Origin of the sequence: Rothia sp. P13129, from assembly GCF_048512865.1 — a bacterium.
Lineage (GTDB): Bacteria > Actinomycetota > Actinomycetes > Actinomycetales > Micrococcaceae > Rothia.
Map to the genome: position 1 here is coordinate 1 of NZ_JBLXYA010000007.1, position 57,671 is coordinate 57,671.

43 protein-coding genes, 2 tRNA genes, 1 CRISPR repeat array and 1 riboswitch are annotated in these 57,671 nt (G+C 47.8%); of the genes, 31 read left to right on the plus strand and 14 right to left on the minus strand.

From position 1 onward, the window contains the following. Positions 1-80 precede the first annotated feature (80 nt). Positions 81-2,240 carry a S9 family peptidase gene (locus ACN081_RS05790; RefSeq protein WP_419107227.1) on the minus strand — a complete coding sequence of 720 codons (2,160 nt, stop codon included), beginning with the start codon at positions 2,238-2,240 and terminating at the stop codon, positions 81-83. Between the two features lie 168 nt (positions 2,241-2,408). After that, positions 2,409-2,528, plus strand: a riboswitch (SAM riboswitch). 116 nt (positions 2,529-2,644) lie between these two features. Here ACN081_RS05790 and metX point away from each other — a divergent pair. Continuing rightward, positions 2,645-3,739: a homoserine O-acetyltransferase MetX gene (gene metX / locus ACN081_RS05795; protein WP_419107228.1), complete on the plus strand. Its 1,095-nt coding sequence runs from the start codon at positions 2,645-2,647 to the stop codon at positions 3,737-3,739. A gap of 62 nt (positions 3,740-3,801) precedes the next feature. Here metX and cas2e read toward each other — a convergent pair whose 3' ends face one another. The 4 genes from cas2e to cas6e are packed head-to-tail and all read right to left on the minus strand — an operon-like array spanning position 3,802 to position 8,445. Then, positions 3,802-4,113, minus strand: a complete 312-nt coding sequence (cas2e, locus tag ACN081_RS05800; RefSeq protein WP_419103311.1) for a type I-E CRISPR-associated endoribonuclease Cas2e — start codon at positions 4,111-4,113, stop codon at positions 3,802-3,804. Continuing rightward, a complete protein-coding gene (gene cas1e / locus ACN081_RS05805; protein ID WP_419107229.1) occupies positions 4,113-5,054 on the minus strand; it encodes a type I-E CRISPR-associated endonuclease Cas1e in 942 nt (313 codons plus the stop codon). Before cas1e ends, cas2e begins: the two co-directional genes overlap by 1 nt. Before the next feature lie 12 nt (positions 5,055-5,066). Next, the gene (cas3, locus tag ACN081_RS05810) at positions 5,067-7,760 is read right to left on the minus strand and encodes a CRISPR-associated helicase Cas3' (RefSeq protein ID WP_419107230.1); all 2,694 of its coding nucleotides are present in this window, start codon (positions 7,758-7,760) and stop codon (positions 5,067-5,069) included. 16 nt (positions 7,761-7,776) lie between these two features. After that, positions 7,777-8,445, minus strand: coding sequence for a type I-E CRISPR-associated protein Cas6/Cse3/CasE (cas6e, locus tag ACN081_RS05815; RefSeq protein WP_419107231.1), 669 nt, complete (start codon positions 8,443-8,445; stop codon positions 7,777-7,779). A 302-nt stretch (positions 8,446-8,747) separates the two neighbouring features. Between cas6e and ACN081_RS05820 the strand changes: the two genes are divergently transcribed. The 5 genes from ACN081_RS05820 to ACN081_RS05840 all read left to right on the plus strand — a co-directional run bounded on the left by ACN081_RS05820 (position 8,748) and on the right by ACN081_RS05840 (position 13,572). Next, positions 8,748-10,334, plus strand: coding sequence for a type I-E CRISPR-associated protein Cse1/CasA (locus tag ACN081_RS05820; protein WP_419107282.1), 1,587 nt, complete (start codon positions 8,748-8,750; stop codon positions 10,332-10,334). Positions 10,335-10,359: 25 nt separating this feature from the next. Beyond that, complete coding sequence (locus tag ACN081_RS05825) at positions 10,360-10,950, plus strand: type I-E CRISPR-associated protein Cse2/CasB (protein ID WP_419107232.1); 591 nt, start codon at positions 10,360-10,362, stop codon at positions 10,948-10,950. A gap of 55 nt (positions 10,951-11,005) precedes the next feature. Further along, positions 11,006-12,064 carry a type I-E CRISPR-associated protein Cas7/Cse4/CasC gene (gene cas7e, locus ACN081_RS05830; protein WP_419103305.1) on the plus strand — a complete coding sequence of 353 codons (1,059 nt, stop codon included), beginning with the start codon at positions 11,006-11,008 and terminating at the stop codon, positions 12,062-12,064. Further along, positions 12,049-12,801: a type I-E CRISPR-associated protein Cas5/CasD gene (gene cas5e, locus ACN081_RS05835; RefSeq protein ID WP_419107233.1), complete on the plus strand. Its 753-nt coding sequence runs from the start codon at positions 12,049-12,051 to the stop codon at positions 12,799-12,801. The genes cas7e and cas5e overlap by 16 nt, the downstream gene beginning before the upstream one ends. Before the next feature lie 87 nt (positions 12,802-12,888). Then, entirely contained in the window at positions 12,889-13,572 is a 684-nt protein-coding gene (locus ACN081_RS05840; RefSeq protein ID WP_419107234.1) for an alpha/beta hydrolase, read from the plus strand. Between the two features lie 68 nt (positions 13,573-13,640). Here the strand turns inward: ACN081_RS05840 and ACN081_RS05845 are convergent, their stop codons facing one another. Continuing rightward, positions 13,641-13,871: an RNA-binding S4 domain-containing protein gene (locus ACN081_RS05845; RefSeq protein ID WP_419107235.1), complete on the minus strand. Its 231-nt coding sequence runs from the start codon at positions 13,869-13,871 to the stop codon at positions 13,641-13,643. 187 nt (positions 13,872-14,058) lie between these two features. Between ACN081_RS05845 and ACN081_RS05850 the strand changes: the two genes are divergently transcribed. Then, positions 14,059-15,441 carry a glycine--tRNA ligase gene (locus ACN081_RS05850; protein ID WP_419107236.1) on the plus strand — a complete coding sequence of 461 codons (1,383 nt, stop codon included), beginning with the start codon at positions 14,059-14,061 and terminating at the stop codon, positions 15,439-15,441. Between the two features lie 828 nt (positions 15,442-16,269). Here the strand turns inward: ACN081_RS05850 and ACN081_RS05855 are convergent. Both ACN081_RS05855 and ACN081_RS05860 read right to left on the minus strand, forming a co-directional pair. Further along, the gene (locus ACN081_RS05855) at positions 16,270-16,488 is read right to left on the minus strand and encodes a hypothetical protein (RefSeq protein ID WP_419107237.1); all 219 of its coding nucleotides are present in this window, start codon (positions 16,486-16,488) and stop codon (positions 16,270-16,272) included. Between the two features lie 826 nt (positions 16,489-17,314). Beyond that, positions 17,315-22,166: a CRISPR direct-repeat array (repeat unit 29 nt; unit sequence GGAAATACCCCCGTGTGTACGGGGAAGAG). 131 nt (positions 22,167-22,297) lie between these two features. Then, a complete protein-coding gene (locus ACN081_RS05860) occupies positions 22,298-22,945 on the minus strand; it encodes a GNAT family N-acetyltransferase (protein ID WP_419103299.1) in 648 nt (215 codons plus the stop codon). A gap of 171 nt (positions 22,946-23,116) precedes the next feature. Here ACN081_RS05860 and ACN081_RS05865 point away from each other — a divergent pair, with 171 nt between their 5' ends. The 9 genes from ACN081_RS05865 to ACN081_RS05905 all read left to right on the plus strand — a co-directional run bounded on the left by ACN081_RS05865 (position 23,117) and on the right by ACN081_RS05905 (position 32,614). Then, positions 23,117-24,076, plus strand: coding sequence for a GNAT family N-acetyltransferase (locus ACN081_RS05865; RefSeq protein WP_419107238.1), 960 nt, complete (start codon positions 23,117-23,119; stop codon positions 24,074-24,076). 87 nt (positions 24,077-24,163) lie between these two features. Continuing rightward, positions 24,164-25,339, plus strand: coding sequence for a tRNA dihydrouridine synthase DusB (gene dusB / locus ACN081_RS05870; protein ID WP_419102228.1), 1,176 nt, complete (start codon positions 24,164-24,166; stop codon positions 25,337-25,339). A gap of 27 nt (positions 25,340-25,366) precedes the next feature. Continuing rightward, entirely contained in the window at positions 25,367-26,719 is a 1,353-nt protein-coding gene (locus ACN081_RS05875) for a deoxyguanosinetriphosphate triphosphohydrolase (protein ID WP_419107239.1), read from the plus strand. A 71-nt stretch (positions 26,720-26,790) separates the two neighbouring features. Then, positions 26,791-28,701: a DNA primase gene (gene dnaG / locus ACN081_RS05880; protein WP_419107240.1), complete on the plus strand. Its 1,911-nt coding sequence runs from the start codon at positions 26,791-26,793 to the stop codon at positions 28,699-28,701. Between the two features lie 91 nt (positions 28,702-28,792). After that, positions 28,793-28,865: transfer RNA gene (locus ACN081_RS05885), tRNA-Asn, on the plus strand. Positions 28,866-29,128: 263 nt separating this feature from the next. Then, positions 29,129-30,025 carry a phage holin family protein gene (locus ACN081_RS05890; RefSeq protein WP_419107241.1) on the plus strand — a complete coding sequence of 299 codons (897 nt, stop codon included), beginning with the start codon at positions 29,129-29,131 and terminating at the stop codon, positions 30,023-30,025. Between the two features lie 236 nt (positions 30,026-30,261). Then, a complete protein-coding gene (locus tag ACN081_RS05895) occupies positions 30,262-31,470 on the plus strand; it encodes a glycosyltransferase (RefSeq protein WP_419107242.1) in 1,209 nt (402 codons plus the stop codon). 71 nt (positions 31,471-31,541) lie between these two features. Beyond that, a tRNA-Ile gene (locus tag ACN081_RS05900) sits at positions 31,542-31,615 on the plus strand. A 444-nt stretch (positions 31,616-32,059) separates the two neighbouring features. After that, positions 32,060-32,614, plus strand: coding sequence for a hypothetical protein (locus ACN081_RS05905; RefSeq protein WP_419107243.1), 555 nt, complete (start codon positions 32,060-32,062; stop codon positions 32,612-32,614). Between the two features lie 1,130 nt (positions 32,615-33,744). On the opposite strand, the gene ACN081_RS05910 is transcribed toward ACN081_RS05905, so the two are convergent. Further along, on the minus strand, positions 33,745-35,979 hold the full coding sequence (locus ACN081_RS05910) for a S8 family serine peptidase (RefSeq protein ID WP_419107244.1): 2,235 nt from the start codon (positions 35,977-35,979) through the stop codon (positions 33,745-33,747). 213 nt (positions 35,980-36,192) lie between these two features. After that, positions 36,193-36,813, minus strand: coding sequence for a M23 family metallopeptidase (locus ACN081_RS05915; protein WP_419107245.1), 621 nt, complete (start codon positions 36,811-36,813; stop codon positions 36,193-36,195). Positions 36,814-37,513: 700 nt separating this feature from the next. On the opposite strand from ACN081_RS05915, the gene rpsB reads away from it, so the two are divergent. The 8 genes from rpsB (at position 37,514) to dxr (ending at position 44,351) form a co-directional block, all read left to right on the plus strand. After that, a complete protein-coding gene (gene rpsB, locus ACN081_RS05920; RefSeq protein ID WP_419102146.1) occupies positions 37,514-38,323 on the plus strand; it encodes a 30S ribosomal protein S2 in 810 nt (269 codons plus the stop codon). A 128-nt stretch (positions 38,324-38,451) separates the two neighbouring features. Then, positions 38,452-39,282 (plus strand): translation elongation factor Ts, encoded by an 831-nt coding sequence (gene tsf / locus ACN081_RS05925; protein WP_419107246.1) that lies wholly within the window; start codon positions 38,452-38,454, stop codon positions 39,280-39,282. A gap of 164 nt (positions 39,283-39,446) precedes the next feature. Next, positions 39,447-40,190 carry a UMP kinase gene (gene pyrH / locus ACN081_RS05930; RefSeq protein WP_419102148.1) on the plus strand — a complete coding sequence of 248 codons (744 nt, stop codon included), beginning with the start codon at positions 39,447-39,449 and terminating at the stop codon, positions 40,188-40,190. Positions 40,191-40,422: 232 nt separating this feature from the next. After that, entirely contained in the window at positions 40,423-40,980 is a 558-nt protein-coding gene (gene frr, locus ACN081_RS05935; RefSeq protein WP_419103285.1) for a ribosome recycling factor, read from the plus strand. A 5-nt stretch (positions 40,981-40,985) separates the two neighbouring features. Continuing rightward, positions 40,986-41,834, plus strand: a complete 849-nt coding sequence (locus ACN081_RS05940; protein WP_419103284.1) for a phosphatidate cytidylyltransferase — start codon at positions 40,986-40,988, stop codon at positions 41,832-41,834. A 55-nt stretch (positions 41,835-41,889) separates the two neighbouring features. Further along, entirely contained in the window at positions 41,890-42,477 is a 588-nt protein-coding gene (locus tag ACN081_RS05945; protein WP_419103283.1) for a cell division protein DivIVA, read from the plus strand. Between the two features lie 151 nt (positions 42,478-42,628). Next, complete coding sequence (locus ACN081_RS05950; RefSeq protein WP_419103282.1) at positions 42,629-42,889, plus strand: GlsB/YeaQ/YmgE family stress response membrane protein; 261 nt, start codon at positions 42,629-42,631, stop codon at positions 42,887-42,889. Positions 42,890-43,025: 136 nt separating this feature from the next. Continuing rightward, positions 43,026-44,351, plus strand: coding sequence for a 1-deoxy-D-xylulose-5-phosphate reductoisomerase (gene dxr, locus ACN081_RS05955; protein WP_419103281.1), 1,326 nt, complete (start codon positions 43,026-43,028; stop codon positions 44,349-44,351). Between the two features lie 121 nt (positions 44,352-44,472). On the opposite strand, the gene pflA is transcribed toward dxr, so the two are convergent. The 3 genes from pflA to pflB all read right to left on the minus strand — a co-directional run bounded on the left by pflA (position 44,473) and on the right by pflB (position 47,835). Then, positions 44,473-45,351, minus strand: a complete 879-nt coding sequence (pflA, locus tag ACN081_RS05960) for a pyruvate formate-lyase-activating protein (RefSeq protein ID WP_419103280.1) — start codon at positions 45,349-45,351, stop codon at positions 44,473-44,475. 17 nt (positions 45,352-45,368) lie between these two features. Beyond that, complete coding sequence (gene grcA2, locus ACN081_RS05965; protein WP_419102155.1) at positions 45,369-45,623, minus strand: autonomous glycyl radical cofactor GrcA2; 255 nt, start codon at positions 45,621-45,623, stop codon at positions 45,369-45,371. A 103-nt stretch (positions 45,624-45,726) separates the two neighbouring features. Next, positions 45,727-47,835 carry a formate C-acetyltransferase gene (pflB, locus tag ACN081_RS05970; RefSeq protein ID WP_419107247.1) on the minus strand — a complete coding sequence of 703 codons (2,109 nt, stop codon included), beginning with the start codon at positions 47,833-47,835 and terminating at the stop codon, positions 45,727-45,729. A gap of 558 nt (positions 47,836-48,393) precedes the next feature. On the opposite strand from pflB, the gene ACN081_RS05975 reads away from it, so the two are divergent. From ACN081_RS05975 to ACN081_RS05990, 4 genes are all read left to right on the plus strand, one after another. After that, positions 48,394-49,725 (plus strand): M50 family metallopeptidase, encoded by a 1,332-nt coding sequence (locus ACN081_RS05975; RefSeq protein ID WP_419103278.1) that lies wholly within the window; start codon positions 48,394-48,396, stop codon positions 49,723-49,725. Positions 49,726-49,947: 222 nt separating this feature from the next. Further along, the gene (gene ispG, locus ACN081_RS05980; protein WP_419103277.1) at positions 49,948-51,117 is read left to right on the plus strand and encodes a flavodoxin-dependent (E)-4-hydroxy-3-methylbut-2-enyl-diphosphate synthase; all 1,170 of its coding nucleotides are present in this window, start codon (positions 49,948-49,950) and stop codon (positions 51,115-51,117) included. A 78-nt stretch (positions 51,118-51,195) separates the two neighbouring features. Further along, positions 51,196-52,359 (plus strand): GNAT family N-acetyltransferase, encoded by a 1,164-nt coding sequence (locus ACN081_RS05985; protein WP_419107248.1) that lies wholly within the window; start codon positions 51,196-51,198, stop codon positions 52,357-52,359. 153 nt (positions 52,360-52,512) lie between these two features. Next, entirely contained in the window at positions 52,513-54,327 is a 1,815-nt protein-coding gene (locus tag ACN081_RS05990) for a proline--tRNA ligase (protein ID WP_419103275.1), read from the plus strand. A 92-nt stretch (positions 54,328-54,419) separates the two neighbouring features. Here ACN081_RS05990 and ACN081_RS05995 read toward each other — a convergent pair whose 3' ends face one another. Then, positions 54,420-55,271, minus strand: a complete 852-nt coding sequence (locus ACN081_RS05995; RefSeq protein WP_419107249.1) for a hypothetical protein — start codon at positions 55,269-55,271, stop codon at positions 54,420-54,422. Between the two features lie 182 nt (positions 55,272-55,453). On the opposite strand from ACN081_RS05995, the gene rimP reads away from it, so the two are divergent. The 3 genes from rimP (at position 55,454) to ACN081_RS06010 (ending at position 57,657) form a co-directional block, all read left to right on the plus strand. Further along, positions 55,454-56,044: a ribosome maturation factor RimP gene (rimP, locus tag ACN081_RS06000; protein ID WP_419103273.1), complete on the plus strand. Its 591-nt coding sequence runs from the start codon at positions 55,454-55,456 to the stop codon at positions 56,042-56,044. Between the two features lie 138 nt (positions 56,045-56,182). Next, the gene (gene nusA / locus ACN081_RS06005; protein WP_419103272.1) at positions 56,183-57,178 is read left to right on the plus strand and encodes a transcription termination factor NusA; all 996 of its coding nucleotides are present in this window, start codon (positions 56,183-56,185) and stop codon (positions 57,176-57,178) included. A gap of 173 nt (positions 57,179-57,351) precedes the next feature. Continuing rightward, entirely contained in the window at positions 57,352-57,657 is a 306-nt protein-coding gene (locus ACN081_RS06010) for a YlxR family protein (RefSeq protein ID WP_419103271.1), read from the plus strand. Positions 57,658-57,671 lie beyond the last annotated feature (14 nt).

Consider the following 57,671-nt stretch of genomic DNA (forward strand, 5'->3'; position numbering starts at 1 on the left):
TGGCTTAACACAAACGGGGTGGTGTTGCCTCAACCGCGGAAACACCACCGCTTTTGTTATATACCGAAAAACCAGAAATATTATTGGTCTAATAAGTAAGTCAGCGCAAAAGCGTACTCCCACGCAATATCACGCCACGCAGTGTAACGGCCTGAACCGCCACCGTGCCCACCATCCATCTCAATCTTCAACAGGGGAGTAGCCGAATCAGCAGAGATACTCTCACGTAGCTGAGCTACCCACTTAGCCGGCTCAACATATAACACACGAGTATCGTTAAAACTCGTCACTGCAACAATCGGTGGATACTTGACGTGACGGATATTCTCGTATGGAGAATAAGACTTCATATACTCGTATACTTCGGCATCCTCAATAGGGTTACCCCATTCCTCCCACTCCAAAGCAGACAACGGAAGATCTGGATCAAGAATAGTCGTCAACGCATCCACAAACGGAACACCTGCGATAGCAGCACAATACTTCTCGGGAGCAAGATTCAGAACCGCACCAATGAGCAAACCACCAGCAGAAGCACCAGAAATAGCAATCTTCTTCTGATCAACCCACGGGCGTTGCCCTAAGAACTCCGTAACATCAACAAAATCAGTAAAAGTATTCTTCTTCTGAAGTTTCTTACCATCTTGATACCACTGGCGTCCCATCTCGCCACCACCACGAATATGCGCCACCACATAAATCACGCCACGATCTAGAAGCGACAACCTCGCTATAGAGAAATAAGGATCTATCGACACCTCATAGGAACCATAACCATACTGGAACACGGGATGCTGCTGAGACAAATCAAGATCAGCACGATGAATAACAGAAATAGGAATCATCGCACCATCACGGGCAGGTGCCCACATGCGATACGCCTGATAATCCTCAGCATGATAATCGCCTAATACGGGGGTCTCACGGCGAAGAATAAGCTCCTGAGTACGCGGAAAATAGTCATAAATTCGAGGGGGAGTCACCCACGACGTGTACGAAATACGAATGACCGGCGAATCAATAGAAACATGAGAAACACCAGTCGTATAAATTTCCTCCACAAAACCGGTCGGCTCACTAAAAACAACCCCCGCATTCGACTGCGAACGCAACAAGGCGCGCAAACGGTCTAAATCGGCAAGAAAAACTCGTACCGTCGTATTCTCACGAGCCGTCACCACAAGATGAGTTGACGAAAAATCAAACCCCTCAATACGCACCTCAGAACGATGAGGCATAACTTTAAGCCATAACTGACGGTACTGCTCAAAAGGCTGAGACGTTGGATAAGGGGCAAGCACAATTTCTGAGTTAAGAGCGTCAGCATCATGCATGATGAGAACATAAGGCACACCATCAATACGAATAGGCTCAACACCGTATTGCACACGATGCTTCTTACCAATAACCAACAAAGGCTCAGCCGACATATCTTGAAGCGGAACTAAACGAACCTCCGAAAACTCAGAAGAAAATGACGTAATAACGATATGAGTCCGGTCAGCAGAAAGAGCGCTGCTAAGCCACATCGCATTGTCATGCTCGGTGAAAAGAACACAATCTTCTTCCCCCGCACCAATACAGTGAGCCCGTATCTCATATGGGCGCCATGACTCATCGACAAGAGAATAAATAAGGGTTGATGCATCAGGAGTCAAATATGCGCCACTAAAAATGCCGGGCAAAGTCTCCTCTGAAAGAGTCAATGTCTCTAAATCTAAGAAATACTGGGTATAGCGTTCATCGCCAGAATCATCAACACCAAAGCTCAACAAAGAACCATCTAACGAAGGCGAAAAAGACCCAAGAGAAAAGAACGGCAACTCTCGTGCAAACTCATTACAATCAAGAATGACCTGCTCTTGATCAAGAGGAACACCCGCCTGAACCTGCGGAGGAGAAAACATCTCCACCTCACCACCGTCTACCAAAGCAGGCACACGACAAAATACAGGGTACTGTTCACCCTCAATCGTCCGCGAAAAATACCACCAATCTCCATGGCGAGAAGGAACAGAAAGATCCGTCTCTAAGGTACGCTCCTTAATCTCCTGAAAAATACTTTCACGAAGTGCTTGCTGTGACTGAGTGGACTGCTCTGTATAAGCATTTTCTGTATTGAGGTACTCCACCACCTCAGAATCGTCCTTAGCACGAAGCCACTCATAATGGTCAATAAACGTATCGCCATGATGAACACGTGAAGACTCCACACGCTTCGTAACAGGTGCTTGAGACATGAAATGTACCTCCGAAAAGAAAAATAGATAATGCGCCCTTAAAACAACGCGACATGAGAACTATTCTAAAGACAAAATATGACGAAACAAGACAAACTACCGCATGAGAACGTAAAGAAGAAGAAACGGCTCGACCCACAACAAACCACTCAGATACGATAACAATACGGTCAAGAGCGCTAATACCAAGACTCAGCTTATTAGCCGGCAACCCTCCACTCGCGGCGGGGTGCCACTGAGACAGACCCGGCACCAGAAAAACACTCTTAGACGGTGCAAGCGCGGGAGCAGTACGCACTACCTCCTCAACATAAGAGCCTGCACACCAAACAGGCAACACACTAGAGGAAACAACAGTGCAGATACAGCCCCAATCTACTACAACAATAGTTATTGGAGCATCTATGAGTACCCCAACAACACTCACTTACCAACACCACACAACCATCGAGACACTACCCCTAGAATCAGGGCACACACTACCCAACGCAACTATCGCCTACGAAACATGGGGAAACCTCAACAAACACAAAGACAACGCCGTGCTCATCTTACATGCCCTAACAGGAGACACCCACGTCGCCCACAACGAACACAACACTACTTACGGCTGGTGGGAAGAGCTCGTTGGAGCAGGAAAAACCATCGACACAAACACCTACTTTGTCGTAGCACCGAATATTCTCGGAGGCTGTAACGGAAGCACCGGAGCACACAGCACACACCCACACAAACAACCCCCACAACCATGGGGGTCATCCTTCCCAAGACTCACCGTACGAGACACCGTACACGCCGAAAAACATCTAGCAGAAGCACTCGGCATCACACAATGGGCACATGTTATAGGAGGATCCCTCGGAGGAGCACGAGCCTTAGAATGGGCCATCACCTACCCCGAAAACGTACGTCACTGCGCCGTCATCGCCTCCGGCGCATACACCACCGCAGAACAACTAGCCTGGGCACAAGCACAAAACCTTGCTATCCGCAGCGACCAACACTTCTACGGAGGCGACTACTACGATAAACAACCTCCCAGCCAAGGACTAGGGATAGCTCGACGCATCGCACATATCACCTACCGAACCTCAGAAGAACTCCACACCCGATTCGGACGCACACAACAAACACAAAACAGTACACAATACAGCGTGGAATCATATATGGACTACCACGCGCATAAACTCGTGCAACGTTTTGACGCAAATAGCTACCTCAGCATTAACGAAATACTCATGAGCCACGACATCACCCGAAATCGTGGAACATTACACCAAACACTGCAACGAAGCCAATGCACATGGACCATCGCCTACGTGCACAATGACAGACTCTTCTACCCAGAACAATCACATGAACTAGCCCGCGCCTTGCCCCAACCGGTACAAGCACAAGCTATCTACTCTCCAGCTGGACACGACGGATTCCTCCTAGAAACAAAACAACTACAAAAAATCCTAGAACCAGCTCTAAAACAAGGCAGAAAAACCCACTAACAACACGAAAAAGAAACAAACCCGGCATCGCCCCCGTTCACCTCACAATGAGCTACTGACCGCTATTCTTCAGAAGAAAATTCCTCGTGAGACAGGGGAGAAGACGACGCTAAAAGTACCCCATCACAATCAACCATGACACGACGCCGCACACCATGCGTACGTACATTAAACCCCTGTTCCATGCTCTTGTCGCTATACACAAGAGTCAATAACCCATCTCCAGCAGCTAATACACACCGTTCCCACAGATTATCTCGAACACGAGCCGAAACATTACCAACAAAAACACCCACCGACACTTCAGAAAGAAACCGCGTTAAATACCCATGTACATGCTGAGGTAAAGAAACCGTGGTGAGAACAACAAACATTACTGCGCCCTTCGACCATATTGAGTGTGACCAGTTACTTCCTCGCCTCTATCACTAATCAGACGATCATCATCACGATGAGGTAATTGCGGGCTATACACCTCTATCAACGTTTTCACCATGCCCTGCAAAACATTCTGACGTACCAACTCCCGACGAACAGCACGCCTAATATCTTCTGCAATATTCTCACTACTCGAGAACGAAAAAGCTAACGGAATACTTAAAGAAGGCTTATAAAGATCCGCAAGGTCATACAATAAAGAACGAATATCCCCACGATGAATCACCCCTAAAGCAGGGTTCAAACCCAATGCAGCACAAGCAGAAGCAGCACAACCGTACAAAATCGAATGAGCCAGATTCAACGCAACATTAACATTATCCGTTGCCGAAACATCACGTTTAAACCCCTGAACACCATGTTTCTTAGCCTGCTCTCGATATAGATTGCGTATCGTCCGGCCCTCTAAACCACGCATCGTCGCAATAGAACCACCCGGCATTTTCTCAATACCTAGCTGCTTTTTGTACAGAATAAGAGCCGCTTGCTTTTGAAATTTCTCTTGGGCAGCAGTACGTGCCTGAGCAATAGCCCAACGAGCAGAAGAGGTCAGCGGTGTAGCATGAGAATATGCTGGTACACCGCCACCACCAGAGAACAGCACTGTGACACCTGCCCTCGTGCACGAGGTAATTGCTGGCTGAGAAATACTCGTCCCAGGACCTAACATCAAAACAGCAAGACTACTCACCGGCAATTGTATTTTCTGCCCCGCAAGTTTTTCAGAACCCCGCTCCGAACCCCACGCAACAACACCTGTTTTCTCTTGTTTAATAACGCAATACTCTAAGTAAAGAAAAGACACTCGATCTTCTAAACGAACCTGATGAGAAGCCGGTATCGTCGAAAAAGCTAAAGCCTCATCCGAATAAGCCATAAGAACATTCCCCTATTCCTCAGTAAAGAGGTGCTCTGAAAATCCTGACGCAGGGTCATAAAAACGCTCAGCCTGAGGCAAATACGAATACCGCTTCAGAAGAGACGGCGCATCAGCCAAAGAAACTAACTGCTCTGATAATTTTGAAGAAGAAACAACTAATGGCAAAGAACCTTTTAATGCTTGTCGAATCTTCTGCTGTTCTTGAGGAGTAATCTTTGCTAGATCTTCGGGGGCGCCATCCCACGCACCAGGAATACTGCCATCAGAACAGCAAAGAATAACCGGTGTGCTTTCACGTTCAATAAGGCGTGTACGTCGTTCAGCAGACTCCTCGTCTCCACCTCTTTGAGTGAGCTGTTTGAACTCCGTTATCCTCGCCTCATCATCTAACGCTTCTTCTAAGGGTGTCGCAGCGCTGAGCCCCTTACGAATACGGCTCACAATATCGGCAAAGGCATCTAAAAATGCGTCATCATCTTGGTCTGCGAAAGTGTCAAGAGATAAAGATGAGCTATCAATAAAAGCTTGATTATTATCGGGTACGACAAAATGCTGATGCTCCATCAAAAACGACCATGTACGCTCCAACTCAGCCTGAAAATACGGTGCACTTGAATACTTATCAAGCTCAGCAACACGAACCACCCGAATCGGTATATGCGGAACACCTGGAACACGCTCTGCACGCAAAACATCAGAACGCCTCCACACCCTACCAGCACGCTGAATCAACGACGCTGACGGGCACAAATCCGTACTCAAAAAATCTAAATCAATATCCAAAGAAGCTTCAATAGCTTGAGTACCCACAACAATGACAGACTCAGCCGTCTTACCAGCACCAATCAGCGCTTCAAGCTGTTGTGCGTTAATACGACGATGCTCCGCCGTCATCCGAGAATGAAGAAGAACAACACCCCCATACTCTTGCTCAAGAGCAGCAGCAACCGTCTGCGCTCGCTGAACCGTATTACAAATAACGCCGATACGAGCTTTGGGGAATCGTTCACGCATGGAGCGAACCCACATAATATGGGAATCTTCTAGAGAATTAGAATCGACTGTATCTAACGAAAAATCAATGCTATATGTGTCACTTGGTAGGGGAGAAGTCTCCGGTGTAGAAGAAGAATGCTTTAATGATTCTGTTGCAGGGAAAGCCGGAACAAGGTTGTGCTCGGATAGAGACTCACCTGTATACGCTTCCAAAAATTGTTGACGCTGCCACTGCGGTAAAGTTGCCGTTAGCAAAGTGACACGCGTATTCGTCTTTCCCAACCATCCAAGAAGAGTGACCAATAATTGTGTTTGATAATGATCGAGAGTATGCACCTCATCAACCACAATATGAGAGTTTGCCAAAGCCAATAACCGCAGATGAGTCCACTTAAGAGGCAAAGAACCCATCAACGCCTGATCTACCGTGCCAACAAAAACAGGAGCAAGTAAACGAGCTGCACCAGAACGCACAAACTCCGTAGGATATAAACCGCCAGAACCTTGCCCCATACAAGAACTATCACCTATCTCAGAACCGCCAAAGCTCGTGATAGGGGTTTGGTAAAAATCCTCAATAGACGCTAGACCATGCGCCAAAGCCGCAACGTTCGGTGTACCCTCATAAAATTTTTGCACCCTGCGCATCAAAGCGTTAGAAGTTGCCTGAGTAGGAAGCAAAAACAACAAACGTTCTTGTTCTGTACAATGACGCAACAAAGCAGCCTCTGTTTTGCCTCCGCCGGTCTGCACCATCACATTCCATAATCCACCACCAGAACGCAACGCTTCAGCTTGCATAGGCCGAGGCTCATAATCACCAAGAATAGCCTGACGAGCAGCAACCTCGTCCTCCCAACCATGGTAAACACCAACAGTTTCCTTAACCTTGTGAAGGGCCTGTTCATATAAAGCGGCTACCCATTCATTCGGTTTCTCTAAAACCAGCGTTCCGTCAGCCATGAGCTGTTGATTCTGAGCGACCCAATCAGAATGCGAAGCAATCCTATCTGCAAGAATAGTTAGACCCGAAAGCAACACAACCACCGTATTAGATACCTCATCAGGGAACTCCTTGCGGCAAATTCCTACTGCCTGCTCCACTAGCGACAATAAATCGTCCTGAGCCTGTGTCCAACCGTTTTCTTCAAGGAGGCAGGTAAAAGTACTATGTAGTCGACGCTTCCGTTTAAAAATCTGTTTATTGTCAAGGTCGAATGGAATATCAAAGTACCCATGATGCCCTAGAGCTGGTAAACATTGCCAGATAGCTTGAGATGTGCCATGAACACAAGAAGAACTATCTGCATAGAATCCGAGTGCTGAAGCGCTAATTTGTTCATGACGACGTAAAGAACGCTCTTTTCTCTGGTCATCGCTCAGATCGGATAGCCCTTCAAACGCTAAGGGATTATGAACCAAAATATTTTCACGAATACTGTCCCAGACTTCTTCCTTTTGTGAAAACTGCCCTTGAAATAAGGGCGAGGCTTTACCAACATCATGACTACCAGCAATAAAGCACACGATACTCCGTGCCTGTTGACCTAGCTCTTGTTTAAAAAGTTCTTGAAGGCCTGGTCGTAACCAACGGTCGTAGAGCACACCTGCGACTGCTGCGGTGTCGAGTAAATGGGCAAGAAGAGGGTATGTGCCGTGAGTCTTGTCTTGTTTTGACCAGAGATAGCTATGTGTTGGTACAGGCATGAGTATTCCTCACCGTTTATTGGGCGATTTTAATGCTAAGCATTCCACAGCCATAGGACTTGGCTCGTCCTACGCCGTTGAGAAGTGCCTGCTCAAGAACTGACGGGGAATCAACGTAGGCGAATCCGTCTACGGTATCTATCTGAACCGTCAAATCGCCTTGCTTTTTCCCTGTGTGATCTGTTCCTAAGACCTGACGCTGATGATTCATGACGGAGATGTCTTTGAGTGCTCCAGAAAGACGTTGTTCAAGCCAATGGGTAAAGCTTAGCGGGTTCTCTTGGCTTTCCCCGTCAAAAGGTACAGGTGATACTTCTCGGGAGCGAGATTTGCGGATGATGCCGTTGATTGCAAGTCTAAAAGCAACAGGTGTTCCTTCTTGCGGTGACTGGAGGGGAACTTCTTTTGTTTCAAGCTCTTTAATAATGTCTTCTGCTTGTACAGGAATAGAAGACTGAACTAAAAAGTATGGAGCGTGTCCCGGCACAGAATCTAAACGGAAGAGGATGTTGTTTTTTGAACGAGGGTTAGAAGATTCTAGATTTTCGTCAAATAACCCCATAACAGCACGGTGCCTGAAAGTGGGGGAGTCGAGTAAAAGTTCGTGTGCAGAATGAGAGTGCTGAGGTATGCGAGCTAGGGCAAGGTGAACTGGGAACTTTGTAAGATGAACCGTGGCGTTCATAAGACGGAACTTCCTTTCTTGGGTCGTTACTGCGAAGAAATGTTAGACTAAGTGCTATTGGCTTTCCCCGAACCTTGTTCGGGGGTATTTCTTTATTTTTTGTTACTATGCCATTTTCTCCGCATACGCGGAGGTACTTTTCTAATCTTTGGTCTTTATCGTACCACTCGTCAAAATATAATCAACTTATTATTTGTTATTATTTAATTCTGTTTATAGTGTTGACACTATAAGAGTTGTTCTGTCAGAATGTGAGTTATGCAGCATATTTCACAACTATCCTAAAGAAAGAGAGGTCTGTGATGGTAGACATACTTAAAGATGTTTCCTTTGTGAAGCTCACCTCTGAGTCCGTGACAGTGAGAGAAGCCTTGCTTCATGCGCATAAAGACGGAGTAGCGCTTGATAAAAAGATTCCTGGATACCAGTACGCAGCTTTTCTGAGACTGCTAACGACAGTACTCGCTGTGACATTAAGACACTGCGGAGTTGATAACCCTAAAAAAACTCCTCAGGTTAGTGAAAAGCTCCTAGAATTAGGCGTTCCAGAAGAAGCTTTAGATAAAGCGTTAGACGAATTGGCCGCAGGTAGTGACCTTTTTGATGGGAACATGCCTTTCATGCAGCGACCACCTGTTGCGCCAACTTCTGCAAAAGATAGTGCTCGTGCTCTAGGGCCGGGGCAGCAGCCCGTCAAAAAGCTTTCACCAGCCATGCCCTCTGACGCAGGAGAAGATTTCTGGAACCTCATTGTTGCTCAACCTCAGTCTATTTCTCTAGAACAAGCTGCCACGGATATTTTGGTATACCACCACTATTCAATGGCTGGAAATAATACCTACGATGGTGACAAGTGCGCCATGGGTGCACCAGGGATTCGGTATCTGGGAAAAGGAAATGCCGCTACAGAAATCTTCTGGCAAGGAGAGAATCTCCTTGCTACGTTGCTGATGGCTATTCCTAAAAGCTGGGTTTTCAGTAAAGAGCTGCCTGCATGGGCAGACAGAGAAGGAATAACAAAAGCGAAGACACCCTCTGCGGAACCATCACTATGGGACGCAACATGGAGCTCTAACACCGTTGCTACGTATTGGGAAGATAAAAACCTTGCAGGCGTACGCGTTGGCGGTATACCAGAAAAATGGTATGTACCAGAAATGGGGCCTGCTAGCGATAAACAAGCTAGAAAAAACTGGTGGGATACCCGCAATACGCTGGATCCCTTCTACCTCTACATGCCAAATCAAAGCGGAGAACTTAAAGCCCAGCGTCTAGACTTCGGGCGAGACGCAACTGACCTAGCCGTAGAATGGGCGGCAGAATCAAAAGTTGAAGCGGCTTCTAAACAGCTAGAACAACGTTTCTACGACGGTGATGGGGATGAAACGCTGTGCTTTATCCGTCATCAAATTGAAGGAACGGCCTCATCCCCTAGCATTAGAGCTTCCTCTGTTTATCAACCAGACTCTACGCAATGGGTATTTGACGCCAACGAAGAATTACAAGAAGCTATCCAAACCCATGCAAAGACTATTCAAGAGTTACATAACATCGTGCGTGCTCCCTTCAGACGTATGACTGAAGGAGACAAAAAACGCCGAGATACAGGAAAAGGTGTTGTGGCTTTTGACGATTTGGAACATCGCAGAAAAGATGCCTCTGCGTACTTCTGGCGTGAAATTGGGCCAGTGTATGAAGAATTCGTTATTTCTGTAAAAGAAGGCGAAAAAAAGATTCCACGGGAAGTTCTTGAAAAAGCGCAAGCTGCTGCACTGCGAGCGTACGACAAAACTATCGCGCCTCATATAAGTCAGCATCCAGAACGCGCGGTTTACGTACGAGGAATCTTAGACCGTCGTTTACATTTTGCGTTGTTCTCGCAAAGTTAATTTTTATTGATAGAAAGGAGCTCCTATGGCTCAGGAATCTTATTATAATCTCCTTAGATTTACGCTAAGGGTGAGAGAACCCCAGTCCAACTCAAAGAAGGCACGGTCAGCTCTCCGAAAAGGCTTAGTGTCTACCATGGAACATTATGCGTACCCTTACGTGTTGCCCTATATAGACAACTCCCATCATCGAACGGCAGTGCTCCGTTCCATGGGGCTCATCTCTGAATTCAACAATATCCCTCAAAACTTTGATAACGACGGGAAATACCAGTGGAAGAGCGTGGGAACGTGGGCGGCAGAAGTAAGTCGTGCGCTTGCCAACGATAGAGATATAGAGCTAAACCCCGATAACCCAGATAGGATAGGCCAGCTTTTATCGTATCTGCACACACAAAACTTAGAAGAGGCAGTTCGCACTTTATACCGCATCATGCAAATGTCAGGGAAGCTTAACAACGTTCCGGCAATGCATTTTGGCGCACTCATCAATATGTTCACTTATTGGGGGAACGGTGTTTCTGAGGAATCACGTGAACACCGCCTCACCATGATGCGCGATTATTATTCGGCAGTTTTCCCTAAAAAAGAAAAAACTGAAGAAACAGAAGCATAAACCTTTTATACATACCAAGTATTTTCTTAACACTACCTATTGAAAGGACATTGACATGTCTCGTCACCTGACCTTGAGCATCGTCTCAACCGTACCCTACTCCAACCTCAACCGCGATGACAGCGGAACACCAAAACGTGCAACCATCGGCGGAAGCTTACGTGCACTGCACTCCTCACAATCCATCAAGCGAGGAATCCGTGTTGCCTACGAGAATGCCTCTTTGGATTACTCTGTACGTTCAGGCTCCCTCGTAAATGAAGTTGTAGCAAAAGCATTAGAACTTCAACCCGATGCAGATGAAAAATCCTTGACTAAGGAAGCTAAAAAAATTATTGGAACACTCACCAAAGGTGCAGAAAAAGAAACAGAAGGCGGCTCCGACCGTTCCTCGTGGCTCAGCGAAGAGGAACTCACCACCGCAGCATACACGGCACTAGGACGTACCGACGAAACCTTCATCGAAGACGGACGTACCGGATCTCTTGCTATCGCAGCTTTTGGTCGCATGTTCGCTAACGCACCCACCAAAAACACTGAAGCAGCTCTCAGCGTCTCACCCGGAGTGACAACACACCCCGCAACCATCGAAACAGACTACTTCTCCACCGTCGACGATATTAAAGAACGTAACGGTGACTCTGGCGCAACATTCCTTGGCGTTGCACAATACACGAACGGTGTCTTCTACCGCACTGTGAGCATCGACCGTGAACAGCTCAAGAAAAGCTGGGCAGGATTTGGCCAAGAAGACTCTAAAGAGAACCTACGCCAACTCATTACCGCAATTCTCTACGGAATGCCCCGCGGTAAAGAAAACAGTACAGCACCTTATGTTCAGCCTGCTCTCGTTCTAGCAGAAGAACAACAGTACCGTACCGCATACGACTTCGAAACGCCCGTAAAAAATGGTGCTGAAGGCGGATATCTTGGCGCAACAATCGACGAGCTCGCTCAACAATATGCTGCAGCACGACGCTTCGACCCAGACAACTTCGGCCCAGTAGAATCCCTCACCGGAACATACACCAACCTTGACGGAAAGTTTGGTGACCTCAAAGCTGTCTCCCGCAAAGAATTCGTAGAAAACATCGTGGAATGGATCTGCCAATGACATCATCGGTGTATTTGAGATTAGCTGGCCCCTTACAGTCTTGGGCTGGTGCCTCCGTCACCGGTAATATCGTCAACACAGGTAAAATCCCTACACCAAGTGCCCTACGAGGGCTTCTCGCAGGTGCATTGGGGTATCAACGAGGGCAATGGCCACAATGGTTAGAAAACGTAGAGTTTACTATCCGTATGGAACGCCCCGTGCAATACACTGATGATTTTCAGACGATTAATCCGCGTACAGGAGAAGAAACTTTCCGCCGTCGTATCCTCCTTGCACAAGGGCAAAAAGCATCAAGCGCAAAAAGCTTAGTGTTTACTCCCGACGCGCAATCTGGAACTTCTATCGTGAACCGTACATATCTTGCAGATAGCGAATTTATTGTACGTATCACCGCAGAAGGTAAAACTGAAGAAATAGATGCGGCGTTAAGAAGCCCCCAATTCAGCACCTATTTAGGGCGTAAAGCGTTTCCGGCAGTGTTTCCTTTTTACTTAGGAGTAGGGGACTCAGATGAGATTTATAAAATCCCTACGGTCAAGAGGAAACAACGAAGAGAGCGACGCTCCACTATGCAAGAGGCGGGCGCAGAAGAATCGGCAACAGTGACAATCTATCAATTTGTTGACGATACTCCCGTAGCACCGTCAAAGACTAGAGTTCCTGTCGTACAAGACCGCAATATGTGGTTAGAGAAAACAGCAGAACTTCTCAAACGACGTAAAACCCTTCTATAAAACAGCAAGAACTCGTTGTGGTGTGCCACGCCTATTTTGGGCGCACCACAACGAGTTCTTTTGCCATACCCATCACTAAGGAAAAACATGACTTACACCGTTGAATACCTACACCCCGCACAAGAACGTGCTGGAACACATCTCATTCTTCTCTTACACGGGTATGGTTCTAACGAACAAGACCTCCTGCAAATAGCCAAACTCATCGGCTCAGAAAACATTACATGGGCGAGCATGAGAGCACCTCAGCCCGTCGGCGCAACCATTGACGACACCGCAACCACCGCACATATTCCCGCCGTCAGCTACGGGTACCAGTGGTTTCCACTCAACCAGCTCTTAGACAGTTCCTTACACAGCATTAACCTAGCCTGCGACTACGTGAACCAATGGCTAGACAAAGAATGTGCAGACTACGATGGGATAACGCTCCTCGGCTTCTCACAAGGTATGGCGTTAGCAACAAGTATTGCGCGACGCTATCCCGAAAAAATATCAGCAATTATTGGCCTTAGCGGATACATCATTGAAACAGAAGAATGGGCTAAAACCACACAACAACTCAAACAACGACAAATACCAGTCTTCTACGGTTACGGCGACCAAGACCCCATTATTCCTACCGAAAAAGAAGAATATACTCGCTCATGGTTAGAAGAAAACACCAACCTCGAAATACACGAATACTCTGGAATGGCTCACAGTATCTGCCCGCAAGAGATACAGCACGTAGCGTCATTTATCCAGAAAAATATACTCCCGTTAACATAGCTATAGTGAGGAAAACAGCTACGCTACACGCACACCAAATCTTAACTGCAACCGGTATATATAGTAATTTACTGTTTACTTTCAGAGGCGACCTCAACAGTAATACCGTTGAGCGTTACCGTGTCGCCATGGCGTAGCTGCTTTCCGCGGGCCTCTTCAATATCACCGTTAACTTTCACGAGACCGTCTTGAATGAGTTCACGGGCATGAACACCGTTCTCTACCAAAGCAGCAAGTTTAAGAAACTGCCCTAGCCGGATACTCTCATCACGAATAAAAACACGTTCAACATTACTCATAACTAATACTCTAACCGATGAACCAGCAGGCAAAAGACCTACGCCCTAACTCAAGACGTATCACACCGCTCAGTAACAGAACGAACCATAATAATAAGGTACTCTTAGACAACGCGTACAGATACGCACAGACACTATAAAACAACCCCTGCACGTCGTCTCCAGCGGCGGGGCACTAGGAGTAATAATGGCAGAAAAAACAGTTCTCGATAACGTCATCACCTTGGCAAAACGCCGAGGCTTCGTCTTCCAAGCCGGCGAAATCTACGGCGGAACACGATCAGCGTGGGACTACGGCCCCCTAGGTGCTGAACTCAAAGAGAACATCCGCCAACAATGGTGGCAAACATTTGTACGCGGACGCGAAGACATGGTTGGACTCGACTCTTCCGTCATCCTCCCCACCAAAATTTGGGAAGCATCCGGCCACATAGAAACATTCACCGACCCCTTGGTTGAATGCCTCTCATGCCACACCCGCCTACGACAAGACCACCTCATCGAAGCCTACGAAGAGAAAAAAGGTCGCGCACCAGAAAACGGCATGGCAGACATCGCCTGCCCCAAATGCGGTACACGCGGACAATGGACCGAACCACAAAACTTCTCTGGTCTGATGAAAACCTACCTCGGACCAGTCGATAACGAAGAAGGCCTACACTTCCTCCGCCCCGAAACAGCACAGGGAATCTTCGTAAACTTCAACAACGTGGTGACTGCTGCACGCAAACGCCCACCCTTCGGCATCGGACAAATTGGTAAAGCCTTCCGCAACGAAATCACCCCAGGAAACTTCATCTTCCGAACCCGCGAGTTTGAACAGATGGAGATCGAATTCTTCACCCACCCCGAAGATGCACCACAACACTTTGAACAATGGGTTGAAGACTGCTGGAACTGGTTTGTTGACCTAGGCATCAACCCAGATAACATGCGGAAATTTGATGTCCCTGAAGACGACCGTGCCCACTACTCTGCCGGAACCATCGACATTGAATACAAATTTGGTTTCCAAGGCAACCCTTGGGGCGAACTCATGGGCGTTGCAAACCGTACAGACTACGACCTCGGTGTGCATAACAAACACTCAAACGCTAAGCTTGAATACTTTGACCAAGGAACCGGCGAACGTTACGTGCCTTATGTTATTGAACCGTCCTTCGGACTCACCCGTTCTATGATGGCGTTCCTTGTAGATGCGTATCTAGAAGATGAAGCGCCTAATACTAAAGGTGGAGTGGACAAGCGTACTGTGCTTAAACTTGATCCTCGTCTTGCACCTGTTAAAGCAGCGGTGTTGCCATTATCTAAAAAAGAAGATTTGGTGCCAACGGCAAAGAACCTTGCACAGCAGCTTCGTCGTCAATGGAATGTTGATTATGATGATTCTGGCGCTATTGGACGTCGTTACCGCCGTCAAGATGAGATTGGTACACCGTTCTGCATCACTGTAGATTTTGACACTCTTGAAGACCAAGCAGTGACGATTCGTGAACGTGACACGATGAATCAAGAACGTGTTTCTTTGGACAAGGTACAAAGTTATCTTGCTGAAAAATTTCTAGGGTAAAACCTAGGTTCATTCTTATAGAAATTCATAATTCTTATGGTGTCTGGTGCTATCTTCGTGGTGGTGTCAGACACCATTTTTATATCTAAGGATAAAGAATGAAAAAAGAGACAAAAAACTTATACGTCATATCAATAATTGTCGCAACCTTATTTATGCTTACGTTTATATTGACGGCTTCAGGACTGCTGAGTTTATTTTTTGATTCTGATACAGAAAATAGCTTAGATGCAACCAATTACCTGTCATTTGTATCTATCTCTTAAATTTTCTGGGTTAGCTCAATAGAACCCCCTACTCTAAGCCTCATCTATGGGTGATGTTCTATGGGGTTACTAAGAGATACTGCTCTAACCTTGTGTATCTTCTCGTTATTGCTTGGGGTCGAGATGATTCGGGTTTTGTTTCATTTTCCTGTTCGACTGCCATTCTTGGTCTTCTCTATAAAGTTTCTTGAATCCGTAGTAGAGAAAGCGAATCACCAATACAACTATTGCTAAAGATACGATTATGCTGATTAGGGCGAGAATGGAAATAACAAGGTGAGTCATAAATTTATTCGCTCCTTAGTCATTTTTGATGGCTTGACGAATATCTATAAGTATCGGTTCTTGCAAACCATCAAATGAGATGCAAGTCACTATACACTACTTGTGTGGGGTGTTCAAGGAACTTATTGGATTCTCTGATGTGGGGGGGCTGAATAGAAAACATGCTTGGGGTGTCTAGGGAAGTTTCACTCAAAGTTCAGGTGGGTTTGTAAAAAGTTTTTAAGTCGCGTTACAGCTAAGAAAACGCCCCCTATGCAAGCGCATAAGGGGCGTTAGGTTATTTATTTTTCTTCGTGAATTTTATTCTTCGGGCTTCGACCGCTTGCCCATAAGCCAGCGCGGTGCTTTCTAGCCACAGGGGGCTTTTCTTTTCCCCCGCGCCTTTGAGCCATGCGTCGGCAGGGGGAAGATCCTTAGCTTTTGACAAATGGCTTAAATCTTTCCCTATGGCTTTAGCGAAGCCAGATAAATTTAAATAATTTTCTCCGCTTTCCATAACCCTAAGAATAACCCAAAAGAACCACGAATCATGGCAAGAATAAGAACCGTGCACATGCGAACTACCATACCTCAGATATGAACATAATATCTGCCTCAAACATTGCATCGGGAATGCCTTGGAAGATTTCCTTTCCTCCATAACGTCCTGTTTTAGGCGTGTAGGGAAGGGTACAACTAGTACAGGTATGCACGGTGTGTTATTGTTTTGCCAGCGGGTTTTTATTTTTCTTTCTACCCGCTACAGCCTTTTAGGCTGGGGGTGCGTAGCCGTTGGATAATTTTGCTACGCGCCCTTTTTTATTGTTATTTTTCGATGATGTACCAAGGCGCGTAAGAATTCTTGATGAACTCGATAATGCGTACTTCCGGGCGTCCTTCGTAGTCTTAACTGAAGCACGTAAGACCTCCGACGCTATATCTGAGCTCCACCCTAGCAACTTAGTATCCCATGGACTACCTCCGTGTGTACGGCGAAGAGGTCTCCTTTGAGTAGTGATAGGAGTATACGTAGGAAAGACCTCCGTGTGTACGGGGAAGAGCTCCACTTCCACGCAACCACAATCCACTCTCCCGAAATACCCCCGTGTGTACGGGGAAGAGCTCGCCAAGGTGGTAATACCTCCGCTCATTTCGGAAATACCCCCGTGTGTACGGGGGAAGAGCTGAAGAACTTTTATTTGAGGAAACTGCGACTGGAAATACCCCCCGTGTGTACGGGGAAGAGGCAACCCGTTTTTATAAAAAACTTTTCAAGGGGGAAATACCCCCCCCCGTGTGTACGGGGAAGAGGCTGGGCATATCAGAAATAATGCTAAAAAATCGGAAATACCCCCGTGTGTACGGGGAAGAGCTCAGCCTAAACCACACCCCGTGCCAGATGATGGAAATACCCCCCCGTGTGTACGGGGAAGAGAAGCTCCATTCATCGGCTCTTATGCTTTCTGCGGAAATACCCCCGTGTGTACGGGGAAGAGTATAACGGGATGACAATACCTATTGGGGAGGAGGAAATACCCCCGTGTGTACGGGGAAGAGTCTGCTCGAACGTTCCCAGCAACTGATTCTGCGGAAATACCCCCGTGTGTACGGGGAAGAGTACTTGCAATAGGCCATACTTATCCGCAGTTGGGAAATACCCCCGTGTGTACGGGGAAGAGGATGAGGCGTTTTGCCATGTAAACCAGCTTTTGGAAATACCCCCGTGTGTACGGGGAAGAGCCATTATTACCGACCCCGACACTCTACAGCCTAGAAATACCCCCGTGTGTACGGGGAAGAGATGGGCATCACAAAAGTGGGAGGCGCTTTTACGGAAATACCCCCGTGTGTACGGGGAAGAGGAATTGGTTTGCGTGCTCTAAAAACTCGTGATGGAAATACCCCCGTGTGTACGGGGAAGAGTCTTCCAAAAGAGCAGATGATGTGTTCTTCGGGGAAATACCCCCGTGTGTACGGGGAAGAGGATAAGGCGCTGGAAGAACCTAAGGCTTAGGTGGAAATACCCCCGTGTGTACGGGGAAGAGTGGCTGAAAAAAGAGAATCAGGAAAAATTCTTGGAAATACCCCCGTGTGTACGGGGAAGAGGGCCAGCTTGGAAGCCTTACGCCACCGAAGAGGGAAATACCCCCGTGTGTACGGGGAAGAGTGCTCCGAGTGGATAACGCAAACCCCAATTAGGGAAATACCCCCGTGTGTACGGGGAAGAGTCTTTCCATGATGAATTTCGATAGAAAAAAGAGGAAATACCCCCGTGTGTACGGGGAAGAGATAGATTCGCCATGCGTTAGATTCAACATTATGGAAATACCCCCGTGTGTACGGGGAAGAGTAGGGGAAGAACACACCCTCTAACCATGTAGCGGAAATACCCCCGTGTGTACGGGGAAGAGCCACCAGTACCACCAATAACGAGTAGATGCGCGGAAATACCCCCGTGTGTACGGGGAAGAGGGTAGCCACACTATTCGTTTATCAAACACCCTGGAAATACCCCCGTGTGTACGGGGAAGAGATCTTCGCTAGTCACAAGCTTAACGCCGGCTAGGAAATACCCCCGTGTGTACGGGGAAGAGCACTAGTTGAGCTTATTATCTGGCTAGAAGCCGGAAATACCCCCGTGTGTACGGGGAAGAGCGCTAATGCGAAAGATGGCTATATCCTTACCGGGAAATACCCCCGTGTGTACGAGGAAGAGTATCAGGGGAGGATTGGCTTCCAAAATATCCGGGAAATACCCCCGTGTGTACGGGGAAGAGTGAATGAAAGAGTTGCAAGACCATAAGAATAAGGAAATACCCCCGTGTGTACGGGGAAGAGAAGCATCCACCCTTGGATTATGCACAAAAATTGGAAATACCCCCGTGTGTACGGGGAAGAGCGCATAAGGCGGCTAATAACACCATTACGCGCGGAAATACCCCCGTGTGTACGGGGAAGAGCCATGGTGAATTTCGATAGAGAGAAGATTATCGGAAATACCCCCGTGTGTACGGGGAAGAGTCTAAAAGCTTCCGGTGCGTCATCAAAGCGTAGGAAATACCCCCGTGTGTACGGGGAAGAGAACGCTGATTGATTCTGTGCGTCAATGAGAAGGGAAATACCCCCGTGTGTACGGGGAAGAGTTGGCATTTCTTCTTCTTCTTCAATATCTGGAGGAAATACCCCCGTGTGTACGGGGAAGAGCCGGTCGTTATGAGGCGGTGCGAGATGAAATTGGAAATACCCCCGTGTGTACGGGGAAGAGCCGGTCTTTTGTGTGTAAGTCTTCTTCGATGCGGAAATACCCCCGTGTGTACGGGGAAGAGTCAAAGTATTTTTAGATGGAAAATGGACCGTTGGAAATACCCCCGTGTGTACGGGGAAGAGATTGGTCTCCGGCGAAGGTTTGCACTTCTTCCGGAAATACCCCCGTGTGTACGGGGAAGAGCGGTGATATACCCGCGCCAAGTGCGCTTACCGGGAAATACCCCCGTGTGTACGGGGAAGAGCATGATATTTATATTGGCGCTCTTTTTTGCCGGGAAATACCCCCGTGTGTACGGGGAAGAGATCATAGCCGGCTTTTCTTAGGCTTTTTCTAAGGAAATACCCCCGTGTGTACGGGGAAGAGTACTTTATCACTCGATTCTCAAAATACGCTCTGGAAATACCCCCGTGTGTACGGGGAAGAGCTGGTATGCATAACGAAACCGGTGCGATACGTCGAAATACCCCCGTGTGTACGGGGAAGAGATATGGTCTTGGTGTACTTCAAACACCATCGGGGAAATACCCCCGTGTGTACGGGGAAGAGATGCCCTCATAATCTGAGAGGAAGGCTAAAAGGGAAATACCCCCGTGTGTACGGGGAAGAGAACGCCCTCACAAACGCGCTCGCATAATTGCCGGAAATACCCCCGTGTGTACGGGGAAGAGGCTTAATAAGTGAAATGCCCTCAAAATAGTTAGGAAATACCCCCGTGTGTACGGGGAAGAGCGGTGATTTTCTGTAGTTCAGTGTGTAGAAGAGGAAATACCCCCGTGTGTACGGGGAAGAGCTCTGGATATGCCGAGGGCTTCTGCCAGCTCTGGAAATACCCCCGTGTGTACGGGGAAGAGTGTTTGCCTGTTCCGGTGTCTTCTCATTATGAGGAAATACCCCCGTGTGTACGGGGAAGAGTATAATTTTATCTTTATTTTCATTGAGGGTATTGAAATACCCCCGTGTGTACGGGGAAGAGGAGCACGAACACACCTAAGGGTGTGTTGGGCAGGAAATACCCCCGTGTGTACGGGGAAGAGCTCTTCCTTTGAGAGCCAACGAGTACATGATCGGAAATACCCCCGTGTGTACGGGGAAGAGAAGAAGCACCCCTCATGCTCACCGTCAAGGAGGGAAATACCCCCCGTGTGTACGGGGAAGAGGGGTTCACGCCCACGCGCGAAGCGTATAGCGCGGAAATACCCCCGTGTGTACGGGGAAGAGCCCGCGAGGCTGCCTCAATAATTGGAATTTCGGGAAATACCCCCGTGTGTACGGGGAAGAGGGCTAGATTTATTGCTAACTTTTTCCATGCCGGGAAATACCCCCGTGTGTACGGGGAAGAGTGGCTAGGTGTTTTATAGGCGCATTGCCAGTTGGAAATACCCCCGTGTGTACGGGGAAGAGCTCAACCACGGGTCTAATCAACGGTAAACCTTGGAAATACCCCCGTGTGTACGGGGAAGAGTTAATGCAGATGCTGTCAGCATCAACCCATGCGGAAATACCCCCGTGTGTACGGGGAAGAGTAGCCGAAGCCACTCGATTCATCGATTCTCTAGGAAATACCCCCGTGTGTACGGGGAAGAGAGGAAAAAGGCTATGAATTTACCGCTATCGGCGGAAATACCCCCGTGTGTACGGGGAAGAGACGGGTTTTGGCACGCCAGAGGGCAAATATTCGGAAATACCCCCGTGTGTACGGGGAAGAGTCAGGATTGCCAGTGATACCAATTACATTTACGGAAATACCCCCGTGTGTACGGGGAAGAGGCTGGCCATATTTCACCATTCGGGAAATTGAAGGAAATACCCCCGTGTGTACGGGGAAGAGGCTTCGGGGAAGTTATCAGCATCCATCTTTTTGGAAATACCCCCGTGTGTACGGGGAAGAGAGTAGGAGATTCAATGGAAGCCTCATAACTAAGGAAATACCCCCGTGTGTACGGGGAAGAGCCACACGCTCCACATATGCCACAATTTTTCGTGGAAATACCCCCGTGTGTACGGGGAAGAGTTGATAAAGGAGAAAAATAATGACTCTTAATGGGAAATACCCCCGTGTGTACGGGGAAGAGGCACACCCTCACTAACCATGCTCGCGGGTAGCGGAAATACCCCCGTGTGTACGGGGAAGAGTATTCCCTAGCGCGGGGTGAAATTCCCACCAGGGAAATACCCCCGTGTGTACGGGGAAGAGCTAAGCTGCCGCCCGCCCTCGACTTTTACCCCGGAAATACCCCCGTGTGTACGGGGAAGAGAAGCCGTGCATTTAGCGCATCTCAGCGTGGGGGGAAATACCCCCGTGTGTACGGGGAAGAGAGAACCATCCGAAAGTGTCGCCTATCTTTATGGGAAATACCCCCGTGTGTACGGGGAAGAGCTACCGAGCCAGTAACTCCGCCTACCGAGCCAGGAAATACCCCCGTGTGTACGGGGAAGAGTCGATGATGTTGCGGAAGAAGCCGATAATCCAGGAAATACCCCCGTGTGTACGGGGAAGAGTCTGATATGGGGTCAGATATGACGGCGTTGGAGGAAATACCCCCGTGTGTACGGGGAAGAGTGCCCCAAAGTTCAGGAAGCCCTCATGATGAGCGGAAATACCCCCGTGTGTACGGGGAAGAGAAGCATAACCGCAGGTCAGAGGGGTGTTAGTCGGAAATACCCCCGTGTGTACGGGGAAGAGTTTTCAGCCAGATATTCAAGGGTTTCTTGGAAGGAAATACCCCCGTGTGTACGGGGAAGAGCCTCATTTTTGCGTTTTTGCCATTGTTGGGTGGGAAATACCCCCGTGTGTACGGGGAAGAGTAGGGGTGTTGGGCAGTAATTCTTTCTTTACGGGAAATACCCCCGTGTGTACGGGGAAGAGAAGAATTTCAGCTTAAATTCCAATTACCAGAGGGAAATACCCCCGTGTGTACGGGGAAGAGACTATCTGGCTAGTAATTATTCCATAGGAAAAGCGAAAATATCAAAGTTTTTGATATTTAGCTGCATTTATGTATCTCCAAGGAATAGATATTTATGGAACGTTCTCAAACAACGCGCATACTGGTGTGTTTTAGATTTTTACGACGGGTAGTGACGCAGTGCTGAGTGAGGCAGGGGAATGTGCTTGTTCCCAGTCTTTTCTGAGAATCGCTTTAATCATGGAGTCGTGGTATTTGCCGTCGTAGTAGAGTGCTTCACGGCGGCGTCCCTCGCAGACGAAGCCGCATGAGGTGTACACGTATCGTGCTCGTGCGTTGAAGTCGAATACTTCGAGTTCGATGCGGTTCAGCTTGAGCACTGCGAAGGCGTAGTTGACCATCATTTGTGTGGTTTCGGTGCCGAGCCCGTGGCCTCGTCCTTTTTGTCCGATAATGATTCGGTAGTTGACGGACTTATTTTGAGGTGAGTAGTCGTTGAATACGGCTTCGCCTACGTATTCGTTGTGTTTGAGTGAATATATTGCTAAGTCGAGTCTGTTGTTTTGGTTGTTTCGTGTGTCGTACCAGCTTTTTGCGTGTTTGACGGTACGTTCATTGCGGTTTAGTGCTTCTTGTGTGGAGTGTACTGCCCCTGTTTTGATGAGGACTTCTGGTTCTGCGAGGATGTTCATCATTGCTTGGGTTGATTCCTCGTTGAAGGGGCGTAGTTCGACGAGTTTTCCTGTGAGGGTGGGTTTGGTGGCGAACATGTTGGTGGGTGTGTTAACTTGTGTGCGCATGTTCTCATTTTAAGTCAGATAAGTGCATTTTTACCTCAACTGTTGGTGTGGGTTTTCATTCTCTTGGATGAATTTTTTCTGAACGATTCTAGATGTTGTTCCGCTGTGCTTCTGCGCTATGGTGGTGTACAGAACATATTAATAATTCGATGATTTTGAGGTAGGTTTTTGGTGGATAATTATACTTTTCGTCCGTGGCGTGAGGGTGATGATTTAGAACTTCTTCAGCTTTGGGGTGACGCTGAATCTTCGGGGTACGATTCTTTTCGTGCGATGTTTCGCCCTGATCAGGATTCTGGCCCGTGGTCTCGTACTCTTGTAGCGGAACATCAGGGTGTTGCGGTTGCTGCCGCCACTGTCTATGAGACGTCTTTACATGTTCAACGGTTGTGGGCGTATATTGAGGTTGCCGTTGATCATCGTCGGCAGGGGCTTGGTGCTGAACTGTTTCGCCGTTTGCAAGAGCTTGCTTCATCTTCGCCTTCGGGTGTTCAGGTTTTGCGGTCTAAGGTTCAAGAAGGCTCTGCTGGTGCTTCCTTCGCTCAGGCTATGGGGTTGGGTGTTATTCAGCGTAGTCAGATGGTGAAAGTTGCTTCGGGTTCTGTGCCTGAGGTTCCTTTGCGCGTTGATTCTTCGGGGCAGCCTATGCAGGTTATTGAAAATATTGCTACGGGCTCTGTTGAGTTAACACAAAAGATGTGGGAGTTCTATTCTCGTTCTCACCGTTGGGATCCTCCTGCTGAGATTTCTTTGGGGCAGGTTAACCGTTTGTTCTTATCAGATGAGGCTGAAGCGCTTGGTGCAATTGTGCTACGTGACTTTGATTCCTCTGATGATTTTTCGGGGAAGCCTCCCATCAAGGCTTTTGTGGTGAGTTACCGCCCGTTAGAGCAAGAGTTACCGGGGCGTCAACTAGCTGATGATGAGGCGACTGAGATTCTCTTAGGCTATGATTTTGATGATGTCGGTGCACGTGAAGCTATTATGCAGTTGCTGTATGTTCTAGTTCATCAGTACCCAGTCATCTTAGAGGTAGATGAGTCGATGGAAGACTTGCAGGTGATGATTAATCAGCTGGTGAAGATGGGTTCTGCTCAGGTTCTTGATACAACGTTGGTGGTTGCACACTAGCAGTCTTCTGCTTTTCTGCTAGGCCGCTGTGATGCGTGCTTGGCTGAGTGTTTGTCGTATTTGTGTCACAATTGCTAGGTGACTGAAATATCGCAGACTTTTTCAAAGACTCAACAGCTAAAACTTCCGCCCTTACAATTAGGTAAGTTCACGGTACAGACGCCGGTTGTTCTTGCCCCTATGGCTGGGGTAACTAATAAGGCTTTTCGTCGTTTGTGCCGTGAATATGGTGGCGGTTTGTATGTGACAGAGATGGTGACGGCTCGTTCTTTGGTGGAGCGTCGTCCTGAGTCTTTACGCATTATTGAACATGACGATGATGAGCAGATTCGTTCTATTCAGATTTATGGTGTTGATGCCGTGAATGTGGGTAAAGCGGTTCGTCTTGTGGTGGAAGAAGATCGTGCTGACCATATTGATCTAAACTTTGGTTGTCCTGTTCCTAAAGTGACGAAGCTTGGTGGCGGTTCTGCTTTACCGTGGAAGACTGATTTGTTCACTGCCATCGTAAAAACTGCGGTTGATGAAGCTTCTCGTGCGGATGTTCCTGTCACTATTAAGATGCGTAAAGGCATTGATGATGAGCATCTGACCTTTTTGGAGTCTGCGAAGATTGCTCGTGATAGTGGCGTTGCTGCTATTGCGTTGCATGGTCGTACCATGGAGCAACATTATTCTGGTCATGCCGATTGGGATGCTATCGCTCAGCTACGTGAGGCTATCCCCGATATTCCTATTCTTGGTAACGGCGATATTTTTAGTGCGGAAGATGCTATTGCTATGGTCGAGCAGACCGGTGTTGACGGTATTGTGGTGGGTCGTGGCTGTCAGGGTAGGCCGTGGCTTTTTGGTGATTTACAGAATGCTTTTGAAGGTTCTGCTGAGCGTATTAAACCTGGTGTTTCTGAGGTTGCGCAGATGATTTATCGTCATGCTGAGCTTCTTGTTGAGACTTTTGGTGATGAGCTCAAGGGGCTTCGCGAGATTCGTAAACATGTGGGCTGGTATTTTCATGGGTATCCTGTGGGCGGTCAGCTACGTCAAAAGATGGCTACTGTTCCTGATTTAGCGAGTTTTCGTGAATATCTGGCTGAGTTGGACCACAGTATTGGTTATCCTGGTGCTGCTGTGGAGGGTCCACGTGGTCGTGCCGGTAATCCGAAGAAACCTCATCTTCCCCATGGATGGTTAGATTCGCGTATCCTTGGTGATGCAGAACGTCTTGGTTTGGTCGGGGCAGAGCTCGACATTTCGGGTGGATAATATTGCAATAGTGATGGGCTGGTAACGATGAAGAATGTACCTGTTGACGGTTTAGTTGAAGGCAACGAGTTGACGGAGACTCCCGGCTATGTGGCTGAGGATGTGGAGCGTTGGGTGCCTGAGCATCATCGTAATGTGTATCGTTCTGCTTTTGAACGGGATCGTGCCCGCGTCTTGCATTCTTCTGCGTTACGTCGTCTAGGCGCTAAAACACAGGTGATGGATCCAGACACCGATGATTTTATTCGTACGCGTTTGACGCATTCTCTTGAGGTTGCTCAGATTGGTCGTGAAGTGGGTCGGATGCTTGGCTGTGACCCTGATGTTGTTGATACTGCTTGTTTAGCTCATGATTTGGGGCACCCTCCTTTTGGGCATAATGGGGAGACTGCTTTAAACGAGTTAGCAGCAGATGCTGGCGGGTTTGAAGGGAACGCGCAAACTTTACGTTTGCTCAGCCGTCTTGAGCCGAAGGTTATTGGTCATGATGGTTCTTCTGCTGGGTTAAATCTTACTCGTGCTTCTTTGGACGCGTGTTGTAAGTACCCTTGGACTCTTGCCGAGGCTCCTGCGCGTGCTGATGGGCGACCTAATCGTAAATTTGGTGTGTATCAGGACGATCAACCTGTCTTTGAGTGGATTCGTCAGGGTGCTATTGCGCAGGACGGCTCTTCTTTGCCTGCTAAGTGTATGGAAGCTCAAGTGATGGATTTAGCCGATGACATCTCGTATTCGGTACATGACGTTGAGGACGCTGTTTTTGGTGGGCATATTCAGTTAGAAGATTTATTAGACCCCGCAAAACGTGAAGAAGTTTTTTCAAAGACTCAACAGTGGTATCTTCCGCATGTTTCTGAGTTGGAGCTTGAGCAGGCGTTGTCTCGTCTTGAGGGCCTGCCTCAATGGGTGAAATATATGAGTGGTACTCGTTCATCGATGGCTGCGTTTAAGGCGTTGACTTCTAAACTGATTGGTCGTTTTGCGGCTTCTGCAATGGAAGCTACGCGCGCACAGTACGGTAAGGATCGACCTCTTGTCCGTTATACTGCGGAGCTCATCATCCCTAATTCTACGGTGCATGAGATTGCTGTTCTTAAGGGTATTGCTACAGCTTTCGTGATGAGTGTTCGTGACGCTCAACCTCATTATGAGAACCAGCGTGAAATTTTGAGTGTGCTGGTAGAAGCTCTCTTAGACGAACCAAAGTATTTGGCGTCTTCTTTTGCCGCTGATATGCAGGAGCTTGGTACACGTGATGATGATGCTCGTTTACGTTTAGTAATTGATCAGGTTGCTTCACTAACAGACCGTTCTGCAGTGGCGTTGTATAAGCGTATTACGGGTAATCAATGGCATCATGGCGATAAGCCTCTGTGGTGAGTTCGGAAAAGTTATAAGTTAGGGAATTCGAGGTCTTTGTCCTCATGCTGATGATGGATATGATGTTTTAAGTGGCTGGTTTAATTCGACGTGAAGATATCGATGAGGTTCGTTCTCGTACTGATATCCGCGAAATTATTGAGGGCTATGTGCGCCTCAAGAGCGCCGGTATTGGGTCGTTTAAAGGGCTGTGTCCTTTTCATGATGAGCGCACCCCTTCTTTTCATGTGCGTCCACAGATGGGCACCTATCACTGTTTTGGGTGTGGGGAGTCTGGCGATGTTATCGCTTTTTTGATGCAGGTTGAACATACTTCTTTTACGGAGACGGTTGAGAAGTTGGCGGCTCGTATCAATTATGAGTTGCATTATGAGCAGGGGAGCGGTTTATCTCGTGAAGAGGTGGGGCGTCGGCAACGCCTCTTAGACGCCCATAAAATTGCGGCAGAGTTTTTTCAGAAGAATCTTTATATGCCTTCTGCCGTTGAGGCTCAACGTTTTTTGGGTGGTCGTGGTTTTGACGCAAAATCAACTGCTCAATTTGGTGTGGGTTTTGCGCCTCAAGGTTGGAACAATCTACTGAATTTTTTGCGTAAGCAGGGTTTTTCTGATGAAGAGCTTGAAGCCACCGGAATGTTTTCGCGTGGGCAGCGTGGTTTATATGATCGTTTCCGTGGGCGTATTATGTGGCCTATTCGAGGTATTGCGGGGGAGACCATTGGTTTTGGTGCCCGCCGTTTATTTGATGATGATAAAGGCCCAAAGTATTTGAATACGCCTGAGACGGTGCTGTATAAGAAGTCTCAGGTTCTTTATGGTTTGGATCTTGCTAAACGTCATATTGCAAAGCGTCGTCAGGTTGTTGTGGTTGAAGGCTATACCGATGTGATGGCTGCTCATCTTGCTGGTGTTGATACGGCGGTAGCAACGTGTGGTACTGCTTTTGGTGTTGACCATATTCGTATTTTGCGTCGTATTTTGGGAGATGACGGTTCTGGCGGGGAAGTGATCTTTACCTTTGATGGTGATGCTGCTGGTCAGAAGGCTGCGTTGTCTGCTTTTGAAGAGGACCAGCGTTTTATGGCGAGAACTTTTGTTGCGGTGGCGCAGGAGGATATGGATCCATGTGAGCTTCGTATCCGTCGGGGTAATCATGCGGTTCGTTCTCTGATTGAACATAAGCAGCCTCTTTTTGAGTTTGCTCTTCGTAGTACTATCCGTAAATTTGATATGGATTCTTTGGAAGGGCGTGTGCAGGCTATGCGTGCTGTTGCTCCTATCCTTGCTGGTATTAAAGATTCTGCGTTGAAGCCAGCTTATATCCGTGAGGTTTCTGGGTGGCTAGGTTTGGGCGCGGATGAGGTTCAACGTGCTGTTGTTTTAGCTGCTCAACAGGTTTCAGCGGAGTCTTCTTCGCTGCAACAAATAGATCATACTGGCGGGCCTGATAGTTCTGGCGAGGTTGTTGTTCAGTCCGCTGCTGTGCCGTTTGAAGTTCCTGATAGTCATGATCCTTTGGCGCGTTTGGAGCGCACTGCTTTAGAGGTCTTAGTTCAGGTGCCGCAGGAGGTTCCTGTAGATTTTTGGCAACAGCTGGTTCAGGTGCAGTATCGATATCGTTTACATACGGTGCTGGCGCAGGGAGTGATGTCTGCTGCTGCTGAGGTTGTTCCTGCTGCCGGTCATGCTTGGCTGAATCAGGTGCGTTCGCATATTCCTGAGGCTGCTCATACGTTTTTGGCGGAGTTGAGTGTATCTCCTATTCCTGCTTCCTCTGCTGAGCAGCTGACTCGTTACGTGCACGATATTTTGAGACGTTTGTTGGAGGAAGATGTGAATCGTCAGAAGTCTGAGCTGTTGTTGCATCTTCAGCGTTTGGACGCACGTACTGAGTACGAGCAGTTTCAGCAGATTCAGCGTCGTTTGATGGAGTTAGAATCTCATCGGCGTAAGATTCGTCAGGGGATAGAAAACATCCTATAAACGTGTTGCAGATTACACTATTTTGATTTGTGAAGAGAAAAAAATCTGTGTATAGTTATTACTCGTTGCGGTGATAAGTCGTAATGAATATTCCCCCGTAGCTCAATTGGCAGAGCATTCGACTGTTAATCGAAGGGTTACTGGTTCGAGTCCAGTCGGGGGAGCATAGATGAAACACCTGACAAGATAATTTGTCAGGTGTTTCTTTTTTTACGTAAAAACTCCTCAAAACTTACTTCTCTCACCTGGCAAGTACCAATACTCTTAAACCATTTGGCAGGAGTGAACTAGCAGCTTCTCTAGATACTTCGTCGACGATGTGACACGACTCAATCTCATAGATTGAAGAAAGTCTCTAACAGTAGAATAATGAGAGAAACTGGTACACTTGCACCGGAAAGCACACTTACTTTTGGAGAGGTTGAGTATGACCGATAACGGTACACCTATCAGCAACGGGGCTCAGAAGAAATCTTCTTCTGGTCTTAAAGCTACATTTTCTAACTTGAAGTCCAACGTCACCAGCACTATCGATGCAACTAAAGTAGTTACTCGCCTCACCCCGAAGCAGATCAAAGACGAAGTTCAAATTGCTAAACTTGAGCTCAAAAACAAAGGCGTTGCATTCGGTAAAGGTGCCGCATTCGTTGTCGTTGGTGTGGTCTTTGGACTATTCCTCATTATTTCACTGATTACTGCAGGCATTCTTGCTCTAGGTACCGTCATGAAGCCTGTCTACGCTGCGCTGACACTAGCATTAGTGTTCCTGCTTCTTCTACTTATTTTCGCCCTTATCGGTGTCAAGAAGATCAAGAAACAGCTTCCTCTAAAACCTGAATCCGCAATTTTCGGACTCATGTATGACCTCGGCGTTCTCAAACACGGCTCCCAGATGGACTCTGCCCGTCTGAAACGTGAACAAGAAGAGAAAGCTAAAGCCAAAGCAGACGCAAAGAAAGCTGCCGCTGAAGAGAAAGAAAAAGCTGCCGCAGACCCTTCAACTACAGCAGTTCTTGCTTCTGCACCCAATGAAGAGCAACTCAAACAACGCACCAAACAGCGTCGTGAACACCTCAAGAGCCTACGTGATGACATTCAAACCTACAGCGGCAACGTTAAGGAGCAATTCACGGGTTTTTTAGACGAAACAAAGAGTAGCGTAGTTTCTTTGCCTGCGACTATCTCTGAAACAGGTAATCGTCTAGCAAAGAACGCAAGCGACCCCGACGTCCTCAAAGCTCGTGGCGGTTCTTTCGCGTTGCTCATCGGAGCTGTAGGCGTCTTCTTCATTTTCTTGAAAAAACTTCTACGCCGTAACTCCTAACAAAGGTTCTCTAAGCTAAGTACGTGCTAAGAACCACCCACTAAAAGGTGTCTTATTCATCCTAATCTTCATAGGAAATAAGACGCCTTTTGTGTTTTAAAGCTCCCCGACTCTGAGACAAAAATATGAGATTATAGAGGAATAACAATAAGCTTTCTTCATTGATACGCAAGATACGGTTACTTGTAGAACAACTCTGCAAGGAAAATACAACGCGAATAGGTGTTCCATACGATATGACACAACAGTCTCTAACCATCATGATTGGTGCTGATACGTACCCTCCAGATGTTAACGGTGCTGCTCAATTCGGTTATCGTTTGGCAACAGCAATGCATCACCGCGGACACCAAGTCCATGTGGTTGCGGCAAACCCTAAGGAACGTAAAAACTATACTCGCACGGTTAACGGCGTCGTTGAACATCGTCTCATCTCGCATAAAGCACTAACCCACCCTACTATCCGTATTTGTACACCTTGGGGTATCTGGAAACGAGTAGGCGAGATACTCGACGATGTTAAACCTGATGTTGTGCACGTCCAATGCCACTACATCGTAGGACGAGTACTGCTTCTTCAAGCCCGCAAACGTGGCATTCGCGTGGTCGCAACAAACCATTTTATGCCCGAGAACCTCGACCCATTCTTGCCCTTTCCCCGCTGGTTTAACGATGCGTTTGCAAAACTCAGTTGGAAGGACATGCGCTTCGTCCTTGAACGTGCTCAGGTTGTTACGACACCCACCCCGATTGCTGCGCGCGCGATGAAGGAAGCCGGCAATTTTAAAAAACCAGTTATTCCTATCTCTAACGGCATTAACTCTGACGATTACCAGCTTCGCGAGGGAGAGCATTTCGACCCTCACCCGCAGGAGCTTCGTATTTTCTTCGCCGGCCGTCTTGCTGTTGAAAAGAATATTGACGTGCTGATTGAAGCTCTCTCGTTACTGCCTCAAGAACTGAACCACACTGTTCTTGAACTTGCCGGTGAAGGTGAAAAGCATGAAGAACTCCAAGAGAAAGCACAAGAATGTGGCGTTGCAGATCGTGTACGTTTCCTTGGCTACGTTAGCGATGAACAGCTAAGAGAAGGGTATCTCCGAGCTGATGTATTCTGCCAACCAGGAACAGCAGAATTACAATCCTTAGTGACACTTGAAGCGATGAGCGCTTCTCGCCCCGTTGTTTTGGCTAATGCGCTAGCTCTACCTCATCTGGTGCAGGAGGGAGAGAATGGCTACCTGTTTGAGCCGAATAACGCTGCAGATTTAGCTCAAAAACTGGCGCAGGTACTTCTTGCACCGGAAAAGGAACGTCGCCGTATGGGGCAGTGCAGCAGACAAATGGTTGAAATCCATTCTGCTCAAAAGACTTGGGAAACTTTCGAATCTCTCTATCTTTCTAACCAGATATATTACGATTTCGTGGTTTCTCAGAAAAAATAGTGCTGTAGATTTTTTCTCTACGGTATTATCAGGTACGCTATTAACCGTTGCTCTTTTGGTAGCGACGCTTTGGGGCCTTAGCTCAGCTGGTCAGAGCAGGGGACTCATAATCCCTTGGTCGCGGGTTCAAGTCCCGCAGGCCCTACAAGAGCTAGTTTCGCTTCGGTGCTGGCAATCATTTGATAAGTCGTCCCTATCGGTATAAAGCCGATAGGGACGACTTTTTTCTTACCTTTTGTCTTCTTGCAACGTTGGACATAAGGATATGCTCAGCGGTGAGAGCTTCACCTAATCGTTCGGTGTGGGTGGAATCAACACCGGGGCTACCTCAACCTCTATTTCTTGCTGTGAGGAAAGAGCCTATGCCGGTAGCTGAGTTGAGTAATCTGCCCTAGTCCCGAGCCATCTGCTGTATCTCTGGCGTAGGTCGTGGCTGAAATCGGTAGTGAAGTAGCAACCGTTCTTGAAGACATATTGGGATACGGTGACGTCCTCAATAACTGCTTCAACTAAACTGTTTTCAACAGAGAAGGGATGTAATCGCAGACATCCCTCCACTTGTTTTTTAAAATCAATAGGAGTGTTACTCATGGCCTCGAAGCATATTTACGATCAGAACCACCGAGAATATGTTTCTCTATCCGCAGCGTATGTAGGGCACCTGATGACAAGTAGTCTTCTGGCACCTCTTGCAGGCCTTATGTACGGGTTACTCTCATACTTCTTCCCTGTCCTCAATTTTGGGGTTCAAAACCTCGTTATCTTTATCATTGCTGTGGTCATTGTGGGTGAGCTGATTGTGGTGCTGATTCAACGCCCCTTTATTATCAAGGCTTCTCACAGTGACCCAGGTGGGTGGGGTTATGCCTTACCTGAGTTTCTAGTGCTCCCTTGTTTGGCTGGATTAGGAGCATTTCTCATCTCTCGTGAGCTGTCAGCTGGTCTTGTGTGTGCGCTTGCGTTCTTTATTGTTTTTGGGGTTGCAGGTTTGTTGTCTAAACCGTGGACGCCAGGTCTGTCTCGTGCTGAGATTCGTGAGAGATATGAGCAAACTAAAGACATGATTCAAGCAGGCTATATAGAGGAAAAATATCGTGATGTAGAAGTTGACCCTTCGCATAGAGATTTATTTAAGAAACGATAGACTCTTACGACTTGTGAAAAGCTAGGGAAGCCTCCTTCGGCGTCTTTTCATGCTCTAAAGCGGAGGGCTGTCCTGTGCCTATGTATTTTCATGACGATGAGATGTCTCTGAAACTGCTTTATGTCATCGAGCATTTCAGAATAAGCTGTTTGTTCTGCAACGGTGGAATTTTGAATAGGAACTGTTCCGATTGGAGTCGGCTAAGAGCAGCAGTAGCTGAAAAAGAAAAGTGGTAGCAAACTCAGCAACAGCAACCTTCCCTAGATTTTAGTTTTCCTTTTTAGGATTCCCTTTAGCTGGTGAATAAAACTGGTTTCCTTGACGAACTAACAAGATTAAAGAAAACAAAGACAAGGAGATGGGAACTAACTTAAAATTGCTACCCAAGTCTCTAACTATTAAATGAGAAGTGTAGAAAACGGCTGCCGACATAAGCAGGGAGACCGCAATAACGAAAATCTTCTGACGAGTGTTCAAGCCTTTAACTTCTAAGTTTTGGGCTGTCTTGGAAGAAGAGCGGAGTCCCAAGAACAATAGAGTCTTATGCATAGGGCTCCTTCCACATAACTGAAATATATCCTACGTCACACTAGCGGTGTCATCAAGATGTTTAAGGGGTGCGTAATACCCTGATTGAGATTTGTGAGCCCATATGCGACAACCCAAGCGCATTTCACTCCAGCTCAGACCTGCATAACTACGACTTCAGTTTGGGTACTTTTAACCTTCCTCTTCGCGCCCAATGAGCGAAAGAACAAAAGAAGAATACACGTCATGAGTATGCAAAACTACCTAAATTGACCGTGAATATATCAGGTTAGCGGAAAATTTGGCTAAAGAAGGATTTGAATTAAAAACTTGTAATATGGTGGCAATATACTAAATGCTTGTAGGGGGAACAAAAGATTTTTGTTCCCCCTACAAGCATTTAACTATCATGTTGTTCGTCATCCTGAACATACCGTCCAGCAGCTGACTTAGATACTCCTATCTGTTCAGTAATTTTGGTGGGCTGATAAACCTTAGACACAGATTCTGCTACCCGTTTTTGTCTGTCGTTGGCACGAGCCAGATACTCGTCTCGAGGCTCCGCTAAAATTCATGAGTATGTGACCTCAAGCGGAAAATACTTATCGAGTGATACTGAGCCCACCTGATTCTGACCACGTAAACACATATCCGCGAGAGAATTCAATGCGTGCTTGCCCATGACGTACAATCTCGTCAGTTACCGGATAACCGTACCGCCGAATATCTTTAATCCACGTATTATAAAAAGCGCCTCGGGCGTTAAGTACTTTCGCCCCAGTACTGGAATGCCACACGATAGCGGTTCGATGCTGGCTTCCGGTTGCTTGATACATTACTTGAGCACCGCCGAAACTTAGGTCGCTCTCATCAGTGACAGGGAAACCTAAGGTTAAGGCGCCGCCTCGTTTTGCCCATGTATTGAAAATGCCACCGCGGGCGTTCATAGAATGTGCGCCGGTTTGTTCAGACCAGTACACAACGGTTTCTCGGCCCGTTCCGATATTTTTGAATGTTTGTTTGGCTCCATGGTTAAACGTGGATTCGTTCATTGTTGGGTAGCCCCAGCCGCGTATGCCACCATTGTGAGTATGTTTAACTCCAATTGCGCCCGGTTCCCATACGGTATAGGTTCCGGTGTGTGCTGACCAGTAGATTGCGGTGCTTTTTCCCTGTTTATTGCGGAAACGCTGATAGTATCCGCCATCGGGCAGTCTTTGTTCACTCATTGCGGGATAGCCAAGTTTTTGATGATGCTCAGTATAGTATGAGCCGATAGCGCCCGAACGTTTGACGGGGTGAGCGCCCAGCTGAGACGTCCAATAAATTGAGTATTGGTTTTCAAAATGCTGAACTACTGCGCCATCTGCTAAGGGAATCTCGTGGGACGTTGGTTCACCGTAGACCCGTATTCCACCAGTTGTTCGATAAGTATTCTCGATACCCGAATTTTCTTTGAGTTGGTAGACCGGTGGCGCCAGTGATTTTGCTGTGAGCACTGCCTTATAGGCATGTACAAGAGGATAGCCTTGTGTCCATGTGCCGGTTTCCCTAAGAATTCGCCGTATTTGCTCTACCGTCAGTTCAGAGTTGACTTCTTTCATCATGGCAATAACGCCCGCAACATGTGGTGCTGCCATAGACGTGCCATTTAGTGCCGCGTAGGTTGGTTTTTCTTGTTGATATAGGCCCGTGTTTGAGGTTGATATAACAGGTTCGCCTACTGTTCCTCCGGGAGCAATCACATCTATTTCTTGCCCCTTATTCGTATATGCGGTTAGTGCGCCCCATGATGTGGTTGCACCGACGACTACTGCCCGATAACAGTTAGCAGGGGCATAGTCTTTTGTATTTTCACTGAAATTTCCTGCTGCAACGACTACTGGGATTCCTCGTGCATGAGCGTAATTGATAGCTCTTTGCAGGTATGGATCGCATTTGCCTTTCCACGCTAATGACATATTAATAACATCTACCGGTGGTTGTTCAGGGAAGCCCGATACTTTTCCACCGGCTGCAGCAAAGACGGCGTCCGCAAAATCGGCAAGGTATCCGCTTCCGGAATTTCCTATGGCTCTGAAGTGTTTGGTGGATACTTCTGGGGCTGTAATTTTGGTGTCGCCTTCGACGTGAGTTCCGTGCCAATCAGAATACCTAAATCGGGAGTATGTTCCGGTGTCGGTTTCGTCCCAATCACGTCCAGGCTCTCCGTCACGCCCATAGAATTCGTCGCTGATGAGGTCTAGCCCTCTGAGTCTATGTGCAAGGAGTGAGGGGTGTTGTGTTGCGCCTGAATCAACGATGCCGATGATGATGTTTTTTCCTGTGGCGAGGTGCTCTACGTTGTGAGCGTTAATTTGTTGAGCTGTCCACGTCGAAAGTGATGTGTCGCGGGTGATGCGTTTTTTCTGTGATGAAAGAGCGTTATGGATGATGGGGTCGGGCCGAGCATCTACAATTCTAGGATCTTCTTCCAAGGTTTGAACGGCAACGTTTTGTTCTTCTTGACTGAGTGGGGACTCTACTTGGATAACTGTGGTGTTTTCGTCGTCGAGTACTGAGTCTTTAACAATTTGAGTATGTTCAAGGGTGTCTGTTTTATCTTCCGCGATATCGAGCGCTTGAGCTTTTTCTTCTGCATCGGTGTCTTCTGCGAAGCTGACGATGAGCCTGTCTGTTTCTTCGGCTACGTAGGGGTGCCGTTGGGTAAGTTCTTGGAGAGTGGCTTGTTGGTCTAGTTGCTGTTCAGGTGTTTCATATAAGGACGTAGCGTGTGTTGGTGTGATACTGCTGAGCATAAGAGCTGCAGTGATGAAGATGGGGGATATCTTTTTCACGTGTTCTCTCTACATATATAGGGGGAAGGGGAGTAGTGAGGGCGTGTAGAGGAGACGACAAAAGGGGCGGAGCATGTTGCTCCGTCCCCCTTAATAAGCGAGTGATATATATGTAGTATGAGTCTCTCGACACCCCTCAATGCTATTATTATGCCTTGTCAAAACCATTTTTGCGAGTAGGTGTGGGGTGTTTTTATGCAGGAACTAGGTAACTTAGCTGATAGAAGGTGCCTCAACGTTTGCTCGTGGAGCATGCGAGGCTAAAAAGTCTTCTGCAACAGGTAGGAGAATACTTGGCTTTTCGAGAAACAATAATGTTAACGGGTTAATATATTCCCACTCTCCTGCAATATTCTGGCGGACTCCCCAATGGATACATCGTTGCGGGCAATGCTGAACTGTTTCATCTACCTGCGCAATAACTTCTCCAATAGATACTGTCTCACCTGTTTCTTTTGCCTGGGTGACGGGCTCAAAACTCGATTTATAACCATCCTCATGTTCAATAGTGATGACATACCTATCAACAACTTTTCCTGAAAAAATGATTTTTCCACTCATTGGTGCCCGTATTGAACCGTGAGCTACGATATCTACTCCTCTATGACCTTTAGCCCAACGCTGTTGAGGTTTTTGAAAAGCTCTCAAAACCTCTAATGGTTCGGAAACAGGGGAAACCCACTGGTGTTCACGGTGATGCACTGAGGTGGAGCTAGTCGGTGAGGGTTCCGCTCTTTCGAAAGGTTGGGCTGCGCTCGCGGCACTGTAGAACACCACCATGATGATGGTGAATAGGGTTGTGAATCTTTGGGAGGTAACGCGCATAGTTTTCATCTGGTCAGGTTCTTTCGCGTATGAAGAGGCAAAATACTATCTTCTTCGAGACTGAATGAGGTGAGAAGCGTTGTCGTTGGCTTGGCCAAAATTGTGGATAGTTGTAAGTTTTGCTGTATTAATATTGAGAGGGTTAGGTTCGCTGATGAAGGCGCTATTTTGGTTGATATTGGTGCCTGTCTCAGTGTGGGGTAGAGGCTAAGAAACCGTGGTGTGGTGCACTGGTTGTTGATGAGCTGGGTTGTTGTTTTCTGCTGCCTCTAGAAAACCTTGGTTTTTTGCTCACATTCGCCGTATTCCGTATGTTTTTGACGGTGTCGATGCGGTATAGTTGGCTATTGCAGTTCGATACTTCCTGCCTAAAAACTTTGAGTCTTATGGCTTAGGTTCTTATTGAGAGGTTTCGAGAAGTCACCATACATAGTGACTTACCGCTGTAGAAGTGGTCTGACAACGCGTAAAACAATATCTTCATAAAGCCTCTCAAATATATTCTGGGGTTTATGTGAAGACTGAGAACTTTCGGTCCATCAAATGAGGTGGTGAAGGTCTGAGTATTGTTCAGGGTATCCTCCCTCGAACAATATGAGTTTTACCAGGGGAGTGTTTTACTCCAATGTAAACCGATAACTACTATGCGCGTGGACGGTTAGCCTGGAATCAGGGATCGCCACGGCACATCTATATAAAAGGAGACGACATGCCAGTCGTAACTATGCGCCAGCTTCTTGACTCTGGTGTTCACTTTGGTCACCAGACCCGTCGCTGGAACCCCAAGATGAAGCGCTTCATCTTCACCGAACGTAACGGCATTTACATCATCGACTTGCAGCAGTCTTTGGCTTTCATCGATAAAGCTTACGAAGCTGTTAAAGCAACCGTTGCTCACGGTGGCACCATCCTCTTCGTTGGTACCAAGAAGCAAGCTCAGGAAGCTATCGCTGAACAGGCTACTCGAGTTAACATGCCTTATGTTAACCACCGTTGGCTTGGTGGTATGCTCACCAACTTCGAGACTGTTTCTAAGCGTATCGACCGCATGAAAGAACTAGAGCAGATCGACTTTGACGATGTTGCAGGCTCACAGTTCACCAAAAAAGAACTCCTCTTGCTCCGTCGCGAACACGAAAAGCTCGAGCGCACCCTCGGCGGTATTCGCAACCTCACCAAGACCCCTAGCCTTTTGTGGGTTGTTGACACCAAGAAAGAGCACCTCGCAATTGACGAAGCTCAGAAGCTCAACATTCCTGTTGTGGCAATTCTTGACACCAACTGCGACCCTGACGAAGTTGCTTTCCCCATCCCCGGTAACGACGACGCGATTCGCTCCGTTAACCTCCTCACCCGCGTCATTGCTGACGCAGTTGCAGAAGGTCTTCTAGAACGCAACAACAAAAAAGCCGGCAAGGGAAACACTGCTGAAGAACCTATGGCTGAATGGGAGCGCGAGCTTCTTGAACAGCACAAAGCTGAAAAGACCGCAGAAACTACCGAAGCATCTGCAGAGTAATTTCACATAAAACTAATGGCGCCCACCTAAGTTTTTGGGTGGGCGCCATTAGCAAAAACCACACTGTAACACCCCAGACAGTGTGTATGTATAAAAATCTTTGAACTAAAACAATCAAGGAGTTCACAATGGCGAACTACACCGCAGCAGACATTAAAGCACTGCGCGAAAAGACCGGCGCAGGTATGCTCGACGTCAAGAAAGCTCTCGACGAGGCTAACGGCGACCAGCAGAAAGCAATGGAAATCATCCGCGTTAAAGGCCTCAAGGGCGTTACCAAGCGTGAAGGCCGTGCAACCGCTGAAGGTCTTATCGCTGCACGCGTTGAAAACGGCGTTGGCTACATGGTAGAAGTCAACTCTGAAACTGACTTCGTAGCAAAATCTGATCCTTTCGTAGAATTCGGTAACAACGTTCTTGAAGCAGCTATTGCAGCTGGCGCTTCCACTTTGGAAGAACTTCAGGCAGCTACCGTAGACGGAAAGACTGTTGAAGAACTCACCACCGAAGCTGGCGCACTCTTGGGCGAAAAAATTGTTGTTCGCCGCGTAGCACGCGTTGAAGGTGAAAACATTGCTGTGTACTTGCACAAGACCTCCAAAGACCTTCCTGCACAGGTTGGCGTTCTTTTGGCTGTCACCGGTGAAAACACCGATACCGTAGCGCACGATGTTGCTGTACACATTGCAGCATTGTCTCCTAAATACTTGAACTCTGAAGCTATCCCAGCTGAAGACGTTGAAGCAGAAAAGCGCGTTGCTGAAGAAACCGCTGCTGCTGAAGGTAAGCCTGAGCAGATTATTCCAAAAATTGTTGAAGGCAAGCTCAAAGCTTTCTACAAGGAAAACACCTTGCTTGATCAGGACTTCGCAAAAGATTCTTCCAAGTCTGTTGCTAAGGTTCTTGAAGAAGCTGGCGCTACCGCTACCGCTTTCGAGCGTTTCCGCGTTGGTGCATAAATAAAATCTTCACTGTTTTGCTCTCAAAAAATAGAAATATTTTAGATTGAGCCGAACATAACAAGGGGAAGTACCTAGAACGGTACTTCCCCTTGTCGTATGCTATTAGACGAGAACGCGTTTTATGACGCATGATAAATACAGAACTTTTTGGAGGCTCCATCATGACTCAGCCCGCTACTACCCCCACTTATCGCGATGACACAGGACGCCGTCGAGTTCTTCTCAAACTATCTGGGGAAGTCTTTGGTGGCGGAGAAGTTGGTATTGCAACTGACGTCGTTCGTGGAGTTGCTGAACAAATCGCTGCAACTATTGGAAAAGTAGAGACCGCTATTGTGATTGGTGGAGGTAACTTCTTCCGCGGAGCAGAGCTCTCAAACGCTGGCATGGATCGTTCCCGTGCAGACTACATGGGCATGCTAGGTACGGTCATGAATTCCTTGGCTCTTCAAGATTTCCTTGAACAAGCTGGTATTGACACCCGTGTTCAATCCGCTATTACTATGCCTCAGGTTGCCGAAACCTATATTCCCCGTCGTGCGATTCGCCATATGCAAAAAGACCGCGTCGTAATTTTTGGTGCTGGCGCTGGTCTACCTTATTTCTCGACAGATACAGTTGCTGCTCAGCGTGCTCTTGAGATTTCTGCAGATGAGGTTCTCGTTGCAAAAAATGGTGTTGACGGTATCTACACTGCAGACCCTAAGACAAATCCCGATGCTGAACGTCTTTATAGCCTCACCTATGATGAGGCAATGCGTAAGAATATCCGTGTGATGGATCAGACGGCGTTCTCTCTCTGCCGTGATAACAACGTCACGATGCGCGTATTTGGTATGCAAGGTGACGGTAATGTAACTCGAGCTATTCTTGGCGAAAAGATGGGAACGCTCGTTACCGCTTAATCAATGTGAGGAACGATATTGATGAGAGGCTCTTCTGCTCATTTGGTTTGTCAACACCAGATGAGAGCAGGGGAGCCTCTTTTGGGTTGATAGCTCTTTGCACCTTCACGGAATTAACACTTGGTTCTTCGAGATGTCTTAAGCAAGAAGAGAGTAAATCAACTAGACTAATAGGGAGCATACCTATTGGTCATTGTGACTGATAAAAATACCGTATTAAAAGGAGATACCGTTGATCGAGGAATCATTAGCAGAAGCAACAACAAAGATGGACAAGGCAGTAGAAGCCGCTAAGAACGAATTTGCAAATGTGCGTACTGGTCGTGCAAATCCTTCATTGTTCTCTTCATTGACCGTAGAATACTACGGAACTCCTACCCCTTTGCAGCAGCTTGCATCCTTCCAGACTCCTGAGGCTCGCACTATCCTTATCACTCCTTACGATAAGTCTGCGCTTGGTGATATTGAAAAGGCTCTACGTAATTCTGACCTTGGTGCTAACCCTGCAAATGACGGTAACGTCATCCGTGTTGTGATGCCAGAAATGACAGAAGAACGCCGTAAAGAATACATCAAGATTGTTGGCAATAAAGCTGAGGAAGCACGTGTTTCCGTACGCAATATCCGTCGTACTGCAAAGAGCGCTATCGACAAGCTGGTCAAAGATGGCGAAGTAGGCGAAGATGAAGGCTCTCGCGGAGAAAAAGAACTAGACGCTTTGACCAAAAAGCATATTGATCAGATTGATGAGCTATTCAAGCGTAAAGAAGCGGAGCTTCTTGAGGTCTAAATTTGATGGGTACTCGGGTTAAACAGCAAACTGGGTCAAAGAATTCTAAAGCGGGACGTAACCTTCCTGCTGCTATCTTCGTAGGGACCTTTTTAGGTGCTCTTCTTATCATTGGTTTGTTTTGCTACCCTTGGCTTCTTGTCATTCTTGGTGCGCTTGCTGCTGCAGTTGGTACGTGGGAAGTAACTTCTGGTATCAATAAGAAACGCGGTATGGGAATACCTCTGTTTCCTACAGTAGCAAGCGCATTATTCCTACCCCTTATTGCTTATATCGGGGGTGGGCAATGGATGATTACTGCAATGGTGTGCGCTATTTTAGCGCAGATTATTTGGCGTCTTTTTGGTCCTAAAGACGGCATGATTATGTCAGTGATGGGATCTATCTTTGTGACCTCTTGGGTTCCTTTTATGGTGGCATTAGCGTTGCTGTTATTTAGGACAGACGGTGGCTCAGGCAAAATATTTCTCATTTTGTTGATGGCAGTTGCAAATGACACATGGGGGTATTTAGCGGGGGTACGCTGGGGCAAGCACCCGATGGCGCCAACGATTTCTCCGAAAAAAACATGGGAAGGTTTTGCTGGCTCCTTGATAGGGGCTGCATTGACGGCTGTTATTTCGTGTTTCTTTTTAGGGTATCCGTGGTGGTTCGGTGTTATCTTGGCATGTGCGCTGGTAATAACAGCAACCGCTGGTGATCTTTCTGAGTCGATGATTAAGCGTGAAATCGGCATTAAAGATATGTCAAATATTCTTCCTGGTCATGGTGGAGTGATGGACCGGTTAGATTCTATTGTTTTTTGTTTAGCTGTTGGATACGTGCTATTTACTGGTTTTGAATTCCTTTTTTAAGGTTTTACACGTGATGGAATAACATTTTCTTCACAGGTATTTTGAGGTGGTTTATATGGGAGAAAGACGTCAGCGCCTTCGTGAATTTCGTTTGGTTGAGCCGAAGAAACAGGGGTATTCTGCGCGTGAAGTAGACGCTTTCTTTGTTCAGCTGGTTGAGGATTTTGAAAATTTGCGTGCCGGACGAACTCACCCTGGGATGATGACCTCAACGACTATTCGCACCATGAGTTTTACACCGGTGCAGGGCGGTTACTATCCGGCTGACGTTGACGCGACCTTAGATCGTGTTGAAGACCGTTTCGCGTCTTTGGAACGTCGTCGTTATATTGAAAAATATGGTCGTCAGACATGGCGTCAGGCGGTAGAAGAAAGTGCTGAATTGGTGATGGGGCGTATCAACCGTGCTCCGGGTGAGCGTTTTCGCCGCCCTAGCTCTACACGGGTACAAGGGTATTTTGTCGATGATGTGGATGCCTTATGTGAGAAGCTGCGTCAGCATTTTCAAGGCGAGGGAGAACTTTCTGCGAGTCTGGTTCGTCGGGCAGTTTTTCGTAGCGCTGTAGGTTCTTTATGTTATGAAGAGACGCAAGTTGACGCATTTATGGACCGCTGTATTGAGCTTATGCTGGATTTAAAGTAGTTTTGTGTCGCTTTCATTACTCACCACAAACATAATTTCTTAAGAAAATATCACCCTGCTGACTATCTAGGTATAATGACTAATGGTTGAAGCATTTTCTGTCATCATACTTTCAGAGAGCGGAAACTCTCATAAAAATAGGGAGATAAAAATGGGTCTTATTACCTGGATTATTTTAGGCCTCATCGCTGGTGCACTCGCTAAGTTCATCATGCCCGGTAAACAAGGTGGAGGATTTATTGTCACCACCGCATTGGGTATTGTTGGTGCGTTCATCGGCGGATGGTTGGGAACCTTCATCCCCGGCCTTTCTAACGGAATCACTCAACTAAGCTTCGGCACTATTGTCACAGCTGTTATTGGTTCTCTTATTGCTCTCTTCATCTGGGGCAAACTAGGCGCAAAAAACTAAAAACTTATCACTACCGTGCGATGCGAGGCTGATAGCTCTCAACCGAGATGCTAGCACCCTCGCATCGTTATTTTAAACATGGCTACTGGTCCTAGCGTCCTCAAAGTGTTTCGGCAAAGACGGTAAACTACATACTATGAAATTTGGTGGCACAGCTGAACCGCGAACAAATACACATCCCCTAGAAACTCTCACTGACGAATACCTACAACATCTTGGAATAGGTCGAACTGTCAGTATTCTTGGCTCAACCGGTTCTATCGGAACTCAAGCCCTTCAAGTACTACGGCACTTATGCACCCTTTCTCAAACGCACCTACACGATGAGGGTGCCCCCCTTCGTGTCAAAGCTCTCTCTGCCGGAAGAAACTCCCTAGAACTATTAGCACAACAAGCGGTAGAGACCCGTGCAGAACTGGTTGCAACGAGCGGAACAGAACAAGACCGTATCACCTTACAAGAACTCATCCAACAGCACAGCACAGCACATGGATTATCTGGGTACAGCCCACAGATTATCTGCGGCGAAAACGCATCTTCTGAAGCTGCGAGCTGCGGTGCAGATATAGTACTGAACGGAATCACCGGTTCCATCGGTTTACGCCCCACCCTAGCAGGCTTAGCCTCTGGTGCTCAGGTTGCATTAGCAAATAAAGAGTCTCTCATCGCTGGTGGAGCTTTAGTCCGCCAAGCAGTAGATCAATCATCCCTTGAACAGCCACTTATCCCTGTTGATTCTGAACATTCTGCTTTGGCGCAGGCACTAGGCGCTGGTCACGATAGCGAAATTGAACGTTTAATCCTCACCGCATCGGGCGGGCCATTTCGTGGCATGACCAAAGAACAACTACAACATGTGACCCCTGAGCAAGCCCTAGCTCACCCTACGTGGGACATGGGCAAAGTGGTCACTACAAACTCTGCTTCGATGGTCAATAAAGCTCTTGAGGTACTAGAAGCACACTACCTGTTCGGTATAGACCTTGACCATATTGATGTGACGGTACACCCGCAATCAGTGGTACATTCTATGGTCCAATTTATTGACGGTACGACCATTGCCCAAGCTAGCCCACCGACCATGCTTTTACCCATTGCGTTAGGTCTTACCTGGCCGTATCGTATCCCTCGCGTTGCACCCGCCTGTAACTGGAATACCGCACAGAAATGGACTTTCGAACCTCTTGATGAAGAAGCGTTCCCAGCTGTTCGTATCATTAAAGAAGCTGGACGTCGTGGAGGAACCTTCCCTGCGGTATTTAATGCTGCGAATGAAGAAGCTGTAGAAGCCTTCCATGCGAAGAAAATTTCTTTTACCGCGATGATTGATACTGTTCAAAAAGTACTGGACGAACACGAATCCTCAAGTGCATATTGTTCCGAAAAAAACTTGACCTTGGACTCAGTTTTAGAAGCAGAGCGCTGGGCACGTATACGTGCCGGCGAAATACTGGCACAATAGTAGATGTACCAAAACGTGTTGACCACGGCGGCAAGCTCCTTGAGAACTTGCCGCCGTGGTCTTTAACAATACTTATTCGCCTGAGCTATCCAAAAAATGCGGAATCCCAGTAACACTCACCTTAGTAGACGGTAAGTCCGCGGTCCCGAAATTGTTGGCGTACCCGCTCTGTTTCTTCTTTGCTAGGAGGACGCACCTCTTCAAGCTTGTAGTCAAGACCCAAAGAACGCCATTTATCTGTTCCCATCTGGTGAAAAGGTAAAACTTCAACTCTGCGAACAGAACGAGGCCAACGGCATACAATATCTGCAACGTTCTCAACATTCTCATAAGAGTCGGTGTAACCAGGCACTGACACAAAACGAATCCACACATCTTTGCCCAGAGCATTGAGCCTATCACCAAAATCAATAGTTGGTTGTAAACGTCGTCCTGTCACACGATGGTAGGTTTCCTCATCGCCAGCTTTAACATCAAGAAGAACTAAATCTACTGACTCAAGAAAATCATCGGTAGCTGCTGCACCTAAATAACCAGAAGTATCAATACATGTATGGATACCTAAAGATTTAGCGCCCATAAGAACATTCCACGCAAAAGCACGTTGCATGAGAACTTCTCCACCAGAAATGGTCAAACCACCACCGGTAGATTTAAAAATTTTGCGATAACGCTTGATACGTTTGAGCAATTCTTGAGCCTCAACTGGCTGACCATCACGCATGTTAAACGTATCTGGATTATGACAGTACACGCACCGCAACGGGCAACCATTCATAAAAACTGTCATACGGGTGCCAGGCCCATCTACCGCGGTAACCAACTCCCAAGAATGAACAGAACCTAACTTCCCTTCTCTCATTCTTTTAAGCTGTTCGCTTCGTTCTAAATCGGTGAGTTCACCAAGACCCCACGTTCCAGCTCCTGCATGACGAGACGCTGGGGGAGCAAAGCCTTGTTCCCCCAACGGCATCGTTTCTACTGTTGATGTAGACATCATTAACCAGCGGAAGAGAGTTATGCACTCTGATGGAAAGTCCGTGAGAGAACGTCAAGTTGCTGCTCACGTGTCAAACGCACAAAGTTTACGGCATACCCAGAGACTCGAACGGTGAGGTTTGGGTATTTATCGGGGTTTTCCATTGCGTCTTCGAGGGTCTCACGGTTGAGGACGTTGATATTTGCATGGTATAGGCCATGCTGATCTGCCGGGACGTTAGCTCGGTTAGCTTTCATCTCTGCAAGACGTTCTTCAAAGGTTTTGACTGCCATGATAATTTTCTCCTTAGATTTTTCAAGTGATGTGTTGGTATATGCCTCAGCATGAGGGCATATACCAACACGAGGTAACCCATGGGGTGACCGTTATATGCGGTTAGTCTTCTTCTGGTAAGAATCCTGCATCAAGGATTCCTACAAGGTTCTGAACCTGTTCTTCTTTGGTGCGTCCCAATGCGGTGGGGGTGATGGTGTTGGTCAACGAGATACCGTCGAGAGCATCTTGATAGTCAAGTTTGCCAACAGAAAGCATGGAAGCCACCATGCCGTGTGTATCCATACCGTTTTCGGGGTTTGCGCCGGGGGAGAAGGGTGTTCCTGCACGGTGTCCGGAAGGGAAGTTTCCGGTAGCTTTACCGTAGACAACGTTTGAGGTAATCGTGAGCACTGACTGGGTGGGGATAGCATCACGATAAAGCGGGATAGCTTTAATCTTGCTCATGACAGTGTGAACGATTGTTGCAGCAATATCGTCTGCTCTGTCATCGTCGTTTCCGTATGCGGGGAAGTCTCCTTCGGTGATGTAATCAACGATGAGTCCTGTTTCGTCGCGGACTGGAGTAACTTTCGCATATTTAATAGCTGACAGTGAGTCCGCAACAATGGATAGCCCAGCGATACCGCATCCCATAGCTCGAATGACGTCGGAATCGTGAAGCGCCATCTCAATGGCCTCATAAGCGTATTTATCGTGGCAGTAGTGAATGATGTTGAGTGCTTCAACGTATGTTGCAATCACCCAATCGAGCATTTCTTCATACTTTTGCCAGACTTCGTCAAAGTCGAGAGGCCCGTCACCGGTGATGGGTTCGTACCCTTCAACGATGAGCTTCCCGCTCATCTCGTCTCGTCCACCGTTGATTGCGTAAAGCAATGCTTTAGCAGCGTTGACACGAGCACCAAAGAATTGCATTTGTTTTCCGACCTTCATGGGGGATACACAGCATGCAATGGCGGCGTCGTCTCCCCAAGTGTTTCGGATTTGTGGGTCGGACTCGTATTGGATGGAGGATGTTTCGATGGAGATAGCAGAGCAGAACTCTTTGTATCCTGCGGGAAGTTTTTCGTCCCAGAAGATGGTGATATTTGGTTCTGGGGCTGGTCCGAGGTTGCGTAGAGTCTGTAGGAGTCGGAAGGATGTTTTGACGACGAGGGTTCGTCCGTCGTCTCCGAATCCTGCATCGGACCATGTTGCCCAGTATGGGTCTCCTGAGAAGATTTGGTCGTAGTCGATGGTGCGTAAGAAGCGGACGATGCGTAGTTTGATAACGAGCGCGTCGATCATTTCTTGTGCATCAGATTCGGTGATGGTTCCGTTGGCGAGATCTCGTTCGAAGTAGATGTCGAGGAAGCCAGAGAGTCGTCCGATGGACATAGCGGCGCCGTCTTGTGATTTGACGGATGCGAGGTATGCGAAGTAGGTCCATTGGACGGCTTCTTGTGCGTTTTTTGCGGGCCCTGAGATGTCGAATCCGTAGGCTTGTGCCATGTTCTTGAGTCGTTTGAGGGCTTTGATTTGTTCTGAGTGTTCTTCGCGGTATCGTGCCCAGTGTTCGGAGAATCCTTGGTCAGCGACTTTGTGTTTGTCGGCTTCTTTTTCTCGGATGAGGAAGTCTACGCCGTAGAGTGCTACACGGCGGTAGTCGCCGATGATGCGTCCACGTCCGTAGGCATCGGGTAAGCCGGTGATGATGTGTGATGAACGGGCTGCTCGGATACGTGGGGTGTAGATGTCGAATACTGCGTCGTTGTGGGTTTTGCGGTATTCGGTAAATATTTTTTTGATGTTTGGGTTGGGTTCTTTGCCGGCTTCTTTGATGGCGGTTTCGACCATGCGCCAGCCGCCGTTGGGCATCATGGCGCGTTTGAGGGGGACGTCTGTTTGTAGTCCGACGCAGACGTCGTCGTCTTCGCTGATGTAGCCGGCAGGGAATGCGTCGATTTCTGCAGGGGTGTTGGTGTCGACGTCATAGACGCGTTGTTTGCGTTCTACAGAGAGGTATTTCTTTTCGAGGGTGTCCCAGACTCTGAGTGTTTTGTCGGTGGGGCCGGCGAGGAAGGAAGCGTCGCCTTCATAGGGGGTGTAGTTGCGTTGGATGAAGTCTCTGAGGTCTACATGTTCTTGCCATGGGCCTGGTGTGAAATCTTTCCATGCGACGGCGAAGATGTCGTGCTCTGCTGTGTGCGATTCCGTGGGAACGGTCATGTCTGCACTCCTGTTTGCGGTACCGCGTTTATTTGTGTGTGCGGTGTTTTTATGTGACGTTTTTATCGTATCTATTGAGCTGTTGAATGTTAAAAGGTGTGGTGGTTTTGCGGTAATGACGATTTCTATATCTCATTAATAAACATGCTTTGACTAGCTGTTTTAAAAATATTAGAAAATGTTATTGTGCATTTATGTGATACGTAACGTCTATTGTGTTCTTTTGTGAAGTTTTTGTGTTGGTGACATATAGTTAAAGTTCTGCAAGGTGTTGCGCAGAGGGTTTTTGTGACCATAAGGAGATTGTGTTCTTATGGTTTCATCTTTTCTTGTGTTGTTTTATGGAGGGAGGGGAACAACCTGCACAAATAACACTCACGCCTCGGCCCCGCACACAATAACCACCAAAAATACTGTAAAAACTACGCTTAACATCCCAGAAAAAACTGTGTACTAGCTCAATGCACGGTGCGTAGCACTGCCACAACACTCGAAAACATGGTTTGATAGGTGAAGTTTAAAGAATTTCACCACGAACAGCGCAGAGAGGAAACAAACATGGGTACCGCCTTATTTATTGGGGGAGTTGTCATCATGACACTCGCCATCATTCTCTCTATCGCTTTACACGAAATAGGGCACCTCGTCCCCGCAAAACTCTTCAACGTCAGAGTGCCTCAATACATGATTGGGTTCGGCTCAACCATCTTCTCCCGAAAAGTAGGCGAAACCGAATACGGAATCAAAGCCATCCCTCTTGGCGGATACATATCAATGATTGGGATGTACCCACCCGCCTCAAAAACCACTCGTCACAACCGCCTATCGCAGATTTACCAAGACGCACGCGATATCGACGCCGAACGTATCACGCCAAACGACGACGGCCGATTGTTCTACCAACTGCCAGTCTACAAACGCATTATCATCATGCTCGGCGGGCCCACCATGAACCTCCTCATTGGGGTTCTCTGCATGGCAGTGCTCATCCTCGGCTTTGGAAAATACCAGCCCACAACCACCATCGAAACCATCTCACAATGCGTACATACCGTCACTGCCACTAACGTAGACCAAGCCAACCGTGCCAGCTGCACCAATACAGATCCCGATTCTCCAGCACACGCGGCAGGTCTTATAGCTGGAGATACTATTACTGTTTTTGCCGGTGAACAGGTCACCTCGTGGGAACAGCTCACCTCTCTCATTCAACGGAACGCAAACCACGCTGTTCCAGTAACCGTTGAAAAAGATGGACAAACCCGAGAACTGACCATCACCCCGTTGGAAACGGTGAGACCGGTCTATAACCAACTCACAGGACAATATGAAAAGAACCCCGACGGAACCTACAAAACTATGACCGTCGGATTTATCGGCGTCAGCCCCACTAGCGAACTAACACCAGGGCATATTAGCCAAGTTCTCCCCGAAGTGGGGAACACCCTCGAACGTATTGGCGCAACAGTTCTCAAACTGCCAGCACGCGTATTTGCCGTGGGTGAATCGCTGGTAACAGGAAGCGAACGCCCCGCAGACTCACCGGTTTCTGTTGTTGGTGTAGGTCGAGCAGCTGGCGAAATTGCAGCAACAGACCGCATCGATTTACGTTCTAAAAGCGCTACGCTCATTTCTCTCATCGGTTCCATGAACCTCATGCTATTCGTCTTCAACCTCATCCCACTTCTGCCACTTGACGGTGGACACGTAGCTGGAGCGCTATGGGAGGGCCTCCGAAAAGGCTGGGCACGTCTGAGAGGAAAAGCAGATCCCGGACCCTTTGACCCCGTAAAGCTTCTTCCACTGACATGGGTTGTTGCTGGAGCATTCATCCTGATGTCTGTGGTGCTCATCCTTGCTGATCTCATCAAGCCCATTAATATTTTCTAAAAATATTATCTGTGACAAAACCGACAGTCGCTCTCATAAGGGCTGTATATCGTGGAAGAACAAACCAACACTGACGCTCTTAACATTGCGCTGAGAGCTATATCTACAGCAGAAACTCGTAGCGAAGCCCACTGCATTCGAAAAAACACCGGTATCTAGTGCACAATAGATAACGGTATCGGTGCGCATCGCGCACCACCGACAAGTCTTTGGAGGAACATCTTGGCTTCGGTCAGTTTAGGTATGCCCGCACCCGCCCCGCTTACACTTGCGCCCCGCCGCAAAACCCGACAATTCAAAGTCGGTTCCGTAGGCGTAGGCTCAAACTCTCCGGTGTCGGTGCAATCAATGACAACCACCAAGACACACGACATTGGTGCAACCCTCCAACAAATTGCTGAACTTACCGCTGCCGGTTGCGATATCGTACGTGTCGCCTGCCCCACCGACAAAGACGCAGAAGCGCTCCCTATCATTGCGAAACAATCACAAATCCCCGTTATCGCAGATATCCACTTCAAACCCAAATACGTGTACGCCGCCATTGAAGCAGGCTGTGGAGCCGTTCGCGTTAACCCCGGAAACATCCGCCAATTCGATGACCAAGTCAAAGAAATCGCGCAGATGGCAAATGACCACGGAACCTCCATCCGTATCGGTGTTAACGCTGGATCCCTCGACAAGCGCCTCCTCCAAAAATACGGCAAAGCAACTCCCGACGCTCTCGTAGAATCAGCAGTCTGGGAAGCCTCACTCTTTGAAGAACACGACTTCTACGATTTCAAAATCTCCGTTAAACACAACGACCCCGTCGTCATGGTCGAAGCCTATAAACGTCTTGCAGAACGTGGAGACTGGCCCTTGCATTTAGGCGTTACCGAAGCTGGGCCAGCTTTCCAAGGCACTATCAAATCCGCAACGGCTTTCGGGGCGCTCCTGTCTCAAGGCATCGGTGACACTATCCGAGTGTCGCTTTCTGCTCCTCCCGTTGAAGAAGTCAAAGTGGGTTCACAGATTCTTGAATCGCTCAACCTCCGCCCCCGAAAACTCGACATCGTATCTTGTCCCTCCTGCGGACGAGCACAAGTCAACGTTTGGGAATTAGCAGAAAACGTCACCAAGGGGCTCGAAGGCATGAAAGTGCCACTTCGTGTTGCCGTCATGGGCTGTGTTGTGAACGGCCCCGGTGAAGCCCGCGAAGCAGATCTTGGTGTCGCATCAGGAAACGGCAAAGGACAAATCTTCGTCAAAGGTGAAGTCATCAAGACCGTACCCGAAGACCAAATCGTTGAAACTCTCATCGAAGAAGCCAACCGTATCGCCGAAGAAATGGAAGCTAACGGCGAATACATCCCAGAAGACGGGCCTGGCGCACAAGTCATCGTTAAATAACACCGCAACTACTGGTCAGGGAAATACTAAAACCCTGACCAGTGTTGTACGCCCAACCCGAAGAAAGCTGCTGTTACAGTGCTCTCATTTTTTCAACGCAACACAGACGATGTCTTGATTCGTCCACTGACCACCGATGACTGGGACGAACTCGAAAAGATGATAGCCCTTGACCCCATTAAAAACCTATATGCCTCAGAACATCTAGAACGCTTCGGACTGCCAACACCCTCAGCACTGAGCGGATACCGCCACAACTATGGGTTTATGGGAATCTTCCTCCCCGTCTACGAGAACGCACCATTAGCTCAGCACGGTGTAGAACTCACCTACGGCACGTCAGAAGAAGGCCGGAAACCACTAGGCGGTAGTGAAAAAATCGGGCATACCGTCAAAAGAATCACCGGAAAACTCGTCGAAAAAATTACTCCAGAACTATTACGCCCCATTCCTTTACCCAACGAGATTCTTGACTCTGCAGAAAAAGGCTCTCAAGAACAACCCGCAACTTTTTTCACCATGGTTGGAGCCTTCTGGCTAGGGTCAAACTGCGTACCCATCCTAATCCCCAAGGAGTACCGTAAACACGTCAGCACTGTTATTGCTCGTTCGCTCAAATACATTGCTTGCATCATCGGAGAAGCAGAAGATGCACTGGGGCTATGGTCACTGCTTCAATCTAAAACAGGAACACCACATTCGGTATGTGAAAATCAACCGCTACTGTACCTCGACCCACAAAAATCTTTAGAAACACTCACCACACAAAAAATTCAACCTCTCCAGGTAACTCTTGACGTCCCACCCATTGCAGAGAACCCCGTCCGCTGGGCGCGCACCTCCGACCGAGACTCACTGCTCAAAGCCTCCGTTGCAATGTTCATCGAAGAAATCGGCTACGACCCGATGGACAGAGACGCCATCGGATACGCTCAACGAGTTGAAGAATACATCAGAACAGGGAGAAGTCTCGTCGCTACAAACGATGACGGTGTTGTCATCTTCAAAGCAGACCTTGGGTTAGCGTACTCAGACCTCTGCCAAATACAAGGGGTCTGGTTACACCCTGCTTATCGTGGGGTAGGGCTTTCTGCACCTTTACTCGCTCAAGCTATTGAACTAATCCGCCCACGATTCCCTCATATTAGCTTGTACGTCAATAACCATAACCAGCCTGCATACCGCTTATATCAAAGCCTTGGTATGGAACAATATGGTACCTTCGCTACCATCACGTTCTAAAAAACTATCGTTTCTTATCCCGCAACATCGTCGGTGCCTTGCCCCGTTAAGGAACATCATCAACAGAGCATCTACGCTAAAATAAGTACAAATATTCCTCAACAAGTGTCATAAACACTCATGAGCACCCCACAATAAGAATGGATGATTTTGGTGGCTATTCGCCTTTCACAACTCTTTTTGCGCACCCTGCGCGATGACCCCTCCGATGCAGAAGTTATCAGCCATAAACTCCTAGTTCGTGCCGGATACATTCGCCGTGCCGCACCAGGTATTTACACATGGCTACCACTAGGGCTCTCGGTGCTCAACAAAGTACAGAACATCGTCCGCGAAGAAATGAACGCTATCGGCGCCCAAGAAGTACATTTTCCAGCACTGCTCCCACGCGAACCCTACGAAGCCACGAACCGTTGGGATGAATACGGAGATAACCTCTTCCGACTCAAAGACCGCAAAGGTGCAGATATGCTCCTTGCCCCCACCCACGAGGAAATGTTCACACTCCTCGTCAAAGACCTCTACACCTCGTACAAAGACCTCCCCGTCTACCTCTACCAAATCCAAACAAAATACCGTGACGAAGCACGCCCACGTGCTGGACTTTTGCGTGGCCGCGAATTCGTCATGAAAGACTCCTATTCTTTCAACCTTGACGACAGCGGACTCGAAGAAGCCTATAACGCACACCGTGGCGCCTATCAGCGTATCTTTGAACGACTCGGACTAGAAATCGTCATTGTCCAAGCACAATCTGGTGCTATGGGTGGCTCTCGCTCCGAAGAATTCTTGCACCCAACACCCATCGGTGAAGATACCTTCGTACGTTCTGCTGGCGGGTATGCTGCAAACGTTGAAGCTGTCACTACTTACCCGCTAGAAACTGTAGATGCGAGTAACACACCGGCAGCAAGCGTCCGCCAAACACCTCAAGCGACCACCATTGAATCTCTAGTGCAGGTATCAAACGAGCTTTACCCTCGTGAGAACCGCCCATGGGAAGCAAAAGATACCCTCAAAACCCTGATTGTTGCGGTTATTTTGCCTGATGGAGAGCGTCGTCTGGCTGCTATCGGCATCCCCGGAGACCGTAACGTAGATCTTTCTCGTGTGGAGGTGAACATTGGTACGCTACTAGGTGTTGGCGGTGAAGTTGAGGTAGAACCAGCAAACGAGAACGACCTCAAAGACTTTCCACAACTGGTCAAGGGATATATTGGCCCAGGTGTATCACGAGAGCAACAACTCTTAGGTGAAGAATCTGCTACAGGTATTCCTTTCTATGTTGACCCACGTATCGTAGAAGGAAGTGCTTGGATTGCTGGCGCTAACCAAGCTGAACACCACGTATATGACGCTGTTGTAGGCCGTGACTTCGTTGCAGATGCCGTCATCGAAGCATGCGAAGTACGCGAAGGCGATATGGCGCCCGATGGCTCTGGCGAACTATACACCGCACGAGGCATCGAAATGGGACATATCTTCCAGCTAGGCCGTAAATACGCTGAAGCACTTGAGCTCAAAGTCCTTGACCACGACGGAAAACTACAAACCGTTACGATGGGCTCCTACGGCGTCGGCGTCACTCGTGCACTAGCTGCTATCGCAGAAAAAAATAATGATGAGAAGGGCCTTATCTGGCCTCGAAACATCGCACCAGCAGACGTACACGTTGTGGCAACCGGAAAAGGTGAAGAAATCCTTGCTGGCGCTCAGAAACTTGTTGATGAGCTTGAAGCTGCAGGAATCGAAGTCATCTTTGACGACCGCCCGAAGGTATCACCCGGCGTTAAATTTAAAGACTCTGAACTGCTCGGTGTACCGACCATCATTGTTGTTGGACGCGGATACGCAGACGGAAAAATCGAAATTCGTGACCGCCGAACCGGCTCCTCTCGTGAAGTAAACCTTGATGAAGCCGTTGCACAAGTACAACACGAAATAACGGCCGAAGACCTCTGTGCATAAGCATAAAACGCACTAGAATAAGGGTGTTCGTACGGTATAACAACCGCACGAACACCCTTATCTATGCCATCACCTAAAAAATAGCAGAAGAACTAATCTTCTAAGAAAATACGAGTTGATAGAAGAAAAACTGGAACATCACTAGGTACAGTGCTATCAGCAACAACTGCCAAAGCATTCTTCTGCACCGCATCAGAATGCTCTTCTAAAAAGGTGTACCCTTGTGCAACATCAACCGGATACGTAACCTGTTGTGCCGGTAACTGATACTGACAAGACACCGCCTGAACAAGACGCTGCTCTAAGACCTTCGCCTGCTGCTGTAAACGCTCAATACCTGATATTTCTTGGGCAGAAAACTCTTCAACATCAGTTCTTGCCCCAATGACCTCACTAGCATAACGATACGCATAGCTTGTCTGAAGAAGACGCGTAATACTCTCAGGGGCAGGAGTACGCTCTGAAAGAGGACGGCAAGCAACTGTCTTTGGAGCTTTCAGCTCAGAAAGCTTAATCTGATGTTCTTGAGCAAAATCTTGTAACTGCTGAACAAACTCTAACGGTTCAGAACGAACAAAATTTTGAGCTTCGGATTGTTGATCTGCATTGATAAAAACCTCGTGATATAGCTTTTGTACAGAAGAATCAAAGATCTTCTCCCACGAGGGAGAATCATCCTTGGGGCGATCCTTGCTCGCTAGAATATTTGCCGAATGAGGTAACGAATCTAGTTGTTGTTGAACCAAAGATTTTAGCTCATCAGATACGGGAGTTTGCTGTGAAGCTAAAGAATCTTGTACCTCAATGAGAGCGGTAGATATGCGAGTGTACGGTGCCAAAGACTCTGCCCGATGACGCTCCTCAACCTGAGACCACACCCCGAGCGCTAAAACTATGGCAAGGGAACTGCCTGTTAACGCGCTCGCTAAAGTAGAAGATTTCATCGTGGTATCAACCTTTTCCTGTCATAACTGGTGTTGAGAGTGTACGACCTGCCCAATCTACCTTCTCTTTTTGCGTTAGCTCTCACACACCACTGTATTAGGGGTGTTCTCATAGAAAAAGTAGCGCCATAGACGGTAGGCTTAACCGCTAGTTCGATTTAATCTGAAAAAGAAAGTAGCTGATGGTACAACCTTCTCAAAAGAATACTATGAATGCTAGAGAGCGTCGCGCAGCTGAACGTGCTTTAGCTCGAGTATCTACACCCGAACAACACGGCGCATTTCTCAATGTCGAGGATGTCAAAGAGACAATCGAATCAGTCGTTGCACAATTTGACTGCGTACTTGAAAGTCTTAAAGCTCAAGGTTCTGGTGCTCACCGCACTCTAGAAGTTGTCGTTGACTACACTGAAGACCGCACCGATATGCTCTCCTTAGACACCCTAGCTGAAATTTCTGGAGCTCTTTCGAGTGCACTCGACGAAGCAGAAGACGGAAACGTCCCATACTCTCTAGAAGTTTCCTCTCCTGGTGCAACACGTGCACTCACCGAACTCCGACACTGGAAACGTGCTCGAGGCCGTCTCCTCGAAATAACTCTTGACTCCGGCGAACAATTTTTAGCTCGACTCGACGACATCGAAGAAGACGGAGCCGTGATCCGCCGTAAAAAACAGACGAAAAAAGGTCAAAAAGAATCGTACAAAGAGAGCGAAAAACTCCTATGGGAGGCAATTTCTGCCGCAAAAGTAGAAATTGAATTCAATCACTAGTGGGAAAATTCGCTAGAATCACTAAGTAGAGAAAACGTTAAACACGAAGGTTCATGCGGTATCTTCCGCCTGAATGTAAGAGAAGGCGGAGCCGGGGTACACGCGTGCCCCGGTCTGTTGTAGAAGGAAAGGCCTGCCATGGATATTGATTTGAGCATCCTGCGAAAGCTCGAAAAAGAAGGGGATATCGTCCTCGACGAGGTTATTCCCATGATCGAGAACGCACTACTTCTGGCGTATCACAAACAGCCTGGAGCCATTCGCGAATCACGAGCAGAAATTGACCTCACCACAGGAACCGTCACTATCTGGGCACCAGAACTAGACGAAAACGACGAAAAAATTGGGGAATTTGACGATACCCCCAATAACTTCGGACGTATCGCTTCCTCTACCGCTCGACAGATTATTCAGCAACGCCTCCGCGACGCTCAAGACTCTCAAGTTCTCGGTGTATTCCGTGACCGAGAAGGAGAGATTGTTTCTGGCATCGTTCAACAAGGCCCGAACCCTCGCATGGTACACGTCGATTTAGGAACTATCGAAGCAGTTCTTCCGACCTCCGAACAAGTCCCCGGTGAACGCTACCCGCACGGTTTACGCTTCCGCTCATATATTCTTGAAGCCCGACGTGGACCTAAAGGCCCCTCTATCGTACTTTCTCGAACACACCCCAACTTTGTGCGCGGACTTTTTGAACACGAAGTACCAGAAATTCAAGAAGGCCTCGTCGAAATCATGGAAGTTGCCCGCGAAGCCGGACACCGCACAAAAATTGCTGTTCGCGCCACCAAACCTGGTATCAACCCCAAAGGTTCTTGCATCGGAGAAATGGGCGCTCGCGTACGTGCTGTGATGTCCGAACTGAACGATGAAAAAATCGACATTGTTGATTATTCTGAAGACCCCACAGAATTTATTTCTGCGGCCCTTTCACCGGCAAGAGTTAAACATGTAACGGTGATTGACCCTAAAACCTTCTCCGCGCGTGCGGTAGTTCCTGACGATCAGCTTTCTTTGGCTATTGGTAAAGAAGGTCAGAATGCTCGTCTTGCTGCGAAACTTACTGGTTGGCGTATCGATATTCTTTCAGAATCCCGTTATAACCAAGCCATCGGAGAAGACGAAGAATAACACGCAGAATGCGAGTTAACTAACAAAGTTTCAGTTCTATCGACGAAGAACGATAGACTGATAGTGGTGTTACTAAAAATATGCGCCATCGGCGCAACCGTTTTCGTGAGTTATTAACACTAGAAAACGGTATGGAATATCCGAATATAGCAAGAAGGGATGAGCTCATACTCGTGAAACCCCAACGAACCTGTATCGGATGCCGTGAAGTAACAGCACAAGAAGAATTGGTCCGAGTCGCTTTAGACAATATCATCGTGGGGCAACCGCCTCGCGTGGTATGGGATATGCGACGACGACTACCCGGACGTGGAGCATGGTTACACCATAACCATGAATGTTTGAATAAAGCCCAGAAAAAAGGGGCTTTCAATCGAGCGTTCCGCACACGGGTCAATGCCGTAGAACTCGTTGTCGAAACATCAACGTCAGCGATGCTCTCCTCGGCTCGTCATCAGGCGAGTCGGGTGGCGAACTAATGTAAGTCAACTAG

Excerpts from the sequence above, each read along its gene's own strand:
- ACN081_RS05790 (WP_419107227.1), bottom strand. The coding sequence starts at position 2,240 with ATGTCTCAAGCACCTGTTACGAAGCGTGTGGAGTCTTCACGTGTTCAT.
- metX (WP_419107228.1), top strand. The coding sequence starts at position 2,645 with ATGAGTACCCCAACAACACTCACTTACCAACACCACACAACCATCGAG.
- cas2e (WP_419103311.1), bottom strand. The coding sequence starts at position 4,113 with ATGTTTGTTGTTCTCACCACGGTTTCTTTACCTCAGCATGTACATGGG.
- cas1e (WP_419107229.1), bottom strand. The coding sequence starts at position 5,054 with ATGGCTTATTCGGATGAGGCTTTAGCTTTTTCGACGATACCGGCTTCT.
- cas3 (WP_419107230.1), bottom strand. The coding sequence starts at position 7,760 with ATGCCTGTACCAACACATAGCTATCTCTGGTCAAAACAAGACAAGACT.
- cas6e (WP_419107231.1), bottom strand. The coding sequence starts at position 8,445 with ATGAACGCCACGGTTCATCTTACAAAGTTCCCAGTTCACCTTGCCCTA.
- ACN081_RS05820 (WP_419107282.1), top strand. The coding sequence starts at position 8,748 with ATGGTAGACATACTTAAAGATGTTTCCTTTGTGAAGCTCACCTCTGAG.
- ACN081_RS05825 (WP_419107232.1), top strand. The coding sequence starts at position 10,360 with ATGGCTCAGGAATCTTATTATAATCTCCTTAGATTTACGCTAAGGGTG.
- cas7e (WP_419103305.1), top strand. The coding sequence starts at position 11,006 with ATGTCTCGTCACCTGACCTTGAGCATCGTCTCAACCGTACCCTACTCC.
- cas5e (WP_419107233.1), top strand. The coding sequence starts at position 12,049 with ATGGATCTGCCAATGACATCATCGGTGTATTTGAGATTAGCTGGCCCC.
- ACN081_RS05840 (WP_419107234.1), top strand. The coding sequence starts at position 12,889 with ATGACTTACACCGTTGAATACCTACACCCCGCACAAGAACGTGCTGGA.
- ACN081_RS05845 (WP_419107235.1), bottom strand. The coding sequence starts at position 13,871 with ATGAGTAATGTTGAACGTGTTTTTATTCGTGATGAGAGTATCCGGCTA.
- ACN081_RS05850 (WP_419107236.1), top strand. The coding sequence starts at position 14,059 with ATGGCAGAAAAAACAGTTCTCGATAACGTCATCACCTTGGCAAAACGC.
- ACN081_RS05855 (WP_419107237.1), bottom strand. The coding sequence starts at position 16,488 with ATGGAAAGCGGAGAAAATTATTTAAATTTATCTGGCTTCGCTAAAGCC.
- ACN081_RS05860 (WP_419103299.1), bottom strand. The coding sequence starts at position 22,945 with ATGCGCACACAAGTTAACACACCCACCAACATGTTCGCCACCAAACCC.
- ACN081_RS05875 (WP_419107239.1), top strand. The coding sequence starts at position 25,367 with ATGAAGAATGTACCTGTTGACGGTTTAGTTGAAGGCAACGAGTTGACG.
- ACN081_RS05890 (WP_419107241.1), top strand. The coding sequence starts at position 29,129 with ATGACCGATAACGGTACACCTATCAGCAACGGGGCTCAGAAGAAATCT.
- ACN081_RS05895 (WP_419107242.1), top strand. The coding sequence starts at position 30,262 with ATGACACAACAGTCTCTAACCATCATGATTGGTGCTGATACGTACCCT.
- ACN081_RS05905 (WP_419107243.1), top strand. The coding sequence starts at position 32,060 with ATGGCCTCGAAGCATATTTACGATCAGAACCACCGAGAATATGTTTCT.
- ACN081_RS05915 (WP_419107245.1), bottom strand. The coding sequence starts at position 36,813 with ATGAAAACTATGCGCGTTACCTCCCAAAGATTCACAACCCTATTCACC.
- rpsB (WP_419102146.1), top strand. The coding sequence starts at position 37,514 with ATGCCAGTCGTAACTATGCGCCAGCTTCTTGACTCTGGTGTTCACTTT.
- tsf (WP_419107246.1), top strand. The coding sequence starts at position 38,452 with ATGGCGAACTACACCGCAGCAGACATTAAAGCACTGCGCGAAAAGACC.
- pyrH (WP_419102148.1), top strand. The coding sequence starts at position 39,447 with ATGACTCAGCCCGCTACTACCCCCACTTATCGCGATGACACAGGACGC.
- ACN081_RS05940 (WP_419103284.1), top strand. The coding sequence starts at position 40,986 with ATGGGTACTCGGGTTAAACAGCAAACTGGGTCAAAGAATTCTAAAGCG.
- ACN081_RS05945 (WP_419103283.1), top strand. The coding sequence starts at position 41,890 with ATGGGAGAAAGACGTCAGCGCCTTCGTGAATTTCGTTTGGTTGAGCCG.
- ACN081_RS05950 (WP_419103282.1), top strand. The coding sequence starts at position 42,629 with ATGGGTCTTATTACCTGGATTATTTTAGGCCTCATCGCTGGTGCACTC.
- dxr (WP_419103281.1), top strand. The coding sequence starts at position 43,026 with ATGAAATTTGGTGGCACAGCTGAACCGCGAACAAATACACATCCCCTA.
- pflA (WP_419103280.1), bottom strand. The coding sequence starts at position 45,351 with ATGATGTCTACATCAACAGTAGAAACGATGCCGTTGGGGGAACAAGGC.
- grcA2 (WP_419102155.1), bottom strand. The coding sequence starts at position 45,623 with ATGGCAGTCAAAACCTTTGAAGAACGTCTTGCAGAGATGAAAGCTAAC.
- pflB (WP_419107247.1), bottom strand. The coding sequence starts at position 47,835 with ATGACCGTTCCCACGGAATCGCACACAGCAGAGCACGACATCTTCGCC.
- ACN081_RS05975 (WP_419103278.1), top strand. The coding sequence starts at position 48,394 with ATGGGTACCGCCTTATTTATTGGGGGAGTTGTCATCATGACACTCGCC.
- ACN081_RS05995 (WP_419107249.1), bottom strand. The coding sequence starts at position 55,271 with ATGAAATCTTCTACTTTAGCGAGCGCGTTAACAGGCAGTTCCCTTGCC.
- rimP (WP_419103273.1), top strand. The coding sequence starts at position 55,454 with ATGGTACAACCTTCTCAAAAGAATACTATGAATGCTAGAGAGCGTCGC.
- nusA (WP_419103272.1), top strand. The coding sequence starts at position 56,183 with ATGGATATTGATTTGAGCATCCTGCGAAAGCTCGAAAAAGAAGGGGAT.